This is a genomic window from Pseudomonas sp. MD195_PC81_125, from assembly GCF_014060985.1.
Classification (GTDB): domain Bacteria; phylum Pseudomonadota; class Gammaproteobacteria; order Pseudomonadales; family Pseudomonadaceae; genus Aquipseudomonas; species Aquipseudomonas parakoreensis.
The window spans coordinates 1-49,132 of the sequence record NZ_JABULD010000341.1 but is presented as its reverse complement, the minus strand read 5'-3'; the positions used below and the strand labels follow the sequence as shown (position 1 = coordinate 49,132).

43 protein-coding genes and 4 pseudogenes are annotated in these 49,132 nt (G+C 61.3%); 19 read left to right on the top strand and 28 right to left on the bottom strand.

Annotated elements, in window-relative coordinates:
• Positions 1-42: 42 nt before the first annotated feature.
• The 7 genes and pseudogenes from HT737_RS14260 to HT737_RS14230 form a co-directional block, all read right to left on the bottom strand.
• A pseudogene (locus HT737_RS14260) lies at positions 43-324 on the bottom strand (DUF4381 family protein); the annotation flags it as partial.
• Positions 321-1,256, bottom strand: coding sequence for a DUF58 domain-containing protein (locus tag HT737_RS14255; RefSeq protein ID WP_121185250.1), 936 nt, complete (start codon positions 1,254-1,256; stop codon positions 321-323). The pseudogene HT737_RS14260 and the gene HT737_RS14255, both read right to left, overlap by 4 nt.
• The gene (locus HT737_RS14250) at positions 1,253-2,233 is read right to left on the bottom strand and encodes a MoxR family ATPase (protein ID WP_121185252.1); all 981 of its coding nucleotides are present in this window, start codon (positions 2,231-2,233) and stop codon (positions 1,253-1,255) included. Before HT737_RS14250 ends, HT737_RS14255 begins: the two co-directional genes overlap by 4 nt.
• 22 nt (positions 2,234-2,255) lie before the next feature.
• Positions 2,256-3,206: a transporter gene (locus HT737_RS14245; protein WP_182402966.1), complete on the bottom strand. Its 951-nt coding sequence runs from the start codon at positions 3,204-3,206 to the stop codon at positions 2,256-2,258.
• 12 nt (positions 3,207-3,218) lie between these two features.
• Positions 3,219-4,622, bottom strand: a complete 1,404-nt coding sequence (locus tag HT737_RS14240; RefSeq protein WP_182402964.1) for a DUF1254 domain-containing protein — start codon at positions 4,620-4,622, stop codon at positions 3,219-3,221.
• A gap of 13 nt (positions 4,623-4,635) precedes the next feature.
• Positions 4,636-6,087, bottom strand: a complete 1,452-nt coding sequence (locus HT737_RS14235; protein WP_121185258.1) for a DUF1254 domain-containing protein — start codon at positions 6,085-6,087, stop codon at positions 4,636-4,638.
• 10 nt (positions 6,088-6,097) lie between these two features.
• Positions 6,098-6,889, bottom strand: coding sequence for a hypothetical protein (locus tag HT737_RS14230; RefSeq protein WP_182402962.1), 792 nt, complete (start codon positions 6,887-6,889; stop codon positions 6,098-6,100).
• Between the two features lie 358 nt (positions 6,890-7,247).
• On the opposite strand from HT737_RS14230, the gene rlmF reads away from it, so the two are divergent.
• The 3 genes from rlmF to rhtB all read left to right on the top strand — a co-directional run bounded on the left by rlmF (position 7,248) and on the right by rhtB (position 10,350).
• Entirely contained in the window at positions 7,248-8,267 is a 1,020-nt protein-coding gene (rlmF, locus tag HT737_RS14225; protein WP_182402960.1) for a 23S rRNA (adenine(1618)-N(6))-methyltransferase RlmF, read from the top strand.
• A 112-nt stretch (positions 8,268-8,379) separates the two neighbouring features.
• Entirely contained in the window at positions 8,380-9,576 is a 1,197-nt protein-coding gene (locus tag HT737_RS14220; RefSeq protein WP_182402958.1) for an AAA family ATPase, read from the top strand.
• A 141-nt stretch (positions 9,577-9,717) separates the two neighbouring features.
• Entirely contained in the window at positions 9,718-10,350 is a 633-nt protein-coding gene (gene rhtB / locus HT737_RS14215) for a homoserine/homoserine lactone efflux protein (RefSeq protein WP_041072021.1), read from the top strand.
• Positions 10,351-10,568: 218 nt separating this feature from the next.
• Here the strand turns inward: rhtB and HT737_RS14210 are convergent, their stop codons facing one another.
• The 5 genes from HT737_RS14210 to HT737_RS14190 form a co-directional block, all read right to left on the bottom strand.
• Positions 10,569-11,312: a penicillin-binding protein activator LpoB gene (locus HT737_RS14210; RefSeq protein WP_182402955.1), complete on the bottom strand. Its 744-nt coding sequence runs from the start codon at positions 11,310-11,312 to the stop codon at positions 10,569-10,571.
• A 3-nt stretch (positions 11,313-11,315) separates the two neighbouring features.
• The gene (gene lpoB / locus HT737_RS14205; protein ID WP_095668041.1) at positions 11,316-11,903 is read right to left on the bottom strand and encodes a penicillin-binding protein activator LpoB; all 588 of its coding nucleotides are present in this window, start codon (positions 11,901-11,903) and stop codon (positions 11,316-11,318) included.
• Positions 11,904-11,939: 36 nt separating this feature from the next.
• The gene (locus tag HT737_RS14200) at positions 11,940-12,314 is read right to left on the bottom strand and encodes a YcfL family protein (RefSeq protein WP_095668042.1); all 375 of its coding nucleotides are present in this window, start codon (positions 12,312-12,314) and stop codon (positions 11,940-11,942) included.
• Between the two features lie 15 nt (positions 12,315-12,329).
• Positions 12,330-13,724: a COG3014 family protein gene (locus tag HT737_RS14195; protein ID WP_182402953.1), complete on the bottom strand. Its 1,395-nt coding sequence runs from the start codon at positions 13,722-13,724 to the stop codon at positions 12,330-12,332.
• A 214-nt stretch (positions 13,725-13,938) separates the two neighbouring features.
• Positions 13,939-15,330, bottom strand: a complete 1,392-nt coding sequence (locus tag HT737_RS14190) for a COG3014 family protein (protein WP_182402952.1) — start codon at positions 15,328-15,330, stop codon at positions 13,939-13,941.
• Between the two features lie 188 nt (positions 15,331-15,518).
• Here HT737_RS14190 and HT737_RS14185 point away from each other — a divergent pair, with 188 nt between their 5' ends.
• Together HT737_RS14185 and HT737_RS14180 are read left to right on the top strand one after the other, a co-directional pair.
• On the top strand, positions 15,519-17,414 hold the full coding sequence (locus HT737_RS14185; RefSeq protein WP_182402950.1) for an FTR1 family protein: 1,896 nt from the start codon (positions 15,519-15,521) through the stop codon (positions 17,412-17,414).
• Positions 17,415-17,522: 108 nt separating this feature from the next.
• On the top strand, positions 17,523-17,978 hold the full coding sequence (locus HT737_RS14180; RefSeq protein WP_047297238.1) for a YaiI/YqxD family protein: 456 nt from the start codon (positions 17,523-17,525) through the stop codon (positions 17,976-17,978).
• 138 nt (positions 17,979-18,116) lie between these two features.
• On the opposite strand, the gene elbB is transcribed toward HT737_RS14180, so the two are convergent.
• On the bottom strand, positions 18,117-18,785 hold the full coding sequence (gene elbB, locus HT737_RS14175; RefSeq protein WP_131670674.1) for an isoprenoid biosynthesis glyoxalase ElbB: 669 nt from the start codon (positions 18,783-18,785) through the stop codon (positions 18,117-18,119).
• Positions 18,786-18,899: 114 nt separating this feature from the next.
• Between elbB and HT737_RS14170 the strand changes: the two are divergent.
• A pseudogene (locus HT737_RS14170) lies at positions 18,900-20,137 on the top strand (sterol desaturase family protein).
• Here HT737_RS14170 and HT737_RS14165 read toward each other — a convergent pair.
• Positions 20,118-20,765, bottom strand: a complete 648-nt coding sequence (locus HT737_RS14165) for a DedA family protein (RefSeq protein WP_095668047.1) — start codon at positions 20,763-20,765, stop codon at positions 20,118-20,120. The pseudogene HT737_RS14170 and the gene HT737_RS14165 overlap by 20 nt on opposite strands.
• 207 nt (positions 20,766-20,972) lie before the next feature.
• Here HT737_RS14165 and hemB point away from each other — a divergent pair, with 207 nt between their 5' ends.
• Together hemB and ppk1 are read left to right on the top strand one after the other, a co-directional pair.
• Positions 20,973-21,986, top strand: a complete 1,014-nt coding sequence (gene hemB, locus HT737_RS14160) for a porphobilinogen synthase (RefSeq protein WP_047297234.1) — start codon at positions 20,973-20,975, stop codon at positions 21,984-21,986.
• An 18-nt stretch (positions 21,987-22,004) separates the two neighbouring features.
• Positions 22,005-24,230, top strand: coding sequence for a polyphosphate kinase 1 (gene ppk1, locus HT737_RS14155; protein ID WP_123585821.1), 2,226 nt, complete (start codon positions 22,005-22,007; stop codon positions 24,228-24,230).
• 157 nt (positions 24,231-24,387) lie between these two features.
• Here the strand turns inward: ppk1 and ppx are convergent, their stop codons facing one another.
• The 5 genes and pseudogenes from ppx to HT737_RS14130 form a co-directional block, all read right to left on the bottom strand.
• Entirely contained in the window at positions 24,388-25,890 is a 1,503-nt protein-coding gene (ppx, locus tag HT737_RS14150) for an exopolyphosphatase (RefSeq protein ID WP_182402948.1), read from the bottom strand.
• A gap of 241 nt (positions 25,891-26,131) precedes the next feature.
• Complete coding sequence (locus HT737_RS14145) at positions 26,132-26,869, bottom strand: amino acid ABC transporter ATP-binding protein (RefSeq protein ID WP_041072039.1); 738 nt, start codon at positions 26,867-26,869, stop codon at positions 26,132-26,134.
• On the bottom strand, positions 26,856-27,506 hold the full coding sequence (locus HT737_RS14140; RefSeq protein WP_041072041.1) for an amino acid ABC transporter permease: 651 nt from the start codon (positions 27,504-27,506) through the stop codon (positions 26,856-26,858). Before HT737_RS14140 ends, HT737_RS14145 begins: the two co-directional genes overlap by 14 nt.
• Complete coding sequence (locus tag HT737_RS14135; protein ID WP_047297230.1) at positions 27,503-28,171, bottom strand: amino acid ABC transporter permease; 669 nt, start codon at positions 28,169-28,171, stop codon at positions 27,503-27,505. Before HT737_RS14135 ends, HT737_RS14140 begins: the two co-directional genes overlap by 4 nt.
• 22 nt (positions 28,172-28,193) lie before the next feature.
• Positions 28,194-28,980: pseudogene (locus tag HT737_RS14130) on the bottom strand (transporter substrate-binding domain-containing protein).
• 256 nt (positions 28,981-29,236) lie between these two features.
• Here HT737_RS14130 and HT737_RS14125 point away from each other — a divergent pair.
• From HT737_RS14125 to HT737_RS14100, 6 genes are all read left to right on the top strand, one after another.
• The gene (locus HT737_RS14125; protein ID WP_131670670.1) at positions 29,237-29,944 is read left to right on the top strand and encodes a FadR/GntR family transcriptional regulator; all 708 of its coding nucleotides are present in this window, start codon (positions 29,237-29,239) and stop codon (positions 29,942-29,944) included.
• Positions 29,945-30,064: 120 nt separating this feature from the next.
• Positions 30,065-30,394: a thioredoxin TrxA gene (trxA, locus tag HT737_RS14120; RefSeq protein WP_003206727.1), complete on the top strand. Its 330-nt coding sequence runs from the start codon at positions 30,065-30,067 to the stop codon at positions 30,392-30,394.
• Positions 30,395-30,641: 247 nt separating this feature from the next.
• Positions 30,642-31,901, top strand: coding sequence for a transcription termination factor Rho (gene rho, locus HT737_RS14115; protein ID WP_003229334.1), 1,260 nt, complete (start codon positions 30,642-30,644; stop codon positions 31,899-31,901).
• Between the two features lie 192 nt (positions 31,902-32,093).
• A complete protein-coding gene (locus tag HT737_RS14110) occupies positions 32,094-34,094 on the top strand; it encodes an acyltransferase family protein (protein ID WP_182402946.1) in 2,001 nt (666 codons plus the stop codon).
• A gap of 69 nt (positions 34,095-34,163) precedes the next feature.
• Entirely contained in the window at positions 34,164-35,630 is a 1,467-nt protein-coding gene (ubiD, locus tag HT737_RS14105; protein WP_007968427.1) for a 4-hydroxy-3-polyprenylbenzoate decarboxylase, read from the top strand.
• On the top strand, positions 35,630-36,598 hold the full coding sequence (locus tag HT737_RS14100) for a CDP-6-deoxy-delta-3,4-glucoseen reductase (protein WP_121182565.1): 969 nt from the start codon (positions 35,630-35,632) through the stop codon (positions 36,596-36,598). The genes ubiD and HT737_RS14100 overlap by 1 nt, the downstream gene beginning before the upstream one ends.
• Positions 36,599-36,607: 9 nt before the next feature.
• On the opposite strand, the gene HT737_RS14095 is transcribed toward HT737_RS14100, so the two are convergent.
• Positions 36,608-37,081 carry a sn-glycerol-3-phosphate transporter gene (locus HT737_RS14095; RefSeq protein ID WP_182402944.1) on the bottom strand — a complete coding sequence of 158 codons (474 nt, stop codon included), beginning with the start codon at positions 37,079-37,081 and terminating at the stop codon, positions 36,608-36,610.
• Between the two features lie 353 nt (positions 37,082-37,434).
• On the opposite strand from HT737_RS14095, the gene HT737_RS14090 reads away from it, so the two are divergent.
• The gene (locus tag HT737_RS14090) at positions 37,435-38,103 is read left to right on the top strand and encodes a gamma-glutamylcyclotransferase (RefSeq protein ID WP_041072057.1); all 669 of its coding nucleotides are present in this window, start codon (positions 37,435-37,437) and stop codon (positions 38,101-38,103) included.
• On the opposite strand, the gene glpT is transcribed toward HT737_RS14090, so the two are convergent.
• The gene (glpT, locus tag HT737_RS14085) at positions 38,079-39,428 is read right to left on the bottom strand and encodes a glycerol-3-phosphate transporter (RefSeq protein WP_003229323.1); all 1,350 of its coding nucleotides are present in this window, start codon (positions 39,426-39,428) and stop codon (positions 38,079-38,081) included. The two genes, HT737_RS14090 and glpT, sit on opposite strands and share 25 nt — an antisense overlap.
• A 226-nt stretch (positions 39,429-39,654) precedes the next feature.
• Here glpT and HT737_RS14080 point away from each other — a divergent pair, with 226 nt between their 5' ends.
• Together HT737_RS14080 and HT737_RS14075 are read left to right on the top strand one after the other, a co-directional pair.
• Positions 39,655-40,284: a flagellar basal body-associated protein FliL gene (locus HT737_RS14080; RefSeq protein ID WP_182402942.1), complete on the top strand. Its 630-nt coding sequence runs from the start codon at positions 39,655-39,657 to the stop codon at positions 40,282-40,284.
• A gap of 177 nt (positions 40,285-40,461) precedes the next feature.
• Positions 40,462-41,076 (top strand): energy transducer TonB, encoded by a 615-nt coding sequence (locus HT737_RS14075; protein WP_182402940.1) that lies wholly within the window; start codon positions 40,462-40,464, stop codon positions 41,074-41,076.
• Between the two features lie 83 nt (positions 41,077-41,159).
• On the opposite strand, the gene HT737_RS32745 is transcribed toward HT737_RS14075, so the two are convergent.
• On the bottom strand, positions 41,160-41,294 hold the full coding sequence (locus tag HT737_RS32745; protein ID WP_374011169.1) for a zinc-binding dehydrogenase: 135 nt from the start codon (positions 41,292-41,294) through the stop codon (positions 41,160-41,162).
• Complete coding sequence (locus HT737_RS14070) at positions 41,264-42,139, bottom strand: NADPH:quinone oxidoreductase family protein (protein ID WP_374011168.1); 876 nt, start codon at positions 42,137-42,139, stop codon at positions 41,264-41,266. Before HT737_RS14070 ends, HT737_RS32745 begins: the two co-directional genes overlap by 31 nt.
• 150 nt (positions 42,140-42,289) lie before the next feature.
• Here HT737_RS14070 and HT737_RS14065 point away from each other — a divergent pair, with 150 nt between their 5' ends.
• On the top strand, positions 42,290-42,697 hold the full coding sequence (locus HT737_RS14065; protein WP_182402938.1) for a flagellar basal body-associated protein FliL: 408 nt from the start codon (positions 42,290-42,292) through the stop codon (positions 42,695-42,697).
• A 16-nt stretch (positions 42,698-42,713) separates the two neighbouring features.
• On the opposite strand, the gene HT737_RS14060 is transcribed toward HT737_RS14065, so the two are convergent.
• The 4 genes and pseudogenes from HT737_RS14060 to HT737_RS14045 form a co-directional block, all read right to left on the bottom strand.
• Complete coding sequence (locus tag HT737_RS14060; protein ID WP_131670666.1) at positions 42,714-43,832, bottom strand: ABC transporter permease; 1,119 nt, start codon at positions 43,830-43,832, stop codon at positions 42,714-42,716.
• Positions 43,832-46,559, bottom strand: a pseudogene (gene rbbA / locus HT737_RS14055) (ribosome-associated ATPase/putative transporter RbbA). The gene HT737_RS14060 and the pseudogene rbbA overlap by 1 nt, the downstream one beginning before the upstream one ends.
• Complete coding sequence (locus HT737_RS14050) at positions 46,556-47,521, bottom strand: HlyD family secretion protein (RefSeq protein ID WP_131670664.1); 966 nt, start codon at positions 47,519-47,521, stop codon at positions 46,556-46,558. Before HT737_RS14050 ends, rbbA begins: the two are co-directional and overlap by 4 nt.
• A gap of 122 nt (positions 47,522-47,643) precedes the next feature.
• Positions 47,644-48,093, bottom strand: coding sequence for an EVE domain-containing protein (locus HT737_RS14045; protein ID WP_047297220.1), 450 nt, complete (start codon positions 48,091-48,093; stop codon positions 47,644-47,646).
• 197 nt (positions 48,094-48,290) lie between these two features.
• Here HT737_RS14045 and HT737_RS14040 point away from each other — a divergent pair, with 197 nt between their 5' ends.
• Positions 48,291-48,446, top strand: coding sequence for a hypothetical protein (locus HT737_RS14040; protein ID WP_086792358.1), 156 nt, complete (start codon positions 48,291-48,293; stop codon positions 48,444-48,446).
• A gap of 35 nt (positions 48,447-48,481) precedes the next feature.
• Here HT737_RS14040 and HT737_RS14035 read toward each other — a convergent pair whose 3' ends face one another.
• Complete coding sequence (locus HT737_RS14035) at positions 48,482-49,087, bottom strand: 5-formyltetrahydrofolate cyclo-ligase (RefSeq protein WP_182402936.1); 606 nt, start codon at positions 49,085-49,087, stop codon at positions 48,482-48,484.
• Positions 49,088-49,132 lie beyond the last annotated feature (45 nt).

Below are 49,132 nucleotides of genomic sequence, written 5' to 3'. Positions count from 1 at the left end.
TCAAAAGATTCGCAGCCTTCGGCAGCTCCTACAGGGCGGTGTTTCAGGGGGCATCGAAAGGGCCACGCGCTTGAGCAACTCGGGCAGTTCGCGCAGGGCATTCAGATCATCACTGCGCTCACGCAGCTGTGCCAGCCGCACCAACGCTTCGCGCCGATATCGATCCCGTCGCCATTGCCAATAGCGCCGCACGCCAACCACCAGTGCCAGCACAACCAACAGCGCCAGTAACAGCCACCAGCCCCAGGTCTGCGGCGCATAACTCACCGGCGCCGGCAGGCTCAGCTCCTTGAGCTGGCTGATGTCGGGGATATTCGGGTTCATCGCCGTGGGCCGGCAGACTTGCCAAGCTCGGCGCGCAATTGCGCGTGGGCCTCTTCGGCGGTGCTGAACATCATCAGCGGCACCTGACTGCGGCGCAGCAGGGTGGCGACGTCCTTAAGGCGGCCACCGAGATAATCACCCAATGGCTGATGCACGCTGCGCTTATCGACAGCCAGTTCCACCTGCAATTGGCCCTGTGTGATCAGCAGCCGGCCATCACTCGGCAACTTCAGAGCCAGCGGGTCGTAGACTTGCAGGGCGATCACGTCGTTGTGCGCGCGCAGTTGCCGCATCAATTGCAAGGTACGTTCACCCGCCCCGGCGAAGTCGCTGACGATGCAGATCAAATGGTCGTGACCGGCCAGCACCAGGCAACGCTGCAAGGCCTTGTCCAGTTGGTCTTCGTCCTCGGCGTCGGGGTTGGCGGCGTTCAGCGCCTGATTCTGTTGCACCACGCAGCTGAGCAAGGCTTCGACCCGTTTGCGGCTGCGTAGCGGTGCGATGCTGTCGATGCGTTGATCGTTGAACACCAGACCGCCGACCCGGTCACCGGCGTTGAACACTATCCACGCCGCCAGTGCGCCGAGTTCAGCGGCGAGGGCCGATTTGAAACTGCGTTGCGAGCCGAAGAACATCGACATGCGCTGATCGACCACGATCAGCGCCGGGCGATCGCGCTCTTCAGTAAAAGTGCGTACCACCGGTTTGCCGGTGCGCAGCGAAGCGCGCCAGTCGAGGTGACGTAAATCATCACCGGGCTGGTAGCGGCGCAGCTCATCGAAGTTCAAGCCACGGCCACGCAAGCGCGAGGCATGGTTGCCAGCAAGAATGCTGCCCTGGGGCTGGCGCGCCAGAAAACTCAGGTCACGGGCCTTGAACTCCAGCGCCATCAATTGCGCCAGAGAGACGTAGACCAGTCCCTCCGTGTTCATGCCGGAATCGCCACTTTATCCAGCAACCGGTCGAGCACCTGATCGGCTGTCACGCCATCCGCGACTGCGTCGTAGCTCAATTGCAGGCGGTGACGCAGCACCGGATGCACCACCGCGCGCACGTTATCCGGCGAGACGAAATCCTGGCCCTGCAACCACGCGTCGGCCCGCGCGCAACGATCCAGGCCGATGCCGCCACGGGGACTGGCGCCAATGCTGATCCAGCGTCCGAGGTCTTCGTCGTAATTGGCCGGGTGGCGAGTGGCGTTGATCAGGTCGATCAGGTAGCGGTCGATGGCCGGTGATACGTGCACCGCGCTGACCTCCTTGCGCGCAGCGAAGATCACCTCCTGCGGCAATGTGAAGCCCTTGCCCGGCGCGGTGTTCGCACCCTGGGCAAACTCTTCGGCGCGCAACAGGCGCAGCACCTGGCTTTCGTTATCGGCGCTGGGGTAATCCAGCAACACCTTCATCAGGAACCGGTCCATCTGCGCTTCCGGCAACGGATAAGTGCCTTCCTGCTCGATCGGGTTTTGTGTGGCGACCACAATGAACAGCTCCGGCAGCACGTGGCTGGTGCCGGCCACGGTAATCTGCCGTTCTTCCATGGCCTCCAGCAGCGCCGCCTGCACCTTGGCCGGGGCGCGGTTGATCTCGTCGGCGAGGATCAGATTGCCGAACAGCGGGCCGGGCTGGAAGCGGATCTCGTTCTGCCCGGCGACCTGGTGCAGCACTTCGGCACCGGTGATGTCCGAGGGCAGCAAGTCGGGGGTGAACTGGATGCGGCTCATCTTCGCGTCCAGATGGGTGGCCAGCGCCTTGACCGTGCGCGTCTTGGCCAGCCCTGGCAGACTTTCCAGCAGCAAATGCCCGTTGGCGAGCAGGCCGAGAAGGAGCTGCCGAATGACTTGATCCTGGCCGAGCACGGCTTCGGCGATGCTTGCTTGCAGGGCGTTGAGGTCGGTGAGTGCGGTCATGGGACAGTCCTTGGTGGCCGGTCTAGAAAAACGCCAGGGTCATGTTGGCGGCAATGCCGTTACCTTCAGGGCGGTTCTTGGTGTCGAACTCCGGCACCCAGCGCGCACTGAAGCTGGCCTGGGCGTCTGCGAATTTGCCAGTCCAGACCACCACCGGCCCGGCGCCGACGGAGCGGCCACGGAAGCCATTGAGGCTGTCGGCGGTCTGGCCCTTGTCGTCGGTGACTTGCTGGACATAACCGGCCGCGAGGCCTGCGCTCCAGCCACTGCCGAAGCCGTGAGTCCACAGGGCTTCGAGGGTGAAGATGTTGCCGTTGCGGTAATCGGTGGCGGTGTTTTCGGTATAGAACTCCAGGCCACTGGACAGGGTGAACTCGCCCCCCTTGCCGTCCAGATGGGTGAAGGCCACGGTGGGCATGAACGTGTAGTTGTTCTGGCCCGGGTTGGCCAGGCGATTGTCGTTGTAGGCGCCGGTCGGCACATAGATCGGCAGGGACAACGCGATGTGGTTCAGCTCGTCGAAGTGGTAGCCGGCGGCAATCGGGGTGACCAGCGCGTCGGCGAACTGGGTGCCGGAATCGCTGGTGCCGAGGGTGCGCCCGCGCGGGCCGGTGATGGCCGCGTCGATGTCGGTGTATTGCAGCGGTATGCCGATTGCCGAGGCGAAGTTCCATGGGCCTTTGCCGGTGTCCCAGATGTGCGTCAGGTTGGTCATGGTGTAGGAGACTTTCATGTCGATCCCGGCACTGACTTCACCGGAAATCGGCGCGCCGCGACTGCCCTTGAGCGATCCGTCGTACCAGATGCTGGTCACCGAGACCACCCAGCCCGGTTCGGGCGGGATGATCCCGGCGTTGGAATACACCTGTTGCCCGGTGATTGGCCGGCCTACGCCCCCTTCGGCTGCATAGAGTTGAGGACTGCCGATCATGCACAGCGCCAGCAGCGGACGCACAACGTAAGGCTTGACCATCACTGGCTCCGTTTATTGTTTTGAGTTGACCGGGTCGAGCTGCGGCATCTTCCACTCGCCGCTGGCCACTTCCGGTTTCGGCAGGTACAGGCGCAACACACCGTAGAACGGCCCGTCCGGTGCCGGCAGCCAGTTGGCCTGCTTGTCCTTGCCGGGATTTTTGTGCTGCACGTAGAGGGTCAGGCCGCCGTCGGCATCGCGCTTCAAGTCGGGCAGCATTCGCGAGTTGATCAGGTAGCGATTGAGCGGGTTGGCCACCAGCAATTTGCTCTTGCCGTCATACAGGGTCAGCGACCAGAAGGCGTCGGCCGGGGGCAGGGCGCCCTTGTCGAAATGCAGGGTGTAGTCGTGTTTCGCCGCGTCGGCCGGTTGGCCGTCCTTGTCGACGAAATAACCGATGTAGTTCGCCTCTTCGGCAGAGTTGCCGAAGATGCCCATGTTGGCGCCGGCGTAGCGATACAGGTAATTGCCCTTGAGGTGATCGCGGGTGCCGAACAGGTCACCGCTGCTGAGTTCGTGCGTGTCGACCTTGTCTTTCTTGAACGCGGCGAATTCAGCCTTGGCGTCACTGATGCCGTCTTCGAGAGCCTTGCGTTGCTCTGGGCTGAGCTGTTTCAGGTCGAATGGCTGACCGGCACCGATGCCGATTTTGGCAAAGCGTGCGAGCAGGTCTTTTTCAACGTCCTGCGGCGGGGTGAAGGCGAGCATGAAGTTCAGGTAGCGGAACAGATCCGGGGTTTCGCTCATGGTCGGCGTCGGTTTCGGCCAACTGACTTTCGGTGCCGGCGCCGGAGCTTTCTGTTTCACGTATTTGCTCAGCGGCTCGACCTTGTAGCCTTTCTGGATCTGCTTGACCTTGCCCAGATCTTTTTCGTCGAACAGCTGCGTGCGGTACAGCGCGTAGGCAATGTTGCTTTCGCTGCGCACCAGGCGGTCGATGTTGATCGGTTGCTGACCCTGCCAGTCAGGCCCGGCGATCATGAAATGACCACCGTTGTTGCCGGTGCTGCGGGTGCCCAGGTAAGCGAAGTTCTGCGTGTAGGCGTCGATCAGTTGCACCGAGTAGTAACGGTGCTCTTCGATCGGCGGCAAGGTCAGGATCAATGGCTCGCTGCGCAGGTCCATCCAGACAAACGAGTAGGGCGTGTCGGCGTTCGGTGTGACGAACGCGGTGTCCTTGGCGGTGAAGGCCTTGGCGGTGTTGCCGATCTGGTTGAACGGTGCCTTGAAGTTCGGGCTCTTGCGGTCCACGGCCTGGGTGTACAGGGTCTTGTACATTTCCACTACCGGGAAGCCATACAAGTAGGCGTCCTTGGCGATGCTTCGGGCTTCTTCGGGGCTGGCGCTGAAATCGGCCCAGGCGCTGCTGCTCAGGGCGAGGGTCAGAGCGGCCAGCCATAGATTGCGTGCGTTCATGCGGCGTCCTTATTCATTGCACGACCGTGATGTCGTCAAGTTTCCAGCTCTTGTCGAAATAGGCTTCGGTTGGCGCGTACAGGCGGAAATAGCTGAACCAGTGCTTGCCGGGCACAGTTTGCACCCAGTTGTTTTCGAAGCCTTTGGGCGCACTCGGGCCGAAGTACAGGTCCACCGAGCCATCGGGGTTTTTCTTCAGATCCTGACGCGAAGACAGATCGGCCTTGCGCTGTGGATTGTCGATCAGGCAACGGCTGTCGATGTCGTACACGGTCATCGACCAGAACTGCTTGGCCGGCGGGTTGGCACCGACATGCAGGCGATAGGTCTTGCCGCCGTCGAGCCAGTCACCCTTGGCATCGGTGTAGGCACCGAGGTAGGTCTGGCCGAGGCCCGGGGTTTTGGAGACCATGCCTTTGGTGTTGGTTACCGCTTCATAGAACCAGGCGCTGCGTTCCCACAACTGGTCGTAATAGGCCACGCGTTGCGACGGTTCGGCAATGTTCAGCACCGTGTCCCAATGCCGGTCGGGCCAGTACTGCGCGTCAGGAAAGCGCTTGGCAAACGTGTTGGCCTTGGCGATCAGCTCACCGACCTGCGCGCCGGACTCCAGAGCCTGGCGCTGCTGAGTGTTGGGGTTGAAGGGTTTGTCCTTCTCGATGCCGAGACTGGCGAGCATCGCCATGTAGAAGCGATCACGTTCATTGACCGGTTCTTTCTGGATGATCTGGTGCAGCCGCTGCCAGTAAGCGATGCCGCGTGGCTGGGTACCCGACCACTTTTTACCGTCAGGCGACAGCAGGCGGGTCTTGCTCGGCTCGGCACGTTTGGCGTACGGGTACATCTTGAATTTTTCGACCAGTGCCTTGCCCTTGGCCGGATCCGGATCCAGCACACGGAAGCCCACCAGTACGTTCATGGTTTCCGATTTGGCCAGGTAATACTTGTCGGCATCGGCCGGTGGCTCCGCGCCCGGTGGCAGCACCAGGTATTTGCCGCCCTGGCCTTTGTCCGGGCCGGTCTGGCCCATGTCGATGATTGCCCGCTGCCAGAAATCGCCAATGCCGCCGGCGGTCGGTCCCGGTGGCAGTTCAATCACCAGCGGCCCGGTTTCGCTCAGGTCGACGAAACCGAGAATGTACGGCGTGGTGGCGTTGGCGGTGATCACGCCGAGCTTGTCTTCGTAGCTGTTGAGCACCAGCAAGTCGCCGCTGCGCGCGCCGAGCTTGTCGCGAAATTCTTCCTGCCACTGCGCGTAGGACACCAGTGGCAAGGCCCACAGGTAACTCTGGGTCGCCTGCTGGAAATCCAGCTCGGCGTAGAGTCTGGCAATCGACTCATGGGCCGGCAGTTCGCCTTCCATGGCGATCTTGCCGATACGGGTGTCCAGATCCTGAGCACCGACGCCGCAGCTGGCGAACAGGGTCATCAGGCTGAAACCGGCGGCGCGTAAAGCGATGTGCATGGCCATGTCCTTATTTTCCGAATGTCACGTTGATCCCCGCGAACAGGGTGAACTGCGGCACACCATCGCCTTTGCGTTCGACGGTCCACTGCGGTTCGAGGAAGGCGTTGAGAATGTTGCTGCCGGACTTCCAGACCTTGCCCGCACCCAGGCCGATCGGGATGTAGTGGGTGTTGTTCTTCAGGTCGAACGTCCAGATGCCGGTGGAGCGCAGGTACCAGCCCTTGTCGAGGTTGCGGATGATGAAGGGCTGCAGGGTTGCGCTTTCGACGTGTGCACGGTCGTGGTCGCCGGCGAACGAACTCTGGTACTGCACCAGCGCTCCGAGCAGGCCACGCGGCGACGAATCAATCGCCACCGCCGAGAGGCCGGCCTGCCACTTGCCGGTGCCCAGCTCATCTTCGGCAGCGGTCGGTGCGGTGATTTGCGGGCCGATGCCCAACTGCACGCCGTCGGTCTTGAGCAGGAAGATGTCGAACAGATTGAGATCGCCGATGCCGGTGCTGTAGCCGCCGTGCGGATCGGGTCGGGTGCTGATCGGCATCGTTGCGCGGAGCAGTTGCGGTACGCCGATGAAATCGTTGGGCGCAATCGGCAAAGTGCCGCGCAGCAGAGCGTCGTTGGTGTGCAGGTTGCTGTCGAACAGCTTCGGCGTGTAGTAATCCTGCAGGTTGGCGCCGGGCGCCAGGTTCAGCGGGTTGTTGCTTTTGTTGGCCTCTTCGGCGTTATTCGCCAAGGCACACACCACAGGCGCCAGCCAACTTGCCAGCAGCAAGGCGCGACTCCCCATTTTCTTCGACATGATCCCCGTTTCCCTGGTGGCTACTGCATGGACGTCCCGGCGCTTCCCGGCCGTTGGACGTATTTCCTTTCTTATCAAGCCTGTAGGACACGTCTGAATGACGCTAGCAGCTAATGGGGAGTTAGCCAGTCGAAGGGATTAATTCTTTGGTTTTGTCTACAGAGTCACACTAAAGGTGGGCGCTGAATTTTTACGCCCCTGTAGGAGCTGCCGCAGGCTGCGATCTTTTGACTTTGATTTTTTTAAAACAAGATCAAAAGATCGCAGCCTTCGGCAGCTCCCACATGCGTTCGGCGCATGACTCATCAATGTGGGACAATACCCGCCACTTTCAGCCATACCCGAATCGATCACACCCATGAACGCCCCCCGCACACCCAAACCTGCGCGCAACAAGCCTGATGTCGCGACCCCGGCCAAAGCCGTCGAGCCGCGTGAAAAGGCCAGCCTGCACCCGCGCAATCGCCATCAGGGCCGCTACGACTTCCCGGCGTTGATCAAGACCACGCCGGAACTGGCGAAGTTCGTGATCACCAACCCGTATGGCAAGGAAAGCATCGACTTCGCCAGCCCCGACGCGGTGCGCGTGTTCAACCGGGCGCTGCTCAAGGCGTTTTATGGCATCGAGCATTGGGACATCCCGGCCGATTACCTCTGCCCACCGGTGCCGGGCCGTGCCGATTACGTGCATTTCCTCGCCGACCTGCTGGCCAGCATGAACGACGGCAAGGTGCCGCGCGGTGCGATCGTCAACGTGCTGGACATCGGCATGGGCGCCAACTGCGTTTATCCGCTGATCGGCAACAGCGAATACCGCTGGCACTTCCTCGGTTCGGAAATCGACCCGACCGCCGTGGCTGCCGCCCGAGCCATCGTCCAGTCCAACGGGCTGAACAAGGTGATCCAGCTGCGCCAGCAGGAGAACCGCAAGCACATCCTGATTGGCTTGCTGGAGCCGGGCGAGCGCTTTGACCTGACCATGTGCAACCCGCCGTTCCACGCCTCGATGGAAGAGGCAACCAAGGGCAGCGAGCGCAAATGGCGCGCACTGGGCAAGGCTGATCCGAAACGCAAACTGCCGGTGCTGAACTTCGGTGGTCAGTCTGCCGAGCTGTGGTGTGAAGGCGGTGAAGCGCGTTTCGTGACGCAACTGATCGCCGAGAGCGCGAACTACCAGCACAAGGTGCTGTGGTTCAGCACCCTGGTCTCGAAAGCCTCGAACCTTCCGGCCATCGAAACCGCCCTGAAAAAGGCCGGCGTGCTGGAAAGCCAGGTGGTGGAGATGTCGCAGGGGCAGAAACAGAGCCGCTTCGTGGCGTGGACCTTCCAGACCAAGTCCGAGCAGCAGATCTGGCGTCGCGAGCGCTGGGTTCGCTGATTCTGTAGGAGCTGCGGCACGCTGCGATCTTTTTGATCCTGCTTGAWAAAAAGATCAAAAAGATCGCACCTGCGGCAGCTCCTACAATGGTCGCCTCAAGAGAAGGATTTTCATGCTCAAGACCCTCGCGGTGGCCAATTACCGCTCGATCAACAAACTGGTGATTCCGCTGGGCCGGCTGAACCTGATCACCGGCCCCAACGGCAGCGGCAAGTCCAATCTCTACCGCGCCTTGCGCCTGCTGGCGGAGACCGCTCAAGGTGGCGTGGTCAATGCGCTGGCCCGCGAGGGCGGGCTGGACTCGACATTCTGGGCCGGGCCGGAAACCATCAGCCGGCGCATGCGCAACGGCGAAGTGGCGATCGAGCCGACCGTGCGTCAGGGCGTCAAACGGCTGCGCCTGGGGTTTGCCGGAGAGGATTTCAGCTACTCCATCAGCCTCGGCCTGCCCGACTCCAACGGCCACTTCATGTTGCCGGGAGACACTCATCCCAGCCCCTCGCGTTTCAGCCTCGATCCGCAGATCAAGCGCGAATGCATCTGGGCCGGCCCGCTCTATCGACCGGCCAGCCTGCTGGTGGATCGCAACGGTGCGATGATCCGCGCCCGCGAAGCCCGCAGCTGGGACGTGCTGGCGCAACACACGCCGAACTTCGACAGCCTGTTCGACCAGATCGGCAGCCTGCGCAGTTCGCCTGAAGTGTTCCAGATGCGCGAGTTCATCCGCCGCTGGCGCTTCTACGATCACTTTCGCAGCGACGCCGACGCCCCGGTGCGCCAGCCGCAACTGGGCACGCGCACGCCGGTGCTGCACCACGACGGTCGCGATCTGGCAGCCGCGTTGCAGACCATCAATGAAATCGGCGACCCCGAGGCCTTGCAGGTGGCGATCAGCGATGCGTTTCCCGGCGCACGGCTGAACATCGCACCGCTGGCCGGCGGACGCTTTGCCATCGAGTTTTTCCAGGAGGGGTTGCTGCGACCCTTGTCGGCGGCGGAGCTGTCGGACGGGACGTTGCGTTATCTGTTGCTGATTGCCGCATTGCTGACGCCAAGACCACCGTCATTGATGGTGCTCAACGAACCGGAAACCAGTCTGCACCCGGATCTTTTGCCGGCGCTGGCGCGCTTGATCATTCGCGCGTCGGAACAGTGTCAGGTGTGGGTGGTGTCCCATGCACGGCGGTTGATTTCGGCGTTGCAGGAGGATCCGGAGTGCAACTGCATCGTGCTGGAGAAAACCTTCGGCCAGACCGGAATTGTCGGGCAGCGGGTATTGGATGAGCCGGCGTGGAACTGGCCGGATTGAAAGCGAAAAGATCGCAGCCTGCGGCAGCTCCTACAGAGATCGCACTTCAATGCAGGAGCTGCCGCAGGCTGCGATCTTTTGCTTTTAGGCCCAAACCGCATTAGCTTTGACGTCTGTCACGATTCAGAGTCGAGGTGTGCGATGGAGCTTCAAACATGGCTGGCATTCTTTGCCGCCTGCTGGGTGATCAGTCTGTCCCCGGGTGCTGGCGCCATTGCGTCGATGTCCAGCGGCCTGCAATACGGTTTCTGGCGCGGTTACTGGAACGCGCTGGGCCTGCAAGTGGGTCTGGCGGTACAGATTGCGATTGTCGGCGCTGGGGTCGGCGCGATTCTCACTGCTTCGGCCACCGCGTTCTATGCGATCAAATGGTTCGGTGTGGCCTATCTGGTCTATCTGGCGGTCAAGCAATGGCGTGCGCTGCCCATGGACATGAGCGATGACGCAGCAGTCCGGCCGATCGGCAAACCGCTGGCGCTGGTGTTTCGCGGCTTCCTGGTCAACATCAGTAACCCCAAGGCGCTGGTGTTCATGCTGGCGGTGCTGCCGCAGTTCATCAATCCCCATGCACCGCTGCTGATGCAGTACCTGGTGATCGGCGTGACCATGATCTGCGTGGATCTGGTTGTCATGGCTGGCTACACGGGCCTGGCGTCCAAGGTGCTGCGTCTGTTGCGCACGCCGAAGCAGCAGAAACGCATGAATCGCACGTTTGCCGGGCTGTTCATTGGTGCGGCGGCGTTTATGGCGACGTTGCGTAAAGCGGCGGTCTAAAAGCTTCGGCCAGAAAAAAAGGCGACCTCTTGAGGTCGCCTTTTTCGTCTCTGACGATACATCTGGGTTACACCCAACTGTGGTGAGGGAGCTTTTGTGGTGAGGGGATTTATCCCCGATGGGCTGCGTAGCAGCCCCTTCTTTCAAGATCAAGAGGGGCTCGCTTCGCGAGCCATCGGGGATGAATCCCCTCACTACAGAGTTGTTCACTCAGCCGGTCAGTGCAAAATCACCGGCGCCGTATCACGGGGCAGGTTGTTGCGCTGCTGTGCCTCGCGCGGCTGCTCGTAACCGCCGCCACCGAGCTGCATGCTCAGTTGCCCGGCGACGTCTTCGCCCAGGGCTTTCGACACTTCACGCACCACCCGCGGGCGGTTCAGCGAGATCTTGATGTCGCGGCCGTTCACCAGTTTGGTGTCCTGCGCTTCGCCCATCGCCGTGAAGGCCGAGGTGATCTCGTAGGTCTTGGTGTTGATCAGGCTGAAATCCGCCACCAGCGTCAGACCCAGCACCGCCGAATAGCTGTCGGTGTGCGCCAGCTCGTTCATGTCCTGGGTGAAGTCGATGTCGGATACGGTGCCGAACAGCACGTAGTCGGCGCCTTTGAAGCTGCCGGCCTTGATCCGCTTGATCACGTCATAGACGTCACCCTTGGACGACGCGGTATACGGCGTGCCCTGCACCAGCTGGAACATCCCGGTGCGCAGGATCTCGCCCTTGATGTCGCCAGTGAATTTACGCAGTTCACCCTGTTCGATGTAGCTGGTGGTCGCTTCCAGCTCGTTGTAGTTCGACGAACCACTGGCGCTGTAGTAACCCTCGCGGTAATTGCTCTGCGCCGAAACGATGTGGATGTACTGCTCCACGCGTTCCTGATACGCCAGATCCGTTACCGCGACTTTCGGGGCCGCTTGCACGCTGAGCGCGCAAGCCAGGGCCATCATGCCAATCCATGCGCGCATCAATTAACGCTCCGTGGTTTTGCGGATCTCTTTTTCGTCCATCCACTCGGCCAGACCGCTTTCGACGTCGATCAGTTGCAGGCTGAATTTGTAGAAGACGTCCTTGTAGTCGCTGCTGCGCTTGACGATCGAGCTGATCGAGCCTTCCAGACGGTACTTGGCGGCGATCATGTTGCCGGTCTTGGCCACGGTGCTCTTCTTGTACAGACCGCTCTGGTTTTGCAGCTTGAGCTGATCGACCTGGCTCTGCATCGCGGTGTTGTCGCTGGCGAAGCGGGCGGTGCCGGATTTCATCAACTGAGTCTTGATGCTGGTGGTGATTTCGCGGGTATCGATGTACTCGCTGGTCTTGTTCTTCACGTCGTAGACCTGCACCACCGGGCGGCCCTGCAGAATGCCGGACTGGGCCAGGGAGCGGGTCATCGATTCGGCGATCATCTGCAGGTCGGTCGAACCGAATTCGTTGGTCACGGTTTCAACCGCTTTGGTGTCGCCGTAGCTGATGTTCTTGCTACCCAGGGTCGGCGAGGTGTTGGCGCAACCGGAGGCCAGCAGGGCGAGGACAGCGATCAGGGAAAAGCGTACAAACATGGGGATGCTCTCTAATACAGGAATAGGTTGGCGGGCTTAAGGCGTCTTGAGTTCGAGACGGAAGTCCACGGCTTTCGGGGTCGGGGCGATGCCCTGGATGAAGCTGGTCTGAGCGCCGTACATCATCTGGCTTTTCCAGACTTCTTCCTCGGCGACCGGAAAGCCTTCCGCACCGAGCCAGGCGAAGCGGTAGTAGAACGTCTTGTTGCTGTTGAGGGTGTTGGTCAACTGCACATTGACGGTCATGAAGCCGTTCTCGCGGGCGACGCGCATGGCGCCGACCGCGATGTGTTTCTGCGGGCCCATGGCCACGACCTTGCTCGCGGCGCTGCCCGGCTCCGGCGGTGGCGGGGTGGCGCAGCCGCTGGCCAGGACGGCGAGGGCGGCAACGGCGATGAGTTTCAAGCGCATGCAAAGACTCCGTTCTTAAGGTTGTTTGAGGCTGGCGACGTTGGTCGCGCCGGCGCTCGGGATGACGTGGGCGGCGACGCCACCGGCAAATACCTGGTTGCCCACCGCTCGCAGGCTGATCACTTGATAACGCTGATCGACGGTGACCTTGACCAGCGAACCGCCGACGGCGCTCGGCAGGCTGACTTGATGCTCGCCTTTCTTCAAGCGCAGACGTACCACCTGGGTGTTGTCCGGCAGGGTGCGCCACGTACGGGTATCGGCACCTTCCAGCACGGCTGAAGAGATACCCACGGCCAGACCGGCCAGCGGATTGGTTTCGTTGATCTTCTTCTGTGCCACGCCTTTGGTGATTGCGCGCACGGTGGTGCGCACAATGATCCCCGGCATGTCATCGCGCAGGGCGCGGCGGGACATGGCGGTGGTGCTGTTGAGGGCCGTCAGGTTGACTTGCTGGCCATCGACACCGATCTGCGCAAGCGGTGCGGTGGAGGTGTCCGGCTTGATGATCGGGAACGACAGTGGAGTGATCACCACATTGTTGGAGATCGGCAATGGCAGCGGCACGCGGATCGAATCGCGCGAAGGTGCCAGACCGCTTTGCACCACGATCAGGATGTCGCTGTCGTCGGATTTGCTCGGCTTGTCGAGGTTGACCAGCGCCTGCTCCAGCAGCGGGGTGTTCGGGCGCAGTTCGGCCGCCTTGCGGTAGCCCGGTGCAGCCAGGTCTTTCTCGCCCAGGGCTTCGTAGACGAAACCGGCCAGGTAATGGCTGAACGCACTCTGGTAGCTGTTTTTCAGGCTGACCACTTCCGGCGCGTCGAGGCTGGCGACCGGGTAGCCTTGCAGATCCTTGTACTGAGTCTTGATCCCTTCTTTTTCGGCCTCTTCCTCACTCTTGAGGTATTCCTTGTCGCGCAGGTCGGCGATCACCGCTTCACGTTCGTGGGTTTTCTTGATCGCGGTGCGGGCGCCTTCGAAGTCGTTGACGGCCAGCAGGTTGAGGGCCATCTGCGTGGTCAGCATGACTTTCTCGTAGTCGTAACCTTCGTAGCGACGGACCTTGTCGTTGACGATGAAGCTGCCGAACTGGGCCAGGTATTTGCCGGAGTCGAGCTTGACCGAATCCTCCCACTGACCGACCACCTGGTCGGCGCTGGTCCAGGCGCTCTGGCTGCCGGACAGGTCACCCTTGGCGCGCAGCAACTCACCTTTCTCGAAGTAATAGAGCAGATCTTTGTCGGGGCCGGTGTTGTTCTTTTCCAGCAGGCTCAGTGCGGCATCGACGTTGCCGGTGGCCAGTTGCTGGTTGGTCTGGGCCAGTTCCGAATCGTAGTTGCGAAACGCCGAACAGCCGGACAGCAGAGTGACAGCGCTGAGCGCGATCAAGGTGGGAGTGCGCAATGCCATGGGGGTACTTCTTCCCTGAGCTAGTAACTGCATCAGCCGCCGGTGCTGGTCGGGCTGGTGTGACCCATCGACAGTGGCGCTGGCCTCCTGCCAATTCCTCATAACCAGAGGAGCTTTTATGCCGCGTCGCTATAGCGAGGGCGCGGCATTATAAGCGGGCGATGCTGGCCATGTAATAGCTTTTTAATTGCACTTGTTAGTTTGGTGCCATTACTTATTTCAGGCTGGATACTCGATTTTCCACTGAGATGCGGGACTGAAAAGCGCTGCCGTTGGCGTAAATCTGTCCACCGAGCACGCGCAGGCCGATCATCTGCCGGTGCTGGTCGATACGGATCTTCAGCGGTGCCGCAATATTCGACAGGCTGATCAGATGCTCGCCCTTTTTCAGGCGCAGGCGCACAACCTGCGTCAGGTCAGGCAGGGTGCGCCAGGTGCGGGTGTCGGCGTGTTCGAAATTGTCCCAGTGGGTCACGTAGGACGCCTTGCTCGGGTTGCGTCGATTGTCCGTGCCTTGAACATCTGCGGCGAGGAATGCCCGATAGGTCGTGCGCTGGATAATCCCGGGCATGTCGTCACGCAGCGTGCGCAAGGACATTTCGGTGATGCTGTTGACCGTGATCAGTTTTTTCTGGCGACCATCGATACTCACTTGGGTAAGCGGCGGGGTTGAGGTGTCCGGCACCATCACTGGAAACGAAATGTTGGCGACGATGACTTGCCCGTCTGCCAGCTTCACCGGGTACGGCACGCGTACCGAACTGCGGGCAGGTGCCAGCCCGCTTTGCACAATGATCAGCACGTCGCTTTCATCGGCCTTGAGTCCGGGGCTGTCGAGGTCGCGCAGTGCCTGTTGAAAAAAGGCTACGTCCGGGCGCAGTTCAATGGCCTGACGATATCCGGGTGCGGCAAGATCCTTTTCACCCAGCGCTTCATAAGTGAAGCCCGCGAGATAGTGACTGAATGCACTTTGGTAACCGTTTTTCAGGGCAATCACCGCAGGCGATTCGAGCATTACCACCGGGTAGCCCTGCAGATCCCTGTAATGCACACGTGCGCCCTGGGCCTTGGCTGCTTCCTCGATTTTTTCGTATTCCAGCTCCCGTTGCCGAGCGATCAGCGCTTCGCGCTCGTGGGTTTTCTTGATGTCGGCGCGAGCGCCATCGAAGTCATTTAGCGCCAACTGATTGAGGGCCATTTGCGTGGTCAGCATGACCTTTTCATAGTCGTAGCCATCGTAGCGGCGCAGCTTGTCGTTGATGATGCTGCCCCAGTGATCGCCCATTGCAGCAAGCAACTTGTCGCCAGTGGTCTGGATTGTGTCCTGGCGTTCGATAATCATCTGTTCGGCGCTGCGCCAAGTGGTCTGGCTTTGCGCAAAATCGCCGCCGGCACTGAGTACGGCGCCTTTTTCGAAGTAGTAGAGCAGGTCTTTTTCCGGATCCGGATTGTTCGCTTCGATCACCGACAGGGCACCTTCGATGTTGCCGTTTTTGAGCGGCGCGGTGGTCTGTTGCAGCTCCAGATCGTAATTCCGATACGCACCGCAACCGTTCAGTTGCACAACGGTGGCGATCAACAGGGGTAGCAGCAAGCTATGGCGCATGAAGAGGGTTCGTCCTTGAGCGGCAAATGCAATGAGGTGGCGCAGTATAGAGCGGTAGTGGCCAAGTGATTCTTCCGTTTTCGCAGGTTCATGGCACCCGTCCCAGGTGGCGTACGTCGACAACGCTTGAGTGAAAAGCGTTCGAAGTGAACAATATGTAACTTCGCATTTCCATTTGAGACTCATTCATGACTGCCGCGTCCCGATTTCTGGCCTGGCTGGTGTTCCCGTTGTGCGCCCTGAGCAGCTTCAACCTGCTGGCCGACACGGTGGATGGCGCCCCGCAAGCGCTGCACCTGCTCGATTACATCAGCGCCGACTACCCGCCGACGGTCGAAGCGGGCAAGGTCGTCGACGACGGCGAATACCGCGAGCAGCTGGAATTCACCCAAGTGCTGCAAGGACTGATCGGCGGTCTGCCGGCCAAACCGGAGAAGGCTGCGCTGGAGCAGGGCGTCGAAGCTCTGCATGCGGCTATCACGGCAAAGCAGGACGGTGCCGATGTCGCCCGTCAGGCCCGGCAATTGGGGGCGAAACTGGCGGTGGCGTATGAGGTCAGCCAGGCGCCGATCATCACGCCGGATCCGACCCGTGGCGCGCCGCTGTATGCGCAAAACTGCTCGGTTTGTCACGGTGCCAACGGGGCCGGTGACGGTCCGGCAGGTCTCGGCATGGCGCCGCCACCGGCCAACCTGCGCGATGCCGCGCGGATGGATCACCTGAGCCTGTACGCGATCTACAGCACCCTCGGCCAAGGTGTCGAAGGCACCGACATGCCGGCGTTCGCCGATCAACTGGACGACCGTCAGCGCTGGGACCTGGCGACCTACATCGCCGGTTTCAGCGCCGACCCGGCCGCCGCCAAGTCCGACAAGACCTTCAATATCGCTGATCTGGCACGCCAGACGCCGGCCGAAGTACAGGCTGCCGAAGGTGCGCCAGTCGCCGCGACCTTCCGTGCCCAGCGCGCCCAACCACCGCAGGTCAAACGCGGCCCGGCGCAATTGCTCGACTACACTGCCGCGACGCTGGACAAAAGCCTGGCGGCGTACCGCGCCGGTGATCGTGATCAGGCCTATGACCTGTCGGTGGCGGCGTATCTGGAAGGTTTCGAACTGGTCGAAAGTTCGCTGGATAACGTCGACGCCAACGTACGCAAGGACACCGAAAAATCGCTGATGGCCTACCGTCAGTCGTTGCAGGACGGTCTGCCGGTGGCGCAGGCCGAAGAGCGCCTGGCCGCGGCCAAGGGCAAGCTCAAAGCGTCTGCCGAGCTGCTCGGCAGCGATGGCCTGAGCTGGTCGCTGAGCTACATCTCCGGTTTGCTGATTCTGCTGCGCGAAGGCCTCGAAGCGATTCTGGTGCTGGCGGCGATCCTCGCGTTCCTGCGCAATACCGGCCAGCAATCGGCGGTGCGCAGCGTCAACGTCGGCTGGGGCCTGGCGCTGCTCGCCGGTCTGGGTACCTGGGCGCTGGCGGCGTATGTGATCGACGTCAGCGGCTCGCAGCGTGAACTGCTCGAAGGCGCGACGGCGCTGTTCGCCAGCGTCATGGTGCTGTGGCTCGGTGTGTGGATGCACGACCGGCGCCACGCTGCAGCCTGGCAGGACTACATCAAACAGAGTCTGGTGGGCGGCGGCGGGCGTTTCGGCTTCGCGATCCTCGCGTTTTTCTCGGTGTATCGCGAGTTGTTCGAAGTGATCCTGTTCTACGAAACGCTGTGGCTGCAGGCCGGTCCCGCCGGGCATGATGCGGTGCTGGCCGGTGGTGCGACGGCGCTGGTGCTGCTGATCGGTCTGGCCTGGGTGATCCTGCGTGGCTCGGCGAAACTGCCGCTGGCGCTGTTCTTCAGCATCAACGCCGGTCTGCTCTGCGCGTTGTCGGTGGTGTTCGCCGGGCATGGCGTGAAGGCGTTGCAGGAAGCCGGGATCTTCGGCACACGGCCGGTGGCGTTCTTCGATTTCGACTGGCTGGGGATTCATGCCGACGCTTATTCGCTATCGGCGCAGGCCGTGGCGATTCTGGCGATTGTCGTGTTGTATGGGCGCAGCCGGATGGTTGAGAAGAAGCGGGTGATTGCTTAAGAGCATTCGCTGCGCTCACATTCGCGGGCAAGCCACGCTCCCACAGGTTTAGCGTTAACCTTGTGGCTGCGCGGCTTGCCCGCGATGCTTTTAGAAGAGGAAAAAATGATGCGCGTATGGATCGATGCCGACGCCTGCCCGCGGGCCGCCAAGGAGCTGGTGGTGAAGTTCGCCCTCAAGCGCCGGTTCGAAGTGGTGCTGGTGGCGGGGCAACCGCAGATCAAGCCGGGGCTGGCCATCGTCAAACTGATCGTGGTGCCCAGCGGCCCGGATGCGGCGGACGATTACCTGGTCGAACACGCGGTGCCCGGTGAGCTGGTGATCTGCAGCGATATCCCGCTGGCCGATCGCCTGGTGAAGAAAGGTGTGGCAGCGCTGGACCCGCGCGGCAAGGAGTTCGACGCGCAGAACATGGGCGAGCGCCTGGCCGTGCGCAACCTGTTCACCGACCTGCGTGAGCAGGGGCAGATCAGCGGCGGCCCGGCACCGTTCGGCGAGCGTGAGAAACAGGCGTTTGCCAATGCACTGGACAGGATCCTCACGCGCCTTGCACGTCAGTCCTGATTCAACCGTATTCCTGTGGTGAGGGGATTTATCCCCGATGGCCTGCACAGCAGGCCCAATGCTTCAAGATGCAAAGGGCTGCTGCGCAGCCATCGGGGATAAATCCCCTCACCACGAAAACCCTTCAGAAAGGTCGCATCAAACATCGTTCTCGTGCGTCAGTTCGAGCACCCGGTCGACCAGCTTGTTGATCCCCGAAGCCGCCTCACTGATGTTCTGCGCCAGCATGTAGGCCGGGGTCGTCACCAGTTTGCGCGCCTTGTCTTCGATGATCTCGCTCACCGCACAGTCTTCGTGGGTGGCGCCCATCTTGTTCATCGCGGTGGCGGTATCGGCATCGTTGCCGATGGTGCAGGTTACGCCCGGGCCGTAGATTTTCGCCGCCAGTGCCGGCGAGATGCACATCAGACCCACCGGTTTGCCCGCTTCGGCAAACGCTTCAGTCAAGGCCAGCACCTCAGGCTGTACCGTGCAGCCGGCACCTTCGATGGCGAAGTTCGAGAGGTTCTTCGCGGCGCCAAAGCCGCCGGGCACGATCAGCGCGTCGAAGTCTTCGACGTCGGCCTCACGGATGTCCTTGATGTTGCCGCGGGCAATGCGCGCCGATTCCACCAGGACGTTGCGCGTTTCGGGCATTTCTTCACCGGTCAGGTGATTGATCACATGCAATTGCGCGATGTTCGGCGCGAAGCACTGCACCTGCGCGCCGCGTTGATCCAGGCGCAACAGGGTGATGACGCTCTCGTGGATCTCGGCGCCGTCGTACACGCCGCTGCCGGACAGGATCACTGCAACTTTTTTGCTCATGGGTTTCTCTCCAGATTCATGGCGCTAAATGTCCACTAAATTGTCGTACGTTGCCATAGGGGAAAAGGGCGGCTAGACCTAGGATCTGTCCATAGAATCCGACCGGGGCGCGCCATGGACTTCATTCTGTATGCAGTGCCGTTTTTCTTCGTGCTGATTGCCGCCGAACTGCTTGCCGATCGCTGGCGCGGGACCCGACACTATCGCCTCGCCGACTCGGTCAACAGCCTCAGCGCCGGGGTGTTGTCGACCACTACCGGGCTGCTGGGCAAGGGTGTCGGGCTGCTCACGTATGCGTTTGCCTTGGAACACCTGGCGCTGCTCAGGTTGCCGGCAGACAGTCTCTGGGTCTGGGTGCTGGCCTTTGTCTTCTATGACTTCTGCTACTACTGGCTGCATCGCCTGGGCCACGAGCGCAACATCCTCTGGGCCGCGCATTCGGTGCATCACCAGAGCGAGGAGTACAACCTCTCCACGGCGTTGCGCCAGACCAGTACCGGATTTGTGCTGGGCTGGATCTTCTACCTGCCGATGGCCGTGCTTGGCGTGCCGCTGCTGGTATTCGTCAGCGTCGCGGCGATGAATCTGCTGTATCAGTTCTGGGTTCACACCCGGCACATTCCCAAGCTCGGCTGGTTCGAGTGGTTCTTTGTCACGCCATCCAATCATCGGGCCCACCATGCACAGAACGCTCTCTACATGGATCGCAACTACGGCGGGGTGTTCATTCTTTGGGATCGGTTGTTCGGTACGTTTCAGGAAGAGGACGACAACGAGCCGGTGATTTTCGGTGTGACCACGCCGCTGGCGAGCTGGAATCCGCTGTGGGCCAATGTGCAGTTCTATGTGCAGTTGTGGGACGACGCACGCCGCACCGAAAGCCTTTGGGACAAGCTGCGGATCTGGTTCATGCGCACTGGCTGGCGTCCGGCGGATGTGGCGGCGAAGTACCCGCTGACCAAACCCGACTTGAGCCGCTTCCGCAAGTACGAGGTGCCGCTCGACAGCCGTCGCCAGTGGTATGTGGCGCTGCAGTTCTGCGTCTATATCGCGCTGGGCAGTGACCTGATGGGGGCGGGCGCAACATCTGTCGACCGCCCGCGCTGCTACTGGGGTGGGGTGTAGTAGCGTGGGGTTTGTTCGTGCTGGGGGTGATGCTGGAGAATCGCCCGTGGGCGTTGCGGGTCGAGCTGCTGCGGCTGGGGTCGAATGTGCCGCTGGTGTGGCTGGCGCCGCTGCTCGGGCTATGGCCGGCCAGCCCGTTGGCCTGGGCTGGTCTGCTCGGTTACAGCCTGCTCAGTGGCATCGGGCTGTATGGCTGTCGCCAGCGTGTTACTCGGCTGGCGTCTTAGGCTCGGCGGGTTTTGACTGTTCTGCCTGAAGCAGTGCGGCTTTTGCGGCTTGTTCATCGGCGTAAACCTGCTTGGCCAGGCGCGCATTCTTGAAGCGGCGACGCAGCCACAGGCCGACACCCAACACCAGCAGCGCGCCGAGTACCCACAACTCGTACTTTTTGATGCTGCCGAGCATGCCTTCGAGCACCGCGCCGAAATGGTAAGCGGCGGCTGCCAGGGCGGTGGCCCAGATCGCTGCGCCGATGCCGTTGAGCAGCAGGTAGCGTCCCGGCGGATAACCCGACAGGCCGATCGCCACCGGCATCACCGTGCGCAGGCCGTAAACGAAGCGGAAGCTCAGAACCCAGATGTCCGGATGCTTGCGGATATGTTCCAGCGCGCGGTCGCCCATCATCTGCCAGCGCGGCTTGCGCGCGAGCAATTTACGCCCGTGCTTGCGCCCCAGGAAGTACCACAGCTGATCGCCGGCATAGCTGCCGAAGAACGCCACGACCACCACCAGGTTGATGTCCATGTATCCACGGAACGCGAGGAAGCCTGCGAGCACCAGAATGGTTTCGCCTTCGAAGAACGTGCCGAGAAACAGGGCAAAGTAGCCGAAGTCATGCAGAAATTGTTGGAGCATTGTCTGGGTGCTGGCGAAATGAACGCGCAGCCTAACCCTTCGGACACATTCAGGAAAGTGTCGAAATGTGTCTCGACGTGAACAATTCCTACGCTAACAATGGAATGCGGCTACATGTCACGGGGTACGCACAACTGTAATCTGTTCGTCATAATGGCCGTCTATAACTGTCACGCTCGCCCGTATGCGCGGGCTCAGGAGTCTGCCGTGAGCTTTACCCCTGCCAACCGTTTGTTCCCCGCTACCCGTTTGCGCCGCAACCGTCGCGATGATTTTTCGCGTCGGCTGGTACGGGAAAACGTGCTGACGGTCGATGACCTGATCCTGCCGGTGTTCGTGCTTGACGGTGAGAACCGTCGCGAAGCCGTGGCCTCGATGCCCGGTGTCGAGCGCCTGACCATCGATCTGCTGCTGGAAGAAGCGGCGAAATGGGTCGAACTGGGCATTCCGGCGCTGGCGCTGTTCCCGGTTACGCCTGTCGAATTGAAATCCCTCGATGCCGCCGAAGCCTGGAACCCTCAGGGCATTGCCCAGCGCGCCACTCGTGCGTTGCGTGAGCGGTTTCCCGAGCTGGGAGTGATCACTGACGTCGCCCTCGATCCGTTCACCACCCATGGGCAGGACGGCATTCTCGACGAAGATGGCTACGTGCAGAACGACATCACGGTCGACGCACTGGTCAAGCAGGCGCTGTCCCACGCCGAAGCCGGCGCTCAGGTCGTGGCACCGTCAGACATGATGGACGGTCGGATTCAGGCGATCCGCGAAGCGCTGGAGATCGCCGGCCACGTCAATGTGCGGATCATGGCCTACTCGGCCAAGTACGCCAGCGCCTATTACGGGCCGTTCCGCGATGCCGTGGGGTCGGCAGCGAATCTGGGCAAGGCCAACAAAGCCTCGTATCAGATGGACCCGGCCAACAGCGATGAAGCGTTGCACGAAGTCGGCGCCGACTTGTCTGAAGGCGCGGACATGGTCATGGTCAAACCCGGCATGCCGTACCTGGACATTCTTTTCCGGGTAAAAGATGCCTTCAAAGTGCCGACCTTCGTCTATCAGGTTAGCGGCGAATACGCCATGCATATGGCGGCGATCCAGAATGGCTGGTTGAGCGAGGCGGTGATTCTCGAGTCACTGACCGCCTTTAAACGTGCCGGCGCTGATGGCATCCTGACTTACTTTGCTGTCCGCGCCGCTCAATTGTTACGAGAGCAGAAATAGCCCTCCCAGGAACATTCGATGAATACCGAAGGACTCACTGAAGTTGCAGTAAAAGAAGCTCAACCGGTGGTGGAGCAAATCACCGAAACCCCGCCGGAACTCGAACCTGCGCCGCCCGCGCCGGTCGCCGAAGCCGTTGCGGCGGCGCCAGTGATTGCGATCCCGGGGCTGGATGACAGCAGCCTGTACATCCACCGCGAGCTTTCGCAACTGCAGTTCAACATCCGCGTGCTGGAACAGGCGCTGGATGAGTCCTATCCGTTGCTGGAGCGGCTGAAGTTCCTGCTGATTTTCTCCAGCAACCTCGACGAGTTCTTCGAAATCCGCGTCGCCGGCCTGAAGAAGCAGATCACCTTCGCCCGGGAACAGGCCGGTGCCGATGGTCTGCAACCGCATCAGGCGCTGGCGCGGATCAGCGAGCTGGTGCACGGTCACGTTGATCGCCAGTACGCGATCCTTAACGACATCCTCCTGCCGGAGCTGGAAAAGCATCAGGTGCGCTTCATCCGTCGCCGTCACTGGACGACCAAGATCAAAACCTGGGTGCGCCGCTACTTCCGCGACGAGATCGCGCCGATCATCACCCCGATCGGCCTCGACCCGACGCATCCATTCCCGTTGCTGGTAAACAAGAGTCTGAACTTCATCGTCGAACTGGAAGGTATCGACGCTTTCGGTCGCGATTCCGGTCTGGCGATCATTCCGGCACCGCGCCTGCTGCCTCGGATCATCAAGGTTCCGGAAGAAGTCGGCGGCCCGGGCGACAACTATGTGTTCCTGTCGTCGATGATCCACGCCCACGCCGATGACCTGTTCCAAGGCATGAAGGTCAAGGGCTGCTACCAGTTCCGCCTGACCCGAAACGCTGACCTGGCGCTCGACTCCGAAGACGTCGAAGACCTTGCGCGCGCCCTGCGTGGCGAGCTGTTCTCGCGGCGCTACGGTGATGCGGTGCGTCTGGAAGTCGCCGACACCTGCCCGAAACACCTCTCGGATTACCTGCTCAAGCAGTTCAACCTGAGCGAGACCGAGCTGTATCAGGTCAACGGCCCGGTCAACCTGACGCGCCTGTTCAGCATCACCGGTCTGGACAGTCACCCGGAGCTGCAATACACGCCGTTCACCCCGCAGATCCCGAAACTGCTGCAGAACAGCGAGAACATTTTCAGTGTCGTCAGCAAGCAGGACATCCTGTTGCTGCACCCGTTCGAGTCGTTCACCCCGGTGGTCGACCTGCTGCGGCAGGCGGCGAAAGACCCGCATGTCTTGGCCGTGCGCCAGACCCTGTACCGCTCCGGTGCCAACTCGGAAATCGTCGATGCGCTGGTGGACGCCGCGCGCAACGGCAAGGAAGTGACGGCGGTCATCGAACTGCGCGCACGTTTCGACGAAGAGTCCAACTTGCAACTGGCCAGCCGTCTGCAAGCGGCCGGTGCGGTAGTGATTTACGGCGTGGTCGGCTTCAAGACCCACGCCAAGATGATGCTGATCCTGCGTCGCGAGGCCGGCGAAATCGTGCGTTACGCGCACCTCGGCACCGGTAACTACCACGCCGGCAACGCCCGTCTGTACACCGACTACAGCCTGCTGACCTCCGACGACGCGTTGTGCGAAGACGTTGGCAAGCTGTTCAGCCAGTTGATCGGCATGGGCAAGACGCTGCGCATGAAGAAGCTGCTGCATGCGCCGTTCACTTTGAAGAAGGGCATGCTCGACATGATTGCCCGGGAAACCCAGTTCGCCGTCGAAGGCAAACCGGCGCACATCATCGCCAAGTTCAACTCGCTGACCGATCCGAAGATCATCCGCGCGCTGTACAAGGCCAGCCAGTCCGGCGTGCGCATCGATCTGGTGGTGCGCGGGATGTGCTGCCTGCGTCCGGGCATTGCCGGGGTTTCGCACAACATCCATGTGCGCTCGATCATCGGTCGCTTCCTTGAACACACTCGAGTGTTCTACTTCCTCAACGGCGGCGAGGAGCAGATGTTCCTCTCCAGTGCCGACTGGATGGAGCGCAACCTCGACAAGCGCGTCGAGACTTGCTTCCCGGTGGAAGGCAAGAAGCTGCTGACTCGCGTGAAGAAAGAGCTGGAGCTGTACCTGACCGACAACACCCACAGCTGGAGCCTGCAGTCGGATGGTCGATACATCCGCAACACGCCGACCGGCAACCAGAACCCGCGCAGCGCGCAGGCGACGTTGCTGGAGCGGCTGGGCAGCCCGATTCTGCCGGTGAGCAGCTAAGCCTCGGTTTCAGGTGAAATAAAAAGGCGATCCCTCGGGATCGCCTTTTTTGTACGCCAAACACCGACCTGTGTAGGAGCCGCCGCAGGTGCGATCTTTTGATCTTGCCGTTTAAAAGAGCAAAAGATCGCACCTGCGGCAGCTCCTACAGGGGTTATCAGTGGACTGTCAGCACGATGCCCACCCGGGTCAGCCAGTCGGCTTCGAGACCAAAGTCAGCCTGAGTCAGCTGATTCTCATCCAGCCAGTGCTCCGGGAATTCCACGTCGAGGGTGTTGCCCTTGGCGTGCAGCGCCACTTGCGGCATCGCCTGGGTGCCACGGATGTGGTGGAACAGGATCGCGAAGCGCAGCAGCACGCACAGGCGGATCAGCTTGTCGCCGTCGTCACCGAACTCGGCGAACTTGTCCTTGGGAATGTTGCGGCGGTGGCCACGCACCAGCAGGGCGAGCATTTGCTGGTCTTCGCGGGAGAATCCGGCGAGGTCCGAGTGCTCGATCAGGTAGGCGCCGTGCTTGTGATAGTGGTAGTGCGCGATGTCGAGGCCGACTTCGTGGACTTTCGCCGCCCAGCCGAGCAGTTCGCGCCAGATGCCGTCATCCAGCTCCCAGTCTGCAGCGACCTGATCAAAGGCGTGCAGCGCTTTGCGTTCAACCCGCGCCGCTTGTTCCAGGTCGACGTGATAACGCTCCATCAACGAAGTCAGGGTGCGTTCGCGCACGTCTTCGTGGTGATGGCGGCCGAGCAGGTCGTAGAGCACGCCTTCACGCAGCGCGCCTTCGCAGTGATCCATGCGTTGCAGTTCGAGGGCGTCGAAGATCGCTTCGAGAATCGCCAAACCGGCGGGGAAGATCGCCCGGCGGTCAGGTTTGATGCCTTCGAAATCGATCTTGTCGACGTCACCCAGTTTGAACAGGCGACGCTTGAGCCAGGCCAGGCCTTCGGCGTTGACTTCGCCGGTACCATGTCCGCCGGCCTTCAGCGCCAGGCCGATGGCGCGGATGGTGCCCGAGGAGCCGATGGCTTCATCCCAGGTCAGACGGTGCAGGGCGTGTTCGATGCTCATGATCTCCAGCCGCGCCGCCGTGTACGCCTGAGCGTAACGGGCCGGGGTGATCTTGCCGTCCTTGAAGTAGCGCTGGGTGAAGCTGACGCAGCCCATTTGCAGGCTTTCGCGCAGCAGCGGTTCAAACCGCTGCCCGATGATGAATTCGGTACTGCCACCGCCGATGTCGGCCACCAGACGCTTGCCCGGGGTGTCGGCGAGGGTGTGTGACACGCCCAGATAAATCAGCCGCGCTTCTTCACGGCCGGAGATGACTTCCACCGGGTGACCGAGGATTTCTTCGGCGCGGTGGATGAATTCCAGACGATTGCGCGCTTCGCGCAGGGCGTTGGTGCCGACGATTCGCACGGCGCCCAGCGGCATGCCGTTGATCAGTTGGGCAAAACGCTTGAGGCAGTCGAGCCCGCGCTGCATTGATTCTTCGTTGAGATGGCGCTCGTCGTCGATGCCGGCGGCAAGCTGCACTTTCTCTCCGAGGCGCTCCAGAATGCGGATTTCACCGTTCTGGGCCTTGGCCACGACCATGTGGAAGCTGTTGGAGCCCAGGTCGATTGCGGCGATCAGGGACAGATTCTTGGCTTTGGATTGCGGCATGGTCAGGGGGTCTCGGTCGATAACCCCGCCATCGTGCCACGATCAAACGCTGGCGCCAACGCGCATGGTTCAAACCGTTGATCCAATACAGTTTCTGTGGCGAGGGAGCTTGCTCCCGCTGGGCTGCGAAGCGGCACTCAAGCCATTCACCTCGAGATTCAGGTAAATCGCGGTCGGCGGCTTTCACGACTGCTGCGCAGCCGAGCGGGAGCAAGCTCCCTCGCCACAGGAGCGTGCCGGCTCAGTTGGCGGCTTCAACGGTACCAATGAAATTCGCCAGCTCCGCCGTCTGCGGGTTGGCAAACAACACCTTCGGATCCCCCACTTCATGCACCTTGCCATGGTGCATGAACACCAGTTTGTCGCCGACCTCCCGGGCGAAGCGCATTTCGTGGGTGACCATGATCAGCGTCATGCCTTCTTTCGCCAATTGGCGCACCACGGCCAGCACTTCATTGACCAGTTCCGGGTCCAGCGCCGAGGTGATCTCGTCGCACAGCAGCACTTTCGGCGACATTGCCAGCGCCCGGGCAATTGCCACGCGCTGTTGCTGCCCGCCAGACAACCGATCCGGAAACGCATCGAACTTCTCTCCCAGGCCGACGCGTTCGAGCATCTTGCGCGCCAGTTCGGCCGCCCTGGCCTTCGGTACCTTCTGCACCACTTGCGGCGCGAGCATCACGTTTTCGCCCACGGTCAGGTGCGGGAACAGGTTGAACTGCTGGAACACCATGCCGACTTTCTGCCGCAGGCTGCGCAGGTCGGCGCGGGCGGCGTCGAGGTACTCGCCGTCGACTTCGATTACCCCGTCATTGATCGACTCCAGGCCATTGAGGGTGCGCAGCAGGGTCGATTTGCCCGAGCCGCTGCGGCCGATGATCGCCACCACCTGGCCTTCCTCGACGCTCAGGTCGATGCCTTTGAGCACGTGGTGATCGCCGTAGTATTTATGCAGGGCGGAAATTCTAAGCAGAGGCATGCAGTCTCCTTTCCAGGTAGCGCGCACTGAGCGACAAGGGGTAGCAGAGCAAGAAGTAGCCGAGGGCGACGAGGCCGTAGACCATGAACGGTTCGAACGTGGCGTTGGCGAGCATGCCGCCGGTCTTGGTCAGCTCGGTGAAGCCGATGATCGAGGTCACCGCCGTGCCCTTGACCACTTGCACCGAGAAGCCCACGGTCGGCGCGACCGCGATGCGCAGCGCCTGCGGCAGGATCACGTAGCGCAGTTGCTCCAGCGGATTCAGCGCCAGACTCGAAGACGCTTCCCACTGACCGTGAGGGATCGCTTCGACGCAACCGCGCCAGATCTCCGCCAGATAGGCACTGGTAAACAGCGTCAGGGCAATCGCCGCGGCCATCCACGGCGAAATTTCGATCCCGGCCAGCGCCACGCCGAAGAACACCAGGAACAGCTGCATCAGCAGCGGTGTGCCCTGGAACAGTTCGATCCAGGTGCGGGCAATGTTGCTCGGCAACGGGTTTTTCGAGATGCGCATGACCAGAATCAGCAAGCCGACGATCCCGCCACCAATGAACGCCACCAGCGACAGCGCCAGCGTCCACTGCAGGCCGGTGAGCAGGTTGCGCAGGATGTCCCAGAAGGTGAAGTCGCTCATCGGCTGCTCCTCGCGATATAGCGGCGGCCGACCCAGTTCAGCAACTGGCGGATCAGCAGCGCCATGCACAGGTAGATCAGCGTGGTCAGCGCGTAGGTTTCAAAGGCGCGGAAGTTGCGCGACTGAATGAAGTTGGCAGCGAAGCTCAGCTCCTCGGTGGCGATCTGCGAACACACCGCCGAGCCGAGCATGACGATGATGATCTGGCTGCTCAGTGCTGGCCAGACCTTGCCCAGCGCCGGCAGCAGGATCACATGGCGGAACGCTTCGAAACGGCTCATCGCCAGTGCGGCAGCGGCTTCCAGCTGCCCGCGCGGAATCGCCTGGATGCCCGCGCGGATGATCTCGGTCGAATACGCGCCGAGGTTGATCACCATTGCCAGCACCGCCGCCTGCCACTCGGAAATCTGCACCCCAAGCGACGGCAAGCCGAAAAAAATGAAAAACAGCTGCACCAGAAATGGCGTGTTGCGGATCAACTCGACGTAGACGCCGAAGAGTGCCGAGAACGGGCGAATGTTCCACGCCCGTACCAACGCGCCAACGATGCCCACGCCGACCCCGAACAGCGCGCCAATCGCCGTCAGTTCCAGGGTGAACAGAGCGCCGCGCAGCAGCAGGTCGGTGTTTTGCACCACCGGCATGAAATCGAACTGATAAGCCATCAATTGTCTCCCGCGCGATCGATCAGAGATCGGCCGGCAGCGGCTCTTTGAGCCAGGTCTGCGAGTTTTTTCTCCAGCGCGCCGTCGGCCTTGGCGGTGGCGAGAATCTCGTTGACCTTGCCCAGCAGCGCCGGCTCGTTCTTGTTCACGCCGACGTAGACCGGCGAATCCTTGAGCTTCACTTTCAGCGCCGGCACGCGTTTCGGGTTCTTCTCGCTGATCGCCATCATCACCACGTTGCCGCTGGCGATCAGATCGACCTGACCTGCCAGATAGGCGGCAATGGTCGAGTTGTTGTCTTCGAAGCGCTTGATGGTCACGCCTTCGGGAGCGACCTTGGTCAACTCGATGTCTTCGATGGCGCCACGGGTGACGCTGATGGTCTTGCCCTTGAGGTCGTCGAGGCTGCTGATCGCTGCGTCAGGCGGACCAAACACCGCGAGGTAGAACGGCGCATAGGCGTGGGAGAAGTCGATGACCTTTTCGCGCTCCGGGTTCTTGCCGAGGCTGGAAATCACCAGATCGACCTTGCCGGTGGTGAGGAACGGGATGCGGTTGGTGCTGTTGACCGGGGTCAGTTCGAGTTTGACCTTGAGCTGCTCGGCCAGCAGTTTGGCCGTGTCGATGTCCAGGCCGCGGGGCTTCATGTCCGGGCCGACCGAGCCGAACGGCGGGAAGTCCTGAGGCACGGCGACTTTCAGTGTGCCGCGTTTGACCACGTCTTCCAGACCGTCGGCGTGGGCGGGCACCTGGCTCAGCATCAGGCTGGCAAACAGGGCGGTGAGGAGGGCGCTGTAACGCAGGCTCATGGCAAATCTCCGGATCGGCGGGAAGTGTTTTCTGCGATCGGACAGAGCATGCGCCGTGCCAACACCGCGCCGGATGCCGCGCAGGCCGCGGATTTGGCGTGTTCTTTCGGTCTTACTGGTCTGAACAGTCAGGATGTTTTTCGCACCTCGATAGCGCATTGCGCCAAGGCGTCGAACCCCGCTGGGGCACGACTTGCCGGATCCGGCGAATAGCTTTACAACTAGCCGCACCTTGGCCTGACTCATCTTAAAAACCATGAACTCGATCTCCCGCGCCGTACCCGAAGTGGCGCTGCAAGCGATTCGCAAACTGATCACCGAACAGGGGTTCGGTGCGGGCGATGCGTTGCCGTCGCAACGGGATCTGGCGGTGCAACTGGGGGTCAGTCGGGCGTCGTTGCGCGAGGCGCTGTCGTCGCTCAGTGCGCTAGGCGTGGTCAGCATCCAGCCGGGCAAAGGCGTGTTCGTGCTGGCACCGGTGGACATTGCGCAGGGTGACCATGCGCCGGGCTGGCCGTTTGCGGCGCAGGCCTCGCCGCTGGACATCTTTCAGTTGCGCTATGCGCTGGAGGGGTTTGCCGCCGGGCTGGCGGCAGTGACCTTGAGCACGATCGATCTGGATGCGCTGGAGGACAACGTTGCGGCAATGCGCGAGCAATTGAAGGCTGGGGACTTCGAGGCCGCCGCGAAACTCGACTTCGAATTCCACCGGCGCATCCTGTTGGCCAGCGGCAATCAGGCGATGCTGAGCATCCTCACCGCCAGCGCCGAAATCTTTCTTGAGAGCCAGAAGCTACCGTTCATCCGCGCCGAACGGGCGATGGAGACCTGGCAGGAACACCGCAAGATCCTCCGCGCCCTCGCGCGCCGGGCCTCCGCCGCCGCCCAGAAGGCCATGCAAGAGCACGTGCGCAACGCGGCGCTGCGCACCGGGATCGCCTTCATCGCCCCCGCCACCGCGTGACTTGGGCTATACCCAGACTCATGGGGCGCCATAGCAAGACTCAATCAACTGCGGCTTCCTGAACAAGGGAAGGGCGGATATGATGGGCCACGTTTTTTTGCTTACAACCTGGAGAATTCCATGAGCAGCGATCTGATCAAACACGTTAGCGACGCCAGCTTCGAAGCCGACGTACTCAAGGCCGAAGGCGCTGTACTGGTCGACTACTGGGCTGAATGGTGCGGCCCTTGCAAAATGATCGCTCCGGTTCTGGACGAGATTGCCGAGACCTACAAAGGCAAGCTGACCGTTGCCAAACTGAACATCGACGAAAACCAGGAAACCCCGGCCAAGCACGGCGTGCGTGGTATCCCGACGCTGATGCTGTTCAAGAACGGCAACGTTGAAGCGACCAAAGTCGGCGCCCTGTCGAAGTCGCAACTGGCTGCTTTCCTCGACGCCAACATCTAAGCGTCGCTGTAAATCGCCGAAAAAAAGCCTCGCAATTTGCGGGGCTTTTTGCGTATTCAGGGCTAGACGCTCCGAAACTCAGGTGGTACATTCGGCCCCGCACTGGTTTCTCCACTGCCCCCTGCTAGCCGTCGCCGACGCACTCCTTTTCGAACAAGTTCGCGATCCTGTCGCCTTCTCCGCGGCGCGGCCTCATTAAGCCAAAAGCTTAATTTCCCCCCTCCATAAATGATTACGTCATTCCTATATGAATCTGACTGAACTCAAGCAAAAGCCGATTACCGAACTGCTCGAATTGGCCGAACAGATGGGCATAGAAAATATGGCCCGTTCGCGCAAGCAGGACGTGATTTTCTCCCTGCTGAAAAAGCACGCGAAAAGCGGCGAGGAAATCTCCGGTGATGGCGTGCTGGAGATTCTCCAGGACGGCTTCGGCTTCCTGCGCTCCGCTGACGCTTCCTACCTCGCCGGCCCGGACGATATCTACGTCTCGCCGAGCCAGATCCGTCGTTTCAACTTGCGCACCGGTGACACCATCGTTGGCAAGATCCGTCCGCCGAAGGAAGGCGAGCGTTACTTCGCTCTGCTCAAGGTCGACACGATCAACTTCGATCGTCCCGAGAACGCGAAGAACAAGATTCTCTTCGAGAACCTGACCCCGCTGTTCCCGACCGTGCGCATGAAGATGGAAGCCGGTAACGGTTCCACCGAAGACTTGACCGGTCGTGTGATCGACCTGTGCGCCCCGATCGGCAAAGGCCAGCGTGGTCTGATCGTTGCACCGCCGAAGGCCGGTAAAACGATCATGCTGCAGAACATCGCGGCGAACATCGCCCGTAACAATCCTGAAGTTCACCTGATCGTGCTGTTGATCGACGAGCGTCCGGAAGAAGTGACCGAAATGCAGCGCACCGTGCGCGGCGAAGTGGTTGCCTCGACCTTCGACGAACCGCCGACCCGTCACGTGCAGGTTGCCGAAATGGTGATCGAGAAGGCCAAGCGCCTGGTCGAACACAAGAAGGACGTGGTGATCCTGCTCGACTCCATCACCCGTCTGGCCCGTGCCTACAACACTGTGATCCCGAGCTCCGGCAAGGTGCTGACCGGTGGTGTCGATGCTCACGCCCTGGAGAAACCGAAACGTTTCTTCGGTGCTGCGCGCAACATCGAAGAAGGCGGCTCGCTGACCATTATCGCCACCGCGCTGGTTGAAACCGGCTCGAAGATGGACGAAGTGATCTACGAAGAGTTCAAGGGTACCGGCAACATGGAACTGCCTCTGGATCGCAAGATCGCCGAGAAGCGTGTGTTCCCGGCCATCAACATCAACCGCTCCGGCACCCGCCGCGAAGAGTTGCTGACTGCCGATGACGAACTGCAGCGCATGTGGATTCTGCGCAAGCTGCTGCACCCGATGGACGAAGTGGCTGCCATCGAGTTCCTGGTCGACAAGCTGAAAACGACCAAGACCAACGACGAGTTCTTCCTGTCGATGAAACGCAAGTAACATCGCCGCTGAACCGATAAAAATGGCGTCCCGCGCGGGGCGCCATTTTTTTGCCTGAATTTTGCCCGGATTATGGGAGGTTCCCGATCTGGTAAGGTCTGTGATCGGGCACTACAACCAGCAGCGCTCGCGAGCCTCTCGACTCGGGCTCGCGCTGTATAAAACCACCACCTGATTGGCATTAAAGATTTTATGAGCACACTCGCTTATCGAAGGGATATCGACGGCCTGCGCGCAGTCGCGGTGATCGCCGTGGTGCTGTTCCACTTTGGCGTTCCGGGGTTTACCGGCGGTTTTGTCGGCGTGGACGTGTTCTTCGTGATTTCCGGCTACCTCATCACCTCGATCATCTGGAACCAGCGTCAAGCCGGGCGTTTCAGTTTCGTCGAGTTCTGGGCTCGGCGTGCGCGGCGGATTCTGCCGGCGCTGTTCGCGATGATCATTGCGGTGCTGGCGGTGGGCTGGTTCCTGCTGGCGCCCAAGGACTACGAAGAGCTGGGGCGCTCGGTGCGCTATCAGGTGACGTTCGTCTCGAACATCCTGTTCATGCGCCAGGACGGTTACTTCGACGTCGCCTCTGACTTGAAACCGCTGCTCCATACCTGGTCACTGGCGGTGGAAGAGCAGTTCTACATCTTCTTCCCGCTGCTGCTGACGTTGCTCTCGAGCCGGTTGAAACACTGGCGGCTGGCGCTGTTCGCTGTGTTGCTGGTGTCGTTCGGGCTGAGTGTGTGGGCGATCAATCATCATCCGGAGAAAGCTTTCTTCCTGCTGCCGATGCGTGCCTGGGAGTTGCTGGCCGGGGCGATGCTGGCGATTGCCCCGAAACACGCCTGGCGTTTGAAACCGCTGGCCGCCCAGGCCTTGAGCCTGCTGGGCATGGGGTTGATCCTGCTGGCAGTGTTCGTTTACGACAAGTCGACGCCGTTCCCGGGAGCGACCGCGCTGCTGCCGGTGCTGGGCGTGGTGCTGCTGATTCTGGCCAACGGTCATCGCGAAACGCTGGTTGGTCAATTGTTGAGCAGTCGGGTGATGGTCGGCCTCGGCCTGATTTCCTATTCCTGGTACTTGTGGCACTGGCCGGTGTTCGTGTTTTCCAGCTACGCCAGCATCGATGAGCCGGGCGCGCTCGACACGGCCGGGTTGATCCTGCTGACCCTGGTGCTGGGTTATCTGTCATGGAAGTTCGTCGAAACGCCGTTCCGTGAACGGCGTTTGCTCGCCGGCCGTCGGCAGATTCTGTTGGCCGGTTTCTGCGGCATCCTGGTGCTCGGTCTGGCCGGGCAATCGCTGCGCTGGACCGATGGCCTGCCATGGCGCCTGTCCGAGCAGGCCCTGCAATACGCCAAGGGCCGCGAGTGGCGGCCGGAGCTGATGGCCTGTCTGGCGGATGACAAGACCCCGGACGACAAGCTGTTCTGCCATTACGGCATGACGGACCTGCCGAGCCGCGCCATGGTCTGGGGCGACAGTCACGCCACGGCGCTGATCCCGGTGTTCGATGACGGCGCCAAGGCCTACGGCGTGAGCGTGATCCTGGCCAGTTCTCCCGGCTGCATTCCGGTCGATGGACTGGAACATGACGGTGTCTGTGCGCGTTTCAACCAGCGTGTCGAGCGGGGGCTGAAGGCGCAATCGGTCAGCGATGTGGTGCTGGTTGCGCGTTGGAGCCTGTACCTGTACGGCGATGCCAAAGGTGATCTGGGCCATGTGCTGAGAACCACCGATGGCCGCTATGATCGTGCCGACGCCGAGCGGCGCCTGGCCGAAGGTCTGCGGGCCCGAGTGGCGCAATTGCGTGCCGGCGGGCATCGCGTATGGCTGGTGAAAGAGGCGCCGCTGCAGGCGTTCAGTCCGCCCTATCGGCTGACACGTCTGGCGATGCTTGATCGTCCGGTCGATGACGTCGGGCTGGATGTCGAGGCGCACCATAAACGCCAGGTGTTCATCAGTCAGCTGTTTGCGCAACTTGCGCAGGAGGATCCGGCCGTGCGCGTGGTCGATCCGGCGCCACGGCTGTGCGATGACAAAGGCTTGTGCCACGCTGAACTCGGCGGCTATTCGCTGTACACCGACGACAATCACTTGTCCGAAGTCGGCGCACGCTTCGTTGCGCCGATCCTCGAGCCGCTGTTTATGAGCCTGCAAGCCCGGGAAAACCGGGGGAAAGCGCAGACCAATGCAGCCAAGTAAGCAGCGACAGGCTGCCACAGGGCTGCATAGCAGGTAGGATGTACGCCTATTTTGAGGGTGCCATCGTCAATGAAATTCAAGGATCTTCGGGATTTCGTGCAGCAGCTTGAGCAGCGCGGAGAGTTGAAACGCATCCAGATTCCCGTCTCGCCGGTGCTGGAAATGACCGAGGTGTGCGATCGCACGCTGCGGGCCAAGGGCCCGGCGCTGCTGTTCGAGAAACCCACCGGTTATGACATTCCGGTGCTCGGCAACCTGTTCGGCACCCCCGAGCGGGTGGCCATGGGCATGGGCGCCGAGTCGGTCAGCGAGTTGCGCGAGATCGGCAAGCTGCTGGCCTTCCTCAAGGAGCCGGAGCCGCCGAAGGGCTTGAAGGACGCGTGGTCGAAACTGCCGATCTTCCGCAAGATCATTTCGATGGCACCGAAAGTCGTCAAAGACGCGGTGTGCCAGGAAGTGGTTATCGAAGGTGACGACGTCGACTTGGCGATGCTGCCGGTGCAGACCTGCTGGCCCGGCGACGTCGGTCCGCTGATCACTTGGGGCCTGACTGTCACTAAAGGCCCGAACAAGGAGCGCCAGAACCTCGGTATTTACCGTCAGCAAGTGATCGGCCGCAACAAGGTGATCATGCGCTGGCTCAGCCACCGTGGCGGTGCGCTGGACTTCCGCGAGTGGTGCGAAAAGCATCCGGGCCAGCCGTTCCCGGTGTCGGTCGCGCTGGGCGCCGACCCGGCGACCATCCTCGGCGCCGTGACGCCGGTGCCGGACAGCCTTTCCGAATACGCTTTCGCCGGCCTGCTGCGCGGTAACCGCACCGAACTGGTCAAGTGCCGTGGCAACGACCTGCAAGTGCCGGCCACTGCCGAAATCATCCTCGAAGGCGTGATCCATCCGGGCGAAATGGCCGATGAAGGCCCGTACGGCGACCACACCGGTTACTACAACGAAGTCGACAGCTTCCCGGTGTTCACGGTCGAGCGCATCACCCACCGGATCAAACCGATCTACCACAGCACCTACACCGGGCGTCCGCCGGATGAACCGGCAATTCTCGGCGTGGCGCTGAATGAAGTATTCGTGCCGATCCTGCAGAAGCAGTTCCCGGAAATCACCGACTTCTACCTGCCGCCGGAAGGCTGCTCGTACCGCATGGCCGTGGTGACGATGAAGAAGTCGTATCCGGGGCATGCCAAGCGCGTGATGCTCGGTGTCTGGTCGTTTTTGCGACAGTTCATGTACACCAAGTTCGTTATCGTCACTGACGACGATATCAATGCCCGCGACTGGAACGACGTGATCTGGGCCATCACCACGCGCATGGACCCCAAGCGCGACACGGTGATGATCGACAACACGCCGATCGACTACCTCGACTTCGCCTCGCCGGTCTCGGGCCTGGGCTCGAAAATGGGCCTGGATGCCACCCACAAGTGGCCGGGCGAAACCACTCGCGAGTGGGGCCGTGTGATCGTCAAGGACGACGCCGTCACCCAGCGGATCGATGCCATCTGGAATCAGTTAGGAATAGATTGATGCGTGTAACCCTGCAGCCCTCCGGAGCGGTGCTTGAGATACGGCCCGGCGAGCGGATTCTCGATGGTGCGCGGCGCCTGGGCTACGACTGCCCGCAAAGCTGCCGCAACGGCAATTGCCACGTGTGCGCGGCGCTGCTGGTGGAAGGCCGGGTCGAACAGGCCGGCAAGGTGCAGGACCACGGCGAGTTCTACACTTGCATAGCCGAGCCGCTGGAAGACTGCGTCCTGCTGTGGGATGGCGTGCTCGCGCTGGGAGAACTGCCGGTGCGCAGCCTGTCGTGTCAGGTCATCGAATGCCGGGACGTCGGCGGCGACACCTGGCGCGTGCGCCTGCGTGCGCCGGCCGGCAAGCCACCGCGTTATCACGCCGGGCAGTACCTGATGATCGAGCGCGAGAGCGGCGAGAAGTCAGCGTTCTCCATGGCCTCGGCACCGCACGGCGGACGGGATCTGGAAATCCACGTGCTGGCCCGTGAGGCCAGTGCGCTGAGCCTGATCGAGCAACTGCAGCGCAACCCGCTGGTGCGCGTCGAACTGCCGTTCGGCGACACGCATCTTGCCGAATTGCCTGACGGGCCGCTGGTGCTGATCGCCGCCGGCACCGGCATGGGCCAGATTCACAGCCTGATCGAACACTGCCGCGCCAACGGCTTCAAACACCCGGTGCATCTGTACTGGGGCGTGCGTCGCCCGGACGATTTCTACGACATCGAGCATTGGGACGAATGGCTGAAGCTACCCAATCTGTTCCTGCACAAAGTGGTCAGCGACCAGTGCGGTTGGGAAGGGCGCTGCGGGATGTTGCACCAGGCCGTGTGCGAGGACTTCGCCGATCTGAAGGCCCTGCACGTCTACGCCAGCGGTTCGCCGGCGATGGTCTACGGCACGCTGGATGCGCTGGTGGAAGCCGGGATGGATGCGCACCAGATGCGCGCCGACGTATTTGCCTACGCGCCGCGATCTTGAGCCCCGTCCCTAGAAACGTACGCCGCTAGTCACCATCGCCGCATTGGCGCCGAGAAACACCAGCTCGGCGGCCAATGGGCCGTAGTGAGTCCCGACGGACGGAATGATCACTGGCGCAACGCCATAGCGGTTCAACGGGATCTTGTCCTTGTAATCACCGCGATAACCCTGCAACAGCCCACCGGTGACTTTCAAATACACCGGATACTCACGGCTGTCATAGCGCTTGCCGGCATAGGCGTAGTTCGAGCGCTGGCGGAACGAGTTACGGAAAGTTGCCCCGCCAAAGACCCAGCCTGAAGCCTGATTGCGTTCGATGCCGATCAAGTCCTGATGATTATTGTGTTCGGGGTCAGGCGAATAATGTCGGGTGTAGACGCTGGTCTGGGCATACCAGAAGCCCGTGTCCTGCGCATCGTCCGCGGCCAATGCATGGCCGGTCTGAGTCATCAGCAATACGGTCAGAAGTCTTCGGATGTTCATTGTGCAGCCTCGGTTAAACGGGATGGCTTGCGCCAGAGGAAGGCCGTTATACGTAGGCGTTCAGCGACGGAGAAGAAAGAAAGTCCGACATTTTAGTAGGTAGTTTCCCGCGCCTTCATGAACGAAACCTGAACAAGTGAAGGCTTATGCATATTTCATTCGGGTATTTAAGATATTGCTGCAAGGGTATTAGGCTATATAAAACCGGATAACCGGGCAGATGATCCCGCATTATCGTTGTCAGGCGGGTCATACATCCTTTAGCACTTTTCGTTTTACAGTTACTGCTATATGTTCTATCAAGCGAATTGTGCTTACATCTTGTAATACTTGCGGGGCCGAACACTTCCGTCATGACAGCCATTGAATCTGCTTTTGTGAATCTGGCTTACCCTCCGCGGCTCGATCTGGGGCCGCAGCTGACCCACGAACAACTTCTCGTCTCGATGCAATCGACCATGGCGCGCCACAAGGGTGGACCGGTGTGGCTGTTTGCTTACGGCTCGCTGATCTGGCGCCCGGAGTGCACGGCGGTGGAGCGGGTGCGCGGGCGAGTCCACGGTTACCATCGCGGCTTGTACCTGTGGTCGCATGAGCATCGTGGAACGCCGGAAATGCCCGGGCTGGTGTTCGGTCTGGATCGTGGCGGTTCGTGCAGCGGCTTCGCCTATCGGCTGCCGGAAGAGAATCTCGACGCTGCGCTGTACGCGCTGTGGAAACGCGAGATGCCGTTCCCGTCCTATCGCCCGCACTGGCTGAACTGCCGGCTCGAAGATGGCAGTCAGGTTCAGGCGTTGGGGTTTGTTCTGGAGCGACACCTGCCCAGCTATGCCGGCAACTTGCCGGATCATGTGCTGAGTCAGGTGTTCGAAAGCGCTTGCGGGCGCTACGGCACCACTCGCGATTATGTCGAGCAGACCGCCCACGCCCTGCGCAGCCACGCCATGCCGGATCGAAATCTGGAGGCGCGGCTCAAGCGCTGTCAGGCAAAAGCCGATCAGGCGACGGCTTCGCGGCTCTGACTGGCGACTTGCTTGTGCCATAGCGTCGGGGCCAGGAAGGCCATCGACAGCAGGCAAGCGCCCACCAGCAGGACAAAACCACCGTCCCAGCCGAAGTGGTCAACGGTATAGCCCATCGCCGCACTCGCTGCGACCGAACCGCCCAGATAGCCGAACAGACCGGTGAAGCCTGCTGCCGTCCCGGCGGCTTTCTTCGGTGCCAGCTCCAGCGCCTGCAGACCGATCAGCATCACCGGGCCGTAGATCAGAAAACCGATCGAGAACAGCGCGATCATGTCCACGGTCGGGTTGCCGGCCGGGTTCAGCCAGTACACCAGCGTCGCGACGGTCACGAGTGCCATGAACACCATGCCGGTGAGGCCACGGTTGCCACGGAAGATCTTGTCCGACATCCAGCCGCACAGCAGCGTGCCCGGAATGCCCGCCCACTCGTAGAAGAAATAAGCCCACGAAGTCTTGTCGACGTCGAAGTGCTTGGCTTCTTTGAGGTAGGTCGGCGCCCAGTCCAGTACGCCGTAGCGCAGCAGGTAGACGAAGACGTTGGCCATGGCGATGTACCAGAGCATTTTGTTGCGCAGCACGTATTTGACGAAGATTTCCTTGGCGCTGAATTCGTCTTCGTGGCTGGCGTCATAGCCTTCCGGGTAGTCGTTCTTGTACTTCTCGATCGGCGGCAGGCCGACCGATTGCGGGGTGTCGCGCATGGTGATGAAGGCAAACACCGCCACGCCCAGCGCTACCGCTGCCGGGACGTAGAACGCTGCGTGCCAGTCATTGAACAGGCCCATGCCGATCAGGAACAGCGGGCCGATCAGACCGCCGCCGACGTTATGCGCCACGTTCCACACCGAGACCACGCCGCCCCGTTCCTTCTGCGACCACCAGTGCACCATGGTGCGCCCGCTCGGCGGCCAGCCCATGCCCTGGGCCCAGCCGTTGATGAACAGCAGGATGAACATCATGGTCACGCTGGACGTCGCCCACGGCGCGAAACCGAAAATGAACATCACTCCAGCCGACACCAGCAAGCCGAACGGCAGGAAGTAGCGCGGATTGGAACGGTCGGACACCAGGCCCATCAGGAACTTCGACAGACCGTAGGCGATGGCAATGGCCGACATCGCCAGACCCAGATCGCCACGGCTGTAGCCTTCGTCGATCAGGTACGGCATGGCTAGGGAGAAGTTTTTGCGCAGCAGGTAGTAACCCGCGTAGCCAAAGAAGATACCGGCGAAGATCTGCCAGCGCAGGCGTCGGTAAGTGCTGTCTATTTTTTCTTCAGGCAATGGAGCCTGATGTGCGGCAGGACGAAAGAAAGCAAACATTCAAGAGCTCCAGATTTCTTGTTTTGACTGCGGATGCGAATGTTACAGTTTCGTTACCGAAAATAGCACCGGTTCGCATCGGCAAAACAGCGGAAAATGTTGGAAGTCGCATGTTCTTTTACGAACCTGTCGCTCAGCTGTAAAAACAGGACGTTTTCACCACTTATCAACATGGTGTGGCATAGACTCGCGGACCGTTCAGCCAATTGATCAGCAGAGATAGGAAATGGCCCTGAAGGTTCGCATGTTGGTGCCGAGGTTCTTGGTGGCGGCGGGGCTCGCCGTTGTGCTGCTGACATTGATCGTCACCGATCATCCTTCCCATTCCGGCCTGCGCAACGCTACGGTGCTGATCATCCGGCATGCGGAAAAACCGGATACAGGATCGGTGCTCAATGCCCGAGGCGAGCAACGCGCGGCCGCCTACGTCGACTATTTCAATCCGCTGAAACTCGACGGCCAGACACTAACGCCCCAGCGTTTGATCGCTGCCGGCGACACCCCGGAGAGTTCGCGCTCGCGCCTGACCCTGACCCCGCTGGCCCAACGCCTGAACCTCGCGATCGAGCAGCCCTACGTCAATGGCGATCTGCATCAATTGGTCAAACTGTTGCGCAAGAGCAATCTGGCGCAAACGGTGCTGATCGCCTGGCACCACGGCCACATCAACAAACTGCTCAAGGCCTTTGGTGGCGATCCCACAGCGCTGATGGGGCAGGAAAAATGGCCGGATGACGTCTTCGACTGGCTGATCGTCCTGCGCTTCGATGACAAGGGACGGCTGCTTCCGTCTCGCAGCCTGAAGGTTCAGGAGCATCTATTGCCGGGCGACGCGGCAGCGACCAGCGGCGGCTAAACATCCGTCAGAAAATGTACCTGAAGCCCGTTGCGCAGGGCGTTCGCCTGTTTTCTTGTCTGGATCAGGAAATGTCCTGCATTCAATAGCGAAGCTGCGCCATTCAGTTAACAGGCAGTGCTCCGTAACCTTTCTGTTGTTGCCGGACAGGCATCTCAATCGGGAAGGGGCGAGATCATGCGGTGGTTCTTTGCTGGGCTTTTATTGACGATCTTCAGTCTTGCGCTGGCAGCGGAAGGGTTACTCATACCGGAAAACAATCCCAAGCCGATTTACCCGAAGCTGTTGCACAGGGCCGGGGTCGAAGGCGAAGTCAGGGTCAGTTTTGTCGTCAAGGCGGATGGTTCGGTCAGCGCGATCAGCATTGTGCAAAGTGATCACCCTGATCTGGCTGAGGCGGTCAAAGATGCAGTAACACAGTGGCGCTTCAAGCCCTGGACGGCTGAAGACGGGCGCCCTGCAGAACAGCCCGTGGTGGCACCGATGCTCTTTCGACTGGGCCGGGACGAGCCGATCCACCTCAATCAGTGGCTGAAGTCAGTGAAGTGTCATGTCATCAATGGCAGTTTCAGGAGCATGCCTGAGTACGCCTGGGTCGACGCGGACGTGTTTCATTACACCCGCGCTTACCTTTCGAACGCGATCCACAAGAGTCAGTTGGCCGATGATCAACGTCTGGCAATCATCGCCAGGATGAATCGGCGCGTACCGATGATCGTCAGAGGCTGCCGGGAGGCCCCCATGCGGAGATACATGAGTTTTCTGCCGGGAGAGGTTCGTGACTTGCTTTGATAACCAGCGCCGCTGAGAGTGAAGCTGTGTTGCTGCCTGGCGCGAATCGGGCCGGCTCCAAGGGGGCGCCGGCCGGGAAAAACTCAGCGCACCTGCACCACCACCTTGCCCACCGCCTTGCGCTGCCCCAGGTCGTTGATCGCCTGCGCCGCGTTGCTCAGCGGGTACACCTGCGACACCAGCGGTTTCAACTTGCCTTCGGCGAACCAGCCGAACAGTTGCTGGAAGTTCGCCGCGTTGTCCTGTGGCTGGCGCTGGGCGAAAGAACCCCCAGAACACGCCGAGCACGGCTGCACCTTTGAGCAGCGCGAGGTTGACCGGCAGCTCGGGGGATGCGTCCGCTGGCGAAGCCGACCACCAGCAGGCGGCCGTTCCATGCGATGGCGCGAATGGCCTGGTCAAACAGGTCGCCGCCGACCGGGTCGTAGATCACGTCGGCGCCCTGGCCGTCGGTGAGGCGTTTGATTTCGTCCTTGAGGCTGGTTGCGCTGTAGTTGATCAGTTCATCGGCGCCAGCCGCCTTGGCGACGGCGAGTTTTTCCGCGCTGCTGGCGGCGGCAATGACCCGGGCGCCCATGGCTTTGCCGATCTCCACTGCCGCCAGGCCGACGCCACCGGAAGCGCCGAGCACCAGCAAGGTCTCGCCCGGTTGCAGGTTCGCCCGTTGCTTGAGGGCGTGCATCGAGGTGCCGTAGGTCATGCTGAACGCGGCGGCGGTGTTGAAATCCATCGACGGCGGGATCGGCAGCACGTTGTAGCCCGGCACCGCGACCTGTTCGGCGAAACTGCCCCAGCCGGTCAGGGCCATGACCCGGTCGCCGACGTTCAGATGGCTGACCTTTTCACCGACGGCGCTGACCACGCCGGCCGCTTCGCCCCCAGGGGAAAACGGGAAGGGCGGCTTGAACTGGTACTTGCCCTCGATGATCAGCGTGTCCGGGAAGTTGACCCCGGCGGCGTGCACCTCCAGCAGGATTTCGTTCTTCTTCGCGACAGGACTGGCGACGTCTTCCAGCACCAGCGATTCGGCAGGGCCGAAGGCTTTGCACAGCACGGCTTTCATCAGGGCTATTCCTTTGGGAGTGATGGCCGATAAGTGTAGGTATGTCAGTCAACGGGTCAACGAGCATGCCCGGCCCTGATAGTCAGCCATAAGCTTGTGCTTGCGCGGCGGGTCGTTATGCTAGGCCGCAAACCGGATAAGGAGCGAATTGTGAAAGCGTGGATCATGTTGTTGCTGGCCCTGTCTCTGCCTGTGGCAGCGCTGGCCGAAGAAGCCAAAGAAGGCGAGGCGCCGAAAGTCAATTACATCACTCTGAACCCGCCGTTCGTGGGCAATTACGGGCTGGACGGCACGCCGAAGCTGAAGGTCTACAAGGCCGACGTGGCGCTGCGTGTGACCGGTGAAGAGGCGACCAAACTGGTCAAGGCCAACGAACCGCTGATTCGCAATCAACTGGTGGCGCTGTTCACTCAGCAGACCACCGAGGCGATGGGCAGCATCGAAGGCAAGGAAAAGCTGCGTCAGGAAGCCCTGAAGCAGACCCAGCAAGTGATGAATGACGAGACCGGCAAGCCGGTGGTTGAAGATCTGTTGTTCAACAACCTGATCATTCAGTAACCACGCTGGCGGCTGTTCAGGACGCCAGGCTCTTGCGAAAGCGTGCCAGCGCGATGAGGAAGAACAGCAGGCCGATGGCCGTCAGCGCCAGCAAGTCCGGCCAGACCACGCTCAGCCCGGCGTCGCGAAACAGAATCGCGGCGCTGAGGCTGACAAAGTGCGTGGACGGCGAGCCCTGCATCACCCACTGCAACCATTGCGGCATGCTGTCCAGCGGTGTGCTGCCGCCCGACAGCAGCAACATCGGGATGATCACTGGAATCGCCAGCAGGCCGAACTGCGGCGTCGAACGCGCCAGCGTCGCCAGAAAGATGCCCAGCGCGGTGCTGGCAAACAGATAAACCGCCGTCACCAGTAAAAACAGGCTCATCGAGCCGGCCAATGGCACGCCCAGCAGGCCTTTGACCACCACCTCCAGCGACAACCAGGTGCACAGCACCACCACCAGCAGGTTGCTCCAGATTTTCGCCAGCATGATTTCCAGCGCCGTCAGCGGCAGCACCAGCAAGTGGTCGAGCGTGCCGTGTTCGCGTTCGCGCAGCAGCGCCGTGCCGGTGAGGATGATCGCCAGAATGGTGATGTTGTTGACGATCTGAATCACCGCCAGAAACCAGCCACCCTCCAGATTGGTGTTGAACAGGGCGCGAGTAGTCAGTAGCACCGGCGCCTTGGTCGCTGCTTCACCCTGATCTGCATAGTCGAGTAACTCGCGTTGAAAGATCCGGCCAATGTAGCCAGCGCCCATGAATGCCTGGCTCATGGCCGTGGCGTCGACATTGACCTGAATCGCCGGTTGCCGCGCGGCGAGCAGATCGGTTTGAAAGCCCGCCGGGATGTTGATGACGAAGGTGTATTGACCGCTGTCCATCACCTGGTCCAGCTGAGGGTAAGGCAACAGTACAGGCGTCTGGAACTCTGGCGGCTGCAGGGCTTGGGCCAACTGACGCGAGAGGGCGCTGTGGTCTTCGTCGACGATGGCCACGCTGGCGTTGTGTACGCCAATCACCGAACCCGCGGCGGGCATGTAGATCGCCACGGTGAAGGCGTAGAACAGAAACAGCAGCAACACGCTGTCATGGCGCAGGCTGGTCAGTTCCTTGAGTCCCAGGCGCAGGATATGTGCGAACTTGTGCATCAGGCCTCCTGCTTTTTCAGCATGATCAGGCTCAGCCCGGTGAACCCGACAAAGAACCCGAACAGCGCCAGGCACTGCGGCCATAGCTGACGCACGTCCAGCGCTTTGGTGAACGTGCCCACCGCGATGTCGAGGAAGTGCCCCGCGGGAAACAGCATGCCCATCACCGCAGCCGCACCCTCCAGTGACGAGCGCGGCACGATCAACCCGGAGAACTGGATGGTCGGCAAGCTGGTGATGATCATGGTGCCGAGGATCGCGGCGATTTGTGTGCGGGTGAACGCCGAAATCAGCAGGCCCATGCTGGTGGTCGCCAGTACGTACAACAGGCCGCCGAATGCCAGCGTCAGCAGGCTGCCCTTGAACGGCACGCCGAACAGCCAGCGATTCATCGCCACCAGCACCGCGAGGTTGACCAGACTGACCAGCAGGTACGGCGCCTGCTTGCCCAGCAGAAACTCCAGACGCGTCAGGGGCGTGGCGTAGAAATTGGTGATCGAGCCCAACTCCTTTTCGCGCACGATGCCCAACGCCGTCAGCATCGCAGGAATGAAGGCGAGGATCAGCGCCATGACCCCGGGGCCGATGGCGTTGACGCTGACTACGTCCTGGTTATAGCGAAAGCGGGTTTCCAGACTGGCCGCTGTCGGGCGGGCCAGCGCAGGGCTGCTTTGCTCGGCCAGTTGTTGCAGATTGGCCAGATGCACGGCTTCAACATAGTTGCGGCTGGTTTCGGCGCGAAACGGCATGCCGCCATCCAGCCACGCCGCCACAGCGGGTTGGCGCCCGGCATACAGATCGCGGCCGAATCCGGGCGGGATCTCCAGTGCCAGTTTGATTTCCGAGCGCTGCAGGCGCCGGTGCAGCTCCTGTGGGTCATGAATGGCCGGCTGCTCGTCGAAGTAGCGGGAGCCGCGAAACGCTTCAAGATAAGCCCGGCTCTGCGGCGTCTGATCCTGGTCGTACACGGCGAACGCGAGGTTTTCCACGTCCAGGGAAATCCCGTAGCCGAAAATCACCATCATGAAAATCGCCCCCGCCAGTGCGAACGCCATGCGCACCTTGTCGCGCAGCAGTTCCTTGCCTTCGCGACGGGCCACCGCCAGCAGGCGACCGAGGCTGAAACCGTGACGCGGCACCGGGGTTGTCGCTGCGCTCGGCGGCGCCATTTGTGGCTCGGTTACAGGCGCCGATGCCTGAGCGCCCTGAGCCTGTTCCAGGCAAGTGACGAAGGCCGCTTCCAGCGTCTCTCCAGCGAACTGGCGTTGCAGTGCCGCCGGGGTATCGCACGCGAGAACCTTGCCGGCGTGCATCAGTGAGATGCGGTCGCAGCGCTGAGCTTCGTTCATGAAATGCGTGGAGAGGAAGATCGTCACGCCTTGTTCACGGGACAACTCGATCAACAGTCGCCAGAAGTCATCGCGGGCTGCGGGATCGACACCGGAGGTCGGCTCATCGAGGATCAGCACTTCCGGGCGGTGCAGCACTGCCACCGCCAGCGACAGACGCTGACGCAGCCCCAATGGCAACGCCCCGGAAGGCTGGTCGGCGACCGCGAGCAGATTGAAGCGCTGAATCAATGCCTCGATGCGCTGTGCGCTCTCGGTTGTGGGCAGGTCGAACAGCCGCGCGTGCAGCTCGAGGTTCTGTCGCACACTGAGCTCGCCATACAGCGAAAAGCTCTGCGACATGAACCCGACCCGCTTGCGCGTGGCCAGATCCTTGGCGTTCACCGGGTTGCCGAGCAGCGTTGCACTGCCTTCACTGGCCGGCATCAGCCCGGTCAGGACTTTCATGGTGGTGGTCTTGCCGCAGCCGTTGGAGCCAAGAAAACCGAAAATCTCGCCACGGCCAATGGCAAAACTGACGTGATCCACAGCGGTGAAGTCGCCGAAGCGCAGCGTCAGGTCGTGGGCTTGGATGGCGATGTCGTTGCTGTTGCCGGTGCGCGGTGGAATCACCAGTGGTTGAGCGTCGTGCTGGCTGTCACCCTGGAAATGGGTAAAGGCGTCATCGAGTTTGCCGCTGGGGGGTGACGGTCGCCAGCTCGCGGCTCAAGCCGGTGGCGATCAACTGGCCGGCGTCGAGCATCAGGCAATGCTCGAACTGCTCGGCTTCTTCCATATACGCCGTGGCGACCAGCAGCGTCAGTTGCGGGCGCTGGCTGCGCACGTCGTCGACCAGCTCCCAGAAACGCCGGCGCGAGAGCGGGTCAACGCCAGTGGTCGGCTCATCGAGGATCAACAGGTCGGGCTCATGGATCAGCGCGCAGCACAGCCCGAGTTTCTGCTTCATGCCGCCGGACAACTTGCCGGCGGGGCGCTCGGCGAATTTCAGCAGATCCGTGGCGAGCAACAGGCTGTGCATGCGCTGCTCGCTTTCAACCCTGGACAGGCCGAACAGCGTCGAGAAGAACTGGATGTTCTCGCGGATCGACAGTTCGGGGTACAAGTTGCCGCCCAGCCCCTGCGGCATGAAGGCGATGCGTGCATAGAGTGTGTCCCGATGCCGGCGATCCTGGATCGCGCCTCCGAGCACTTGCAGTTGCCCTTGTTGCAGGGTTTTCACGCCGGCGATCAACCCCAACAGGCTGGACTTGCCCGCGCCATCGGGGCCGATCAACCCGCAGCGGGTTCCGGCGGGCAGGCTGAAGGCGATCTCCTTCAGCGCTTGCTGTTTGCCGTAGCGGTGGGCGATACCGTTCGCTTGAACCGCAAGGCTGCTCATTGCAGATTGGCCGGCCATTCGACGGGTGCGATCCGCACATAGCCGGCGCCGGGCATGCCGGGCTTGGCCTGTGGCACGGCGCTGGGCTGGGTCAGGCGCAACTTGACGCGGAACACCAGTTTTTGTCGCTCGTCGCGGGTCTCGACTTCTTTGGGGGTGAATTGCGATTTGGCCGCGACGAAACTGATTTTTGCCGGCAGCGGTTTATCGGGCAAGGCATCAAGCAACACGCGCGCCTCGTCGCCCACGGCCAGGCGCCCGGACACCGCAGCTGACAGATAGAGGTTCATGTACTGGTCGTTGGGATCGATCAGCAACAAGACCCGGCCGCCGGCACCCAGCACTTCGCCGGGTTCGGCCATGCGCAGCTGGATCACGCCATCAATCGGCGCGCGCAGAAGGCTGTCGTCGATTTCGCTGGTCAGCTGCGCCACCTGCGCCTGCGCTGCGCCGATTGTTGCGCTGACGGCCGATACCTGGGCGCGGGCTGCGGTCACCGCAGCGTTGCCTGTGCCAATGCGCGACTGCAATTGATCGATGATCTGCGCGCTGACGTAACCGTGCTTGAACAGTGACTGCGAGCGGCCGAGCTCTTGCTGGGCCAGCAGCAGCTCACTCTGACGCAACTGCACATTGGCCTGAGCGGCGTTGAGATTCTCCCGGGCGCGCAGGACTTCGGCTTCGGCCTGATTGCGCTGGGCTTCGAGGGTGCGGGTGTCCATGCGCGCCAGCAGTTGTCCTTTGCTGACCTTGTCGCCTTCATCCACCAGCACCTCGGCCAGGCGCCCGGGAGTCTTGCTGGCGATCTGCACCTCGGTGGCTTCCAGGCGCCCGTTGCCCATCGACAGCCCCTCGACCAGCCGGCTGCTGATCGACATCCAGTAACCGAGGCCACCAGCGGCGGCGAGTAACACCAGGAGCGAACCGGCATATAGAAGTGAAGAACGGCTGTGCGTCGACATGGGGGCATCCTGCGGCTGTGGCGTCCAGTCTGACTGTTCAAGCGTTTCACTCGCTTGATGTCAGTCAAATGAGCGCCAAGCCTAGCCCTTTTTTCGGGTAAAAAACCGTGACCGGAGAGTTCTCAACGCAATCCGAGCACGACGGCCCACTGTTCGGCGGTCACCGGCATGACCGAAAGACGGCTGCCTTTTTGCACCAGCGGCATCTCGGCCAGTGCGGTCTGCTGCTTCAGATAATCCAGTTTCAGCACCCGGGCAAAGGTCTCGACGTGTGCAACATCGATCGCACTCCAGGCGTTTTTCTCGGGCGTGGCTTTCGGGTCGAAGTAATGGCTTTCGGGGTCCAGTGCGGTGGGGTCCGGGTAGGCTGCCTGAATAATCCTGCCGATTCCGGCAATCCCCGGTTCCGGGCAACTGGAGTGGTAGAAAAAGAACTCATCCCCGACCGCCATCGCCCGCAGGAAATTGCGCGCCTGATAGTTGCGAACCCCGTCCCAGCGCGCTTTTCCGAGTGTCTCCAGGCCTTTGATCGAGAGTTCGTCCGGCTCGGATTTCATCAGCCAATAGGCCATGTCTTTTGCTCCTCAAGCGGTGATTGGACAGGTTGTCGGGCAATTTTATGACAAACCGACAGTCGGTTGACGTCAGCATTTGCGCCCGGGTTCACGTTGTCGCAAAATGCCGGCCTTTAAAGCTTGACGCTGCTGCACGGCCTACGAACGGAAACCGCTGCTGTCATCGTGATGATGTGCCTTGAGGGGGGCAATCGATGAAACGCAAACCGGATTTGCTATGGACTTTGGTTATTTTGTTCGGCCTGGGCGTCGTGACCACCGGTTATGCGCAAAGTCTGTGGACCAGCAAGACCGATGCGCCGATTGAAGTCGCACAACAGGTCCAACAGTCGACCGCGTTCAAGCGCTGAAACAGCCTTCCCGACGCCGCTGACCTGCGCGGCGTCTACCCTGCGAAATACCACGCCTTATCGGTGACCGTGCCCTGCAACGGTACATCCCAGCTGGCCTGCGCCAGGCGTTCGACCTTCTGACATTCATGGGCCAGCCCCAGCAACGTCGGCTTGCGCCAGGTTTTGCGCCGGGCCAGGTAGGCCAGACTGCGGTCGTAGAATCCGCCGCCCATCCCCAGCCGTCCGCCGACATCGTCAAACCCAACCAGTGGCAGCAACACCAGATCCAGGGTCCAGATCCTGCGTTGCTGAGCCAGATTGGCTCGCGGTTCGAGAATGCGAAAGCGATTGGGCTTGAGCTTGTCGCCCGGGCGAATCCGCTGGAACACCATCTTGGTTCGCGGCCAGGCACTGAGCACTGGCAGGTAGGTGGCCTTGCCGCGCAGCTGGGCTTCGCGCAGCAGCAGGCGCGGGTCGATTTCACCGTCGGTGGGCAGGTACAGGGAAATGTGTCTGGCCCGGCGAAAGTGCGGGTCTTGCGCCAGTTGGCGGAACAGGCCTTTGGCGGCCTGGCGTTGTTCGCTCGGGGTCAATGCGCGGCGCGCCTTGCGCAGCAGACGGCGGAGTTGCGGGCGGGGCAGCAGCGCGGGTTCGGTCATGGTTCGGCTTCGGCAGGTGAGGGCGGAAACGCACGCATAAAAAAT

What these genes read in the sequence shown, in the direction of transcription:
- HT737_RS14255 (WP_121185250.1), bottom strand. Translation starts at nt 1,256, where the DNA reads ATGAACACGGAGGGACTGGTCTACGTCTCTCTGGCGCAATTGATGGCG.
- HT737_RS14250 (WP_121185252.1), bottom strand. Translation starts at nt 2,233, where the DNA reads ATGACCGCACTCACCGACCTCAACGCCCTGCAAGCAAGCATCGCCGAA.
- HT737_RS14245 (WP_182402966.1), bottom strand. Translation starts at nt 3,206, where the DNA reads ATGGTCAAGCCTTACGTTGTGCGTCCGCTGCTGGCGCTGTGCATGATC.
- HT737_RS14240 (WP_182402964.1), bottom strand. Translation starts at nt 4,622, where the DNA reads ATGAACGCACGCAATCTATGGCTGGCCGCTCTGACCCTCGCCCTGAGC.
- HT737_RS14235 (WP_121185258.1), bottom strand. Translation starts at nt 6,087, where the DNA reads ATGCACATCGCTTTACGCGCCGCCGGTTTCAGCCTGATGACCCTGTTC.
- HT737_RS14230 (WP_182402962.1), bottom strand. Translation starts at nt 6,889, where the DNA reads ATGTCGAAGAAAATGGGGAGTCGCGCCTTGCTGCTGGCAAGTTGGCTG.
- rlmF (WP_182402960.1), top strand. Translation starts at nt 7,248, where the DNA reads ATGAACGCCCCCCGCACACCCAAACCTGCGCGCAACAAGCCTGATGTC.
- HT737_RS14220 (WP_182402958.1), top strand. Translation starts at nt 8,380, where the DNA reads ATGCTCAAGACCCTCGCGGTGGCCAATTACCGCTCGATCAACAAACTG.
- rhtB (WP_041072021.1), top strand. Translation starts at nt 9,718, where the DNA reads ATGGAGCTTCAAACATGGCTGGCATTCTTTGCCGCCTGCTGGGTGATC.
- HT737_RS14210 (WP_182402955.1), bottom strand. Translation starts at nt 11,312, where the DNA reads ATGCGCGCATGGATTGGCATGATGGCCCTGGCTTGCGCGCTCAGCGTG.
- lpoB (WP_095668041.1), bottom strand. Translation starts at nt 11,903, where the DNA reads ATGTTTGTACGCTTTTCCCTGATCGCTGTCCTCGCCCTGCTGGCCTCC.
- HT737_RS14200 (WP_095668042.1), bottom strand. Translation starts at nt 12,314, where the DNA reads ATGCGCTTGAAACTCATCGCCGTTGCCGCCCTCGCCGTCCTGGCCAGC.
- HT737_RS14195 (WP_182402953.1), bottom strand. Translation starts at nt 13,724, where the DNA reads ATGGCATTGCGCACTCCCACCTTGATCGCGCTCAGCGCTGTCACTCTG.
- HT737_RS14190 (WP_182402952.1), bottom strand. Translation starts at nt 15,330, where the DNA reads ATGCGCCATAGCTTGCTGCTACCCCTGTTGATCGCCACCGTTGTGCAA.
- HT737_RS14185 (WP_182402950.1), top strand. Translation starts at nt 15,519, where the DNA reads ATGACTGCCGCGTCCCGATTTCTGGCCTGGCTGGTGTTCCCGTTGTGC.
- HT737_RS14180 (WP_047297238.1), top strand. Translation starts at nt 17,523, where the DNA reads ATGCGCGTATGGATCGATGCCGACGCCTGCCCGCGGGCCGCCAAGGAG.
- elbB (WP_131670674.1), bottom strand. Translation starts at nt 18,785, where the DNA reads ATGAGCAAAAAAGTTGCAGTGATCCTGTCCGGCAGCGGCGTGTACGAC.
- HT737_RS14165 (WP_095668047.1), bottom strand. Translation starts at nt 20,765, where the DNA reads ATGCTCCAACAATTTCTGCATGACTTCGGCTACTTTGCCCTGTTTCTC.
- ppk1 (WP_123585821.1), top strand. Translation starts at nt 22,005, where the DNA reads ATGAATACCGAAGGACTCACTGAAGTTGCAGTAAAAGAAGCTCAACCG.
- ppx (WP_182402948.1), bottom strand. Translation starts at nt 25,890, where the DNA reads ATGCCGCAATCCAAAGCCAAGAATCTGTCCCTGATCGCCGCAATCGAC.
- HT737_RS14145 (WP_041072039.1), bottom strand. Translation starts at nt 26,869, where the DNA reads ATGCCTCTGCTTAGAATTTCCGCCCTGCATAAATACTACGGCGATCAC.
- HT737_RS14140 (WP_041072041.1), bottom strand. Translation starts at nt 27,506, where the DNA reads ATGAGCGACTTCACCTTCTGGGACATCCTGCGCAACCTGCTCACCGGC.
- HT737_RS14135 (WP_047297230.1), bottom strand. Translation starts at nt 28,171, where the DNA reads ATGGCTTATCAGTTCGATTTCATGCCGGTGGTGCAAAACACCGACCTG.
- HT737_RS14125 (WP_131670670.1), top strand. Translation starts at nt 29,237, where the DNA reads ATGAACTCGATCTCCCGCGCCGTACCCGAAGTGGCGCTGCAAGCGATT.
- trxA (WP_003206727.1), top strand. Translation starts at nt 30,065, where the DNA reads ATGAGCAGCGATCTGATCAAACACGTTAGCGACGCCAGCTTCGAAGCC.
- rho (WP_003229334.1), top strand. Translation starts at nt 30,642, where the DNA reads ATGAATCTGACTGAACTCAAGCAAAAGCCGATTACCGAACTGCTCGAA.
- HT737_RS14110 (WP_182402946.1), top strand. Translation starts at nt 32,094, where the DNA reads ATGAGCACACTCGCTTATCGAAGGGATATCGACGGCCTGCGCGCAGTC.
- ubiD (WP_007968427.1), top strand. Translation starts at nt 34,164, where the DNA reads ATGAAATTCAAGGATCTTCGGGATTTCGTGCAGCAGCTTGAGCAGCGC.
- HT737_RS14100 (WP_121182565.1), top strand. Translation starts at nt 35,630, where the DNA reads ATGCGTGTAACCCTGCAGCCCTCCGGAGCGGTGCTTGAGATACGGCCC.
- HT737_RS14095 (WP_182402944.1), bottom strand. Translation starts at nt 37,081, where the DNA reads ATGAACATCCGAAGACTTCTGACCGTATTGCTGATGACTCAGACCGGC.
- HT737_RS14090 (WP_041072057.1), top strand. Translation starts at nt 37,435, where the DNA reads ATGACAGCCATTGAATCTGCTTTTGTGAATCTGGCTTACCCTCCGCGG.
- glpT (WP_003229323.1), bottom strand. Translation starts at nt 39,428, where the DNA reads ATGTTTGCTTTCTTTCGTCCTGCCGCACATCAGGCTCCATTGCCTGAA.
- HT737_RS14080 (WP_182402942.1), top strand. Translation starts at nt 39,655, where the DNA reads ATGGCCCTGAAGGTTCGCATGTTGGTGCCGAGGTTCTTGGTGGCGGCG.
- HT737_RS14075 (WP_182402940.1), top strand. Translation starts at nt 40,462, where the DNA reads ATGCGGTGGTTCTTTGCTGGGCTTTTATTGACGATCTTCAGTCTTGCG.
- HT737_RS14070 (WP_374011168.1), bottom strand. Translation starts at nt 42,139, where the DNA reads ATGAAAGCCGTGCTGTGCAAAGCCTTCGGCCCTGCCGAATCGCTGGTG.
- HT737_RS14060 (WP_131670666.1), bottom strand. Translation starts at nt 43,832, where the DNA reads ATGCACAAGTTCGCACATATCCTGCGCCTGGGACTCAAGGAACTGACC.
- HT737_RS14050 (WP_131670664.1), bottom strand. Translation starts at nt 47,521, where the DNA reads ATGTCGACGCACAGCCGTTCTTCACTTCTATATGCCGGTTCGCTCCTG.
- HT737_RS14045 (WP_047297220.1), bottom strand. Translation starts at nt 48,093, where the DNA reads ATGGCCTATTGGCTGATGAAATCCGAGCCGGACGAACTCTCGATCAAA.
- HT737_RS14040 (WP_086792358.1), top strand. Translation starts at nt 48,291, where the DNA reads ATGAAACGCAAACCGGATTTGCTATGGACTTTGGTTATTTTGTTCGGC.
- HT737_RS14035 (WP_182402936.1), bottom strand. Translation starts at nt 49,087, where the DNA reads ATGACCGAACCCGCGCTGCTGCCCCGCCCGCAACTCCGCCGTCTGCTG.